Here is a 57,671-nt window from a genome sequence, read left to right on the forward strand (position 1 = left end):
TGGGAGTTCGAACACCTCTGGCCGCAGACCACGCATCGCATGCTGATCGGGCTTCCACCGCAGAAGGACGTCAGCCTCCCGCCGGGCGTTCCTCCCAACTACACGACGCTCGCCCGGGCCAGTACCCACCTTCATGACGCCTCCAACCGGAAGGTCTACGAGTTCGACCTGAAGGACCACCTGGGCGGCGAAGGGGTCTGGGTGAGGTTCGACGACGCCTTCACCAACGACGGTTGGGGTCCGGCGGTCCACGAGGTCGTCGTCCGCGCCGACGGTCAGGTGCTCGCGCAGTTCGTGCCCGGCACCGAGGCCGAGGATCCGTACCTCTTCGACACCGGCAACTCCCAGACCAGCCTGGGTCCGCCGTTGCACCGCTTCGCCGACGGCAACCGCTACTTCGTCTACCAGTTCAACCCGCCGGCCGGCACGCGGGCGCTCACGCTGTCGGTGGAGATGTGGAACGAGTACGTCGTCTCCGTCAGCAGGACCGAGCCGCGCCGGCCGGGCAAGGTGGGGTACGCCTACCTGCGCGACTACGCCGTGGCCAACCGCGCCATGACGTTCTGGCTCGACCCGAACGTCGCGGAGGAGCGGGCGTTGTTCGAGCGGATCATGAGCGAGGTCCAGCCGAACACGCCGTACCTCGGATGGTTCGCCCAGGACATCGCGGGGGAGTTCGGCGGCACCGAGCTTTGCTCGCGACACGGCGTGTATGTCCTCGCGGCGGACTGGTTCGAGAACATGAGCGTGCACTCAGGTGCGCAGGCTCCCATCCTCGACGGCCAGGGGGCCGCGCCCAGGGTGCCGCTGGAGAACAAGATCTACGTCACCTTCACGATGTCGGAAGGCGACAACCTGCAGTACAACGAACACCGGCTGCGGATTCTCTGGGACAACCCGGGTCGTGGAAGCGTTCCCATCAACTGGACCACGTCGCCACTGCTCAAGGACGCCGCGCCCAACTTCCTCAGCTATTTCCAGAAGACCGCGACCCGTAACGACCTTCTGATCGCCGGGCCGTCCGGTGCGGGCTACATCTACCCGAACCCCTGGCCTGACGAGACGTTCAACACCTTCACAAGGTCGAGCCGGAAGTACATGGACGCCACCGGCATGGACATCGTCTATGTCCTGAACCGCATCGACGGCCGGGACGTGGATCTGTCGGAGTCCAAGGCGAAGGCGTACGTCGACGACGTCGCGCCGCGCGGGTTGTTCCTCAACTGGGGTGGCACCAGCGTCACCAAGCTTCTGCCCGGAGGCACGCCGTTGTCCACGATCCGCGGCGTCGGCGCCACGGACGAGGCCCAGCGGGCGCTCGCGGACGCGACGGCCGGTTGGGACGGGAAGTCACCGAGGTTCGTCGCCCTCGGAATCCTCTCGTGGAGCATGACTCCGCAGGACCTCCAGCAACTCGCCGCGTCGTTGGGCGCGGAGTACAAGGTGGTCCGCGGCGATCAGTACTTCGACCTGGTGAAGCGGGCCATGCGCTGAGCCGTCCCGCGCGGTAGCGAGCCAATGCCGCGCTGAGAGGTCGCGAACTGTTGACCGGAAGGCCATCGGACCACCAGTTCGCGACCTCTCGACGTACGTCGCTAGACGTGGAGGGCCGTGAACGGCGGCCAGGGCAGGTTGCGGATCACCATGAACGCCAGGGCCATCACGATGAGCGCGGCCGGCAGGATCCGGCGGGCTCGGGGGCGCAGCCGTGGTCGAGGAAGCCAGGCCAGCCCGAGTCGCTGGAGCACCCAACTCGTCCACAGGTACGCGACGACGAGAACGCCGACGAGGACAGGTGCGTTGAAGTGGAGGGCGCCGAGGACGTCCCCGTGGAGCAGTGCGGCCGCCATGCGGGTGCTGCCACAGAACGGGCAGTCCAGGCCGGTCGTCGCGCGTAACAAACAGGGAATGCCGAACTCACCACCCGTCGCGGCGTAGAGGCCGGCCAACGCCAGACCGCCAACACCGATGGCGGCGACTCCCGCAAGGGTGTGGTCGGGGGGTGTCGGCGACGCGTTCCGGGTCCGCGACGCCAGGGAATTCCACACCTCTTAACCGTAACCGTTTGGCCTCCCTACTCAGAAGTCAGCAAATCTCACCGGGTGCGTTGAGGTGGTACTTCGCCGTAGCGGAAACGTCAAACGCGCGCCCGACTCGCCGTACGTACTGGTTCCCATTCCGCCGGATTGGTCGCTAGCCTGCACGGGTTCATTGACCTCCGAGAATGGAGCAGGTTGTGACTACGCCGACCCCGCCTTCGGGCTCTGACCCGCAGGAGCAGGGACAGTCGTCGGGCCACGGCGGGCAGCAGCCCTACGGCTCGGGTCAGTACGGCCAGCAGTCGCCGTACGGCCAGCCAGAGCAGTACGGCCAGGGCCAGCCGGGCCAGCACGCCCAGCAGTCCCCCTACTCCCAGGGGGAGCAGTCACCGTACGGCCAGAGCCAGCCGCAGTACGGGCAGGAGCAGTACGGCCAGCAGCCGCAGTACGGGCAGGAGCAGTACGGTCAGCAGCCGCAGTATGGCCAGGGTCAGCCGGGCCAGTACGGCCAGGGCCAGCCTGGACAGGGCCAGCCTGGACAGGGCCAGCCTGGACAGGGCCAGCCTGGACAGTACGGCCAGGCGTACCCGCAGCAGGACCAGCCGTACGCGCAGCCGGGACAGTACGCACAACAGGGGCAGGGGCAGTACGGCCAGCCCTACGGCCAGCCAGGACAGTACGGCCAGTACGCCCAGCAGTATGGCCAGCCGATCGCCGGTGCGCCGGTCACCAGGGAGCAACTCGGCACCTGGCTCCAGCGGGTCGGCGCCGCGTTGATCGACTACCTGGTCGTCGGTATCCCCGGCACGATCGCGAACTTCCTCAACAACCCGACAATGAACGGCGGTGGCGGCGGGATGGGCACGAGCATCGTCGCGCTCGTGCTGTCGCTGGCCTCGCTTGGTCTGTTCATCTGGAACATCTGCATCCGCCAGGGCAAGACCGGGCAGTCCGTCGGCAAGTCGGTGCTGGGGCTCAAGCTCGTCCGGCTGTCTGACGGCCAGCCGGTGGGCGCCGGGATGGCGTTCGTCCGCCAGCTCTGCCACTTCGTGGACGCGATCATCTGCTACGTCGGTTTCCTCTTCCCGCTGTGGGACGCCAAGCGTCAGACGCTGGCCGACAAGATCATGTCGACCCTCGTCATCAAGGTCTGACGTCCTCCGTCGCGACATACGTCACCGGGGCCCCGCATGGTGCGGGGCCCCAGTCGTTTTCCCTGTCCCGGGGCCGCTACGTCGGCCCCGGGGAGCGGGGCGGCGGGGCTCTGCCCGGCGGTGCGGTCAAGGTCCACGCGGGGCAGGAGAGTCCGCCAGCACCAGCGACCCGGCCGGTGTCGGAGTGGCCACCGGGCGTCGTTACTCTGAGCACGTCCGTGAGAGCTGGAGTGGGGCTGCTGCCGGCGGTCCCTCGTGCTCTGAAGCCGCGCAGGAAGGACCGACCGCGTGAGTGTCCTTGACGAGATCCTCGACGGCGTGCGTGCCGACCTAGCCGAGCGCCAGGCGAGAGTCTCCATCGAGGACCTCAAGGAGCGCGCCGCCCAACTGCCGTACGCGATCGACCCGATGCCGGTGCTTCGCGGTGACGGCGTGGCGGTGATCGCCGAGGTCAAGCGGTCGAGCCCCAGCAAGGGCGCGCTCGCCGCGATCGCTGACCCGGCCTCGCTGGCGGTCGACTACCAGGCCGGTGGCGCCGCCGTGATCAGCGTCCTCACCGAGGGCCGCCGGTTCGGCGGCACGATCGACGATCTCCGTGCCGTCCGCGCCTCGGTCGACGTTCCGGTCCTGCGCAAGGACTTCGTGGTCACGAGCTACCAGCTCTGGGAGGCTCGCGCGCACGGCGCCGACCTGGTGCTCCTCATCGTGGCCGCCCTGGAGCAGAACGCCCTCGTCTCGCTGATCGAGCGGGCGGAGTCGATCGGGCTCACGCCCCTCGTCGAGTGCCACACCGAGGAGGAGGTCGAGCGGGCCGTCGACGCGGGGGCAAGGTTGATCGGCGTGAACGCCCGCAACCTCAAGACCCTCGAGGTCGACCGAGGCGTGTTCGCCCGGCTTTCACCCAGGATCCCGGACGGCATCGTCAAGGTCGCCGAGTCGGGCGTCCGCGGCCCTCATGACGTGATCGAGTACGCCCGCGCCGGCGCGCACGCGGTTCTCGTCGGCGAGAGCCTCGTCACCGGCAAGGACCCACGATCCGCGGTGGCCGACCTGGTGGCGGCCGGCGCGCATCCCGCCCTCCACCACGACTGAGTGACCTTATGACTGATCTGGCACCTGCCTTCACGACCGCCTCGACCACCGGACCCGACCCGCACGGGCACTGGGGCCGGTTCGGCGGGCGGTTCGTTCCCGAAGCCCTGATCGCCGCGCTGGACGAGCTGGATGTCGCCCGCGCCGAGGCGTTCGCGGACCCTGCGTTCACCGACGAGCTCAGCCGGATGTCGCGCGAGTACGCCGGGCTCCCCAGCCTTCTGTACGACGCCACCCGGCTCTCGGAGGTCGCCGGTGCGCGGATCCTCCTCAAGCGCGAGGACCTCAACCACACGGGCGCGCACAAGATCCGCAACGTCCTTGGCCAGGCGCTGCTCACCAGGCGGATGGGCAAGACCCGGGTGATCGCTGAGACCGGCGCGGGCCAGCACGGCGTGGCGACCGCGACGGCGGCCGCCTATCTCGGGCTGGAGTGCCGGGTCTACATGGGCGAGGAAGACACCCGGCGCCAGGCGCTCAACGTCGTCCGGATGCGGATGCTGGGCGCCGAGGTGGTGCCGGTCCGGTCAGGGAGCCGGACGCTCAAGGACGCCATGAACGACGCGTTGCGCGAGTGGGTGGCGACCGTCGACCACACGCACTACCTGATCGGCTCGGCAGCCGGGCCCCATCCGTTCCCGGCGTTGGTCCGCGACTTCTGCCGGGGGATCGGTGACGAGGCGCGCGCCCAGTCGCTCGAACTCCTCGGTCGGCTCCCCGACGCGGTGTGCGCCTGCGTCGGCGGGGGATCGAACTCCATCGGCATCTTCACCGCGTTCGTCCCCGACGAGAGCGTGCGGCTGTACGGCTTCGAGGCCGGCGGTGACGGCTTTCAGACCGGCCGGCACGCGGCCACGATCACCGCGGGCCAGGTCGGAGTCCTGCACGGTGCCCGGTCCTACCTCCTCCAGGACGAGGACGGCCAGACGATCGAGAGCCACTCGATCTCGGCCGGTCTCGACTACCCCGGAGTCGGACCCGAGCACGCGTTCCTGCACGACACCGGCCGCGCGACGTACGCCCCGGTGTCCGACGCGGAGGCGATGGAGGCGTTCCAGCTGCTCACCCGCACCGAAGGGATCATCCCGGCGGTCGAGTCCGCGCACGCCGTGGCGGGTGCGCTCAAGGTCGCCAAGGAGCTTGGCCCCGACGCGGTGCTGGTGGTCAACCTCTCGGGTCGCGGCGACAAGGACATGGACACCGCGGCGAGGTGGTTCGACCTCCTCGACGAGCCCGCGGCGGAGGAAGGTTCATGAGCGAGCGCATCATCCAACCCAGCGCACCGGGTGTGGGAGCGACCTTCGCGAAGGCCAAGGAGGAGGGCCGCAGCGTCCTCATCGGCTACCTCCCGGCGGGCTTCCCGAGCTACGACGGGGCGATCAGCGCGTTCCGGGCGATGGTTGACGCGGGTGTCGACATCGTCGAGGTGGGCCTGCCCTACTCCGATCCGACGATGGACGGGCCGACCATCCAGGCGGCGGCCGACCAGGCGCTGCGGGGCGGGATCCGCACCAAGGACGTCCTGCGCACGGTCGAGGCGGTGGCGTCCTTCGGGATCCCCGCGCTGGTGATGACGTACTGGAACCCCATCGAGAGGTACGGCGTGGAGCGGTTCGCGCACGACCTTGCCTCCGCAGGGGGAGCGGGACTCATCACGCCCGACCTGATCCCGGAGGAGGCCGGCGAGTGGATCGCGGCCAGCGACGCGACCGGTCTCGACCGGGTCTTCCTCGTGGCGCTGTCGTCCACTGACGAGCGGCTGCGGATCACGGCCGACGCCTGCCGCGGGTTCGTCTACGCCGCCTCGGTGATGGGCGTGACGGGTGCCCGCGCGCAGACCAGCAAGGGAGCACCTGACCTCATCGACCGGGTCCGCGAGGTCACCGACCTGCCGATCGGGGTCGGACTCGGGGTCTCCAACGGCGACCAGGCCGCGGAGGTCGCGGGGTACGCCGACGCCGTGATCGTGGGATCGGCGTTCGTCCGGCGGATCCTCGATGCCCCTGACGAGGCCGCGGCGGGGGTCGGCGAGTTGGCCCGGGACCTCGCCGCCGGGGTCCGGCGGCGTGTGCTCTGACTGGCTCGTCAGCGGCGCGCACCATCGCCGGAGTTCGGGAACTCCCACCGGCCTGGCGCGGTTTGTCCTGTCGTGACCGGTAGTAGGTTGCTGGCGGCCGGACTCGCCGTGGCCGCCGCCGTCGGGGGTACCTCGTGCAGCGGGCCGACGAGCGAGCCGGACAATCCGGCCGGCGTCATCATCCACCGCACCGCCGACCCGAGCGGTTTCCTCGGTGCGGTGCCGCCGCATCCCTACGCGATGCCGTCGGCGACCTTTGTCGACACCGCCGGGCGCACGTTCCGCCTTCCCGCGGCGGCGCGCAAGCCAGCGACGTTGATCTTCTTCGGCTACACCAACTGCCCAGACGTCTGCGCCACCGTGCTCGCCGACCTCGCGCAGGCGCTGCGCCGGGTCGATTCGTCCGTTCGGGCACAGGTCGACGTCCTCTTCGTGACCACCGACCCGGGTCGCGACACGCCCGCGCGGATCCGGCGCTACCTCGACCGGTTCGATCCGGCGTTCGTCGGCCTCACCGGCAGCCTGTCGGTGATCGAGAAGACGGCCCGTGCGCTCGACGTCCCGCTCGAGGGCACGCACAAGCTTCCGGGTGGCGGGTACGAAGTCGGGCACGGCGCTCAGGTGATCGGGTTCGGCACCGCACCATCAGGTCAGCCGACCGGTCAGGTTCTGTGGTTGCCGGACACACCGATCGACGACCTCCGGCACGACATCACCCAGTTGGTGCGTGGACAGGCGGACGGCGGATCCAGGTGACCCGGGCACCCAACGGGGATCCGCGGGCGGAAGGGCTCGCGGGGGAGCAGGAAAGCGGAGCGAGGGATGGCTAAGAAGTCCAGCGGTAGGGACGCACTTCGGGCCGAGCGTGAGCGCCAGGCGGCGGCGCAGCGGCGCCGCGAGACCCTCCTGCGGATCGGTATCGCGGTCGGCGTGGGAGTGATCATCGTCGCCATCGTGGGCGTGGTCGGGTGGCAGCGGTCGCGAGTCGACACCAATGCGGCCTTCCCGGCAGGCGTGGCGCGGGGTGCCGCGGGCGCGTCGACCGCCAGTCCGAAGCCGCCCGGCGTGGGCAGTGGCATCGGGGTAGGCAAGGCGGACGCGCCGGTCGTGGTCGAGCTGTTCGAGGACTTCTCCTGCCCGCACTGCCGGGAGTTCGAGCTCGAGGCCACCGAGATGCTCAAGCAGCAGGTCGACGGCGGCCGGGTGCGGGTCGTCTACTACCCGTTGACGCTCGCGCAGTTCGGCCGGCCCACCCAGCTGTCCGCGAACGCCTTCGCCTGCGCCGCCAATGACGGTAAGGCGCGGGAGATGCACGACGCGTTGTATGCCAACTTCAGCCAGGAATGGACCAACGACCAGCTGGTCCAGCTCGGCCAGTCGCTCGGCCTCACGTCCTCGTCGTTCCGCTCCTGTGTCCGCGGCGAGAAGTACGCCGACTGGGTGCGTTCCTTGACCATTACCGGGACAGATCGGGGCGTTTCGGGAACTCCCACCGTCCTCGTCAATGGCAAGGAGCTGGACCCGGACGACACGAGTGCAACCGCTCTGCAACTTGCCATTGACAGTGCGCTCGCCAAGAGCCAATAACCCGGTAGTGTCCGTGCGGAAGGCCGTACTCACCGAGGAGTAGTCCCGGCACATGATCAACCTCGCGGCGATCCCGAGCCCGTCCCAGGGGGTCTGGCACCTTGGCCCGGTGCCGCTTCGGGCGTATGCCCTCTGCATCATCCTGGGCGTCATCGTGGCGATCTGGCTGGGCAACCGGCGTTGGATCGCCCGCGGCGGCCGGGCCGGCACCGTCGTCGACATCGCGGTCTGGGCCGTGCCGTTCGGACTGATCGGTGCTCGCCTCTACCACGTCGCCACCGACTACGAGCTCTACTTCGGGCCCGGCCGCAGTCCCATGCGTGCCTTCGCCGTCTGGGAGGGCGGACTGGGCGTCTGGGGTGCCATCGCGTTCGGCGCCCTCGGTGGGTGGATCGCCTGTCGCCGGCGCGGCATCCCGCTCCCGGCGATGGCTGACGCCGTCGCGCCGGGCATCGCGATCGCCCAGGGGATCGGCCGGTGGGGCAACTGGTTCAACCAGGAGCTGTTCGGTGCGCCGACCTCGCTGCCGTGGGGACTGCGGATCGATCCCGCCCACCGCCCGGACGGATACGGGCAGTACGCGACGTTCCACCCAACCTTCCTGTACGAATTCCTCTGGACCTTCGGAGTTGCCGGCCTCGTCATCTGGGCCGACCGTCGTTTCAAGCTCGGGCACGGACGCGCCTTCGCGCTGTACGTCGCGGGCTACACCCTGGGTCGAGGCTGGATCGAGTACCTCCGGATCGACGACGTCAACCACATCCTGGGCCTGCGACTCAACCTCTGGACCTCACTCGTGGTCTTCCTCCTCGCGGTCGCCTACCTCCTGATCTCGGCGCTGCTGCGTCCGGGGCGCGAGGAGGTCGTCGAGCCGGCCGCGGAGGTGGTGGCCGACGCGGCAGATACCGACCCAGAGGCAGGCACCCCAGAGGTGGGCGCGGAGAGCGGTACGAAGCAGGACGCCGAGAGCGTGCCGCAGGACCGTCCGCCGGCCGAGGTGGCCGAACACCCCGCCACCGGCGGGGAGACCGGGCACCCTCGCCGGCCTTCGTGAGCCCGGCCTGATCCCACCAGGCGGACCCCCACCGCCGAAAGTCGCCGGAAGCATGCACAATAGCTGGGGAGACGACGCACAATGGCCACGTAGCCACAGGTCGTTGATGAGCGTCCGGCGCGAGTGTCGTCGGGCGTTTTGTCGGCCGGGTGGGGGAGGAGCCGGTCGCTGAGTCTGCACCCAAGCGGGTGGCACACATTGGTCCCGGGACTCTCGTCCCTGGGCCATGGTGATCCCATCCGCTACCCTGCATGCAATCGCCAGGGCCAACGTCGTCCCTCGAGCGTGTCCAAACGCGAGTTCGACGACGGGAGTATCCACATGCGCGGAACGCCCCCGCCGCCGCACGGCCTCTACGATCCGCGGTTCGAGCACGATGCCTGCGGCGTCGCCTTCGTCGCGACGCTCAGCGGCGAGCCCAGCCACCAGATCGTTGACCACGCCCTCACGGCGCTGCGCAACCTTGACCATCGTGGTGCGTCTGGCAGCGAACCCGATTCTGGCGACGGAGCCGGCATCCTGCTGCAGATCCCCGATGCGTTCTTCCGTGCGGTCTGCGAATTCCCGCTGCCCGCACGAGGGGAGTACGCGGTCGGTACGGCGTTCCTACCCGATGACGACGAATCCGACACCTCGGTCGTTCGCCGGATTGGCGAGCTCGCCGCCGAGGAGGGACTGACGGTCCTCGGCTGGCGTGATGTCCCGGTGGTGCCCGAGCTGCTCGGCAAGACGTCGCGGGCGGTGATGCCGCGCTTCCGGCAGGTGTTCGTCTCCGGCCAGAACGCCGACGGCACGCCGGTCGCCGATATGGCGCTCGAACGCCGTGCCTTCGCGCTCCGCAAGCGCACCGAACACGAGACCGACGCCTACTTCCCGTCGCTGTCGGCGCGGACCATCGTCTACAAGGGCATGCTCACCACCGAGCAGCTGGAGCCGTTCTTCCCTGACCTGTCCGACCGCCGGGTGGCCAGCGCGATCGCGCTCGTCCACTCGAGGTTCTCGACCAACACGTTCCCGTCCTGGCCGCTCGCCCACCCGTACCGCTACGTCGCCCACAACGGTGAGATCAACACCGTCATGGGCAACGAGAACTGGATGCGGGCCCGCGAGGCGATGCTCGCCAGCGATCTCATTCCGGGCGATCTCGAACGGCTGTACCCGATCTGCACGCCGGGCGCCAGCGACTCCGCGCGCTTCGACGAGGTGCTCGAGCTCCTCCAGATGGGTGGCCGCTCGCTCCCGCACGCCGTCTTGATGATGATCCCGGAAGCGTGGGAGAACCACGCCGAGATGGACGCCAAGCGCCGGGCGTTCTATGAGTTCCACTCCTGCCTGATGGAGCCGTGGGACGGTCCGGCCTGCGTGACCTTCACCGACGGCACCCAGGTGGGTGCGGTTCTTGACCGGAACGGCCTGCGCCCGAGTAGGTACTGGGTGACCGACGACGGTCTGGTGGTGCTCGCGTCCGAGGTGGGCGTGCTCGACCTCGACCCGAAGTCCATCATCCGCAAGGGCCGGCTCGAGCCCGGCCGGATGTTCCTCGTCGACACCGCGGAGAACCGCATCATCGAGGACGAGGAGATCAAGGGGCGCCTGGCGAGCGAGCAGCCGTACGACGAGTGGCTGCACGCCGGCCTCGTCCGGCTCGACAACCTCCCGCCTCGGGAGCACGTCGTTCACACCCACAAGTCGGTGACCCGCCGCCAGCAGACGTTCGGCTACACCGAGGAGGAGCTGCGGGTCATCCTCGCCCCGATGGCGAAGGCCGGCGCCGAGCCGATCGGGTCGATGGGCAGCGACACCCCGGTCGCGGTGCTGTCGAGCCGCTCCCGGCTGCTGTTCGACTACTTCACCCAGCTGTTCGCCCAGGTGACGAACCCTCCGCTGGACGCGATCCGCGAGGAGCTGGTCACCTCGCTGTCGGGCACCATCGGCCCGGAGGGCAACCTCCTCGACGCCGGCTCCGCGTCGTGTCGCCAGATCGTGGTGCCGTTCCCGGTGCTCGACAACGACGAGCTGGCCAAGATCGTCCACGTCAACCGCGACGGTGACTTCCCTGGGTACGCCGCGCACATCGTGCAGGGTCTCTACCGCGTCGATGGTGGCGGCGCCGAACTCGCCCGCCGGCTCGACGAGATCTGTGCCGAGGTGTCCGAGGCGATCGCTGCCGGAGCGCGGATTCTCGTCCTGTCCGACCGGCACTCCAACGCCGAGCTCGCGCCGATTCCGTCGCTGTTGCTGACGGGTGCCGTCCACCACCACCTTATCCGCGAGAAGTCGCGGTCCCGGGTGGGTCTGGTGGTCGAGGCCGGCGACGTCCGCGAAGTGCACCACATGGCGCTGCTGATCGGGTACGGCGCGGCCGCTGTCAACCCGTACTTGGCGATGGAGAGCGTCGAGGATCTCGTCCGCGAAGGGGTCTTCCTCGCCGGGATCGAGCCGGAGAAGGCCGTCCGCAACCTCGTCAAGGCGCTCGGCAAGGGCGTGCTCAAGGTCATGAGCAAGATGGGCGTCTCGACAGTGGCGTCCTACACCGGCGCCCAGATCTTCGAGGCGATCGGGCTCGGGCAAGGCGTCATTGACAGGTACTTCACGGGCACCACCTCCCGCCTCGGCGGCGTCGGGCTCGACGAGATCGCCGAGGAGGTACGCCGCCGGCACGTGACGGCGTACCCCCGTGACGGCATCGTGCCCGCGCACCGCCGGCTGACCATCGGCGGTGAGTACCAATGGCGGCGCGAGGGCGAGCCGCATCTGTTCGACCCCGAGACGGTCTTCCGGTTGCAGCACTCGACCCGGCAGCAGCGGTACGACATCTTCAAGCAGTACACCGGGCGGGTCGACCAGCAGTCCGAACGCCTGATGACCCTGCGGGGCCTGTTCGCGCTGAAGTACGGCGAGCGCCCGCCGATCCCGATCGAGGACGTAGAGCCGGTCGAGAGCATCGTCAAGCGGTTCTCGACGGGCGCCATGTCGTACGGCTCGATCTCGGCGGAGGCGCACGAGACGCTGGCCGTCGCGATGAACCGCCTCGGCGCCCGGTCCAACACCGGCGAAGGTGGCGAAGACCCCGAGCGTCTGCACGACCCGGAGCGGCGGAGCGCGATCAAGCAGGTCGCGAGCGGGCGGTTCGGGGTGACCTCGGAGTACCTCACCCACGCCACCGACCTGCAGATCAAGATGGCGCAGGGCGCCAAGCCGGGCGAGGGCGGCCAGCTTCCGGGCAACAAGGTGTATCCGTGGATTGCCAAGACGCGGCACTCGACGCCCGGCGTGGGGTTGATCTCGCCGCCGCCGCACCACGACATCTACTCCATCGAGGACCTCGCCCAGCTCATCCACGACCTGAAGAACTCCAACCCCGCCTCGCGGGTGCATGTGAAGCTGGTCGCGGAGGTGGGCGTCGGCACGGTCGCGGCCGGGGTGTCGAAGGCACACGCCGACGTGGTGCTCATCTCCGGCCATGACGGCGGCACCGGTGCGGCCCCGCTCACCTCGCTCAAGCACGCGGGCGCGCCCTGGGAGCTCGGCCTGGCCGAAACCCAGCAGACGCTCCTGCTCAACGGCTTGCGCGACCGGATCGTGGTCCAGACAGACGGCCAGCTCAAGACCGGCCGGGACGTCGTCATCGCGGCGCTGCTCGGGGCGGAGGAGTACGGCTTCGCGACCGCGCCGCTGGTCGTCTCGGGCTGCGTGATGATGCGGGTCTGCCATCTCGACACCTGCCCGGTGGGGGTCGCGACCCAGAACCCCGAGCTGCGCAAGCGGTTCACCGGCAGGCCGGAGTTCGTCGTCACCTTCTTCGAGTACATCGCGCAGGAGGTTCGGGAGTACCTCGCCGAACTCGGCTTCCGTACTCTCGACGAGGCGATCGGTCACGCGGAGATGCTGGACATCTCCAAGGCGGTCGACCACTGGAAGGCCGCGGGCCTCGACCTCAGCCCGATCCTTGCCGTTCCCGCGATCCCGGCCGGCACGGCCCGGCGCGCGGTCACGACGCAGGACCACGGTCTGCAGAAGGCGCTCGACAACCACCTCATCGAGCTGGCCCGGGACGCTCTCGACAAGGGCGAGGCGGTCCGTGCCCAGCTTCCGATCCGCAACGTCAACCGCACCGTCGGCACGATGCTCGGCCACGAGCTGACCAAGCGGTACGCCGGCGCGGGCCTGCCCGACCAGACGATCGACCTGACGTTCGTGGGGTCGGCCGGGCAGTCGTTCGGCGCCTTCATCCCGCACGGGATCACCCTGCGGCTCGAGGGCGACGCCAACGACTACCTCGCCAAGGGGCTGTCGGGTGGACGGATCGTCGTACGCCCCGACCGAACGGCGACGTTCGTGGCGGAGGACAACATCATCGCCGGCAACGTGATCGCCTACGGCGCCACGTCGGGCGAGCTCTTCATCCGGGGCAAGGTGGGTGAGCGGTTCTGCGTCCGTAACTCCGGTGTGACCGCGGTCGTCGAAGGTGTCGGTGACCACGGCTGCGAGTACATGACCGGCGGCACCGTCGTCGTGCTCGGCGGCACCGGCCGCAACTTCGCGGCCGGCATGTCGGGCGGCGCGGCGTACGTCCTCGACCTGAAGGTGGGCCGGGTCAACCAGGAGATGGTCGACCTCGACCCGCTCACGCCCGACGACAAGGAACTCCTGCACTCGCTGGTGACGGCGTACGCCGAGGAGACCGCGTCGCCGGTCGCCGAGGCGCTGCTGGCCGACTGGCAGGTCGCGGTCGAGCGGTTCACGAAGGTCATGCCGCAGGACTACAAGCGGGTGCTGGCCGCAAGGGCGCGTGCCGAAGCTGAAGGACGCGACGTCAACCAGGCGATCATGGAGGCCTCACATGGCTGACCCGAAGGGCTTCCTGACCACGCCGCGCGAAGGAGCGCGGCGGCGTCCTGTCAACGAGCGGTTGCGGGACTGGAACGAGGTCTACCCCGGTGATGGCATCGGAGGGGCCCTGCTGCCGATCATCACCAAACAGGCTGGCCGCTGCATGGACTGCGGTATTCCGTTCTGCCACCAGGGGTGCCCGCTCGGCAACCTCATCCCGGAGTGGAACGACCTGGTCTGGCGGGACGACTGGCGGGCCGCGATCGAACGCCTGCACGCGACGAACAACTTCCCGGAGTTCACCGGGCGGCTGTGCCCGGCGCCGTGTGAGACCGCCTGCGTCCTCGCGATCAACGAGGCGACCTCCGGCGGTGCGGTGACGATCAAGAACGTCGAGGTCTCGATCATTGACCGCGCCTGGGACCAGGGGTGGGTGACGCCGCAGCCTCCCGAGTGGCTCACCGGCAGCCGGATCGCCGTGGTCGGGTCGGGTCCGGCCGGGTTGGCCGCCGCCCAGCAGCTCACCCGGTCCGGGCACACGGTCGCGGTCTACGAACGGGCCGACAAGATCGGCGGGCTGCTGCGCTACGGCATCCCGGAGTTCAAGATGGAGAAGCGGCTCGTCGACCGACGGCTGGACCAGATGGCGCGGGAGGGCACGATCTTCCGCGCCGGGGTGAACGTCGGTGTCGACGTGACGGGTGCCGACCTGAAGGCGAGGTACGACGCGGTCGTTCTCGCGGTGGGCTCGACGATCCCGCGGGATCTGCCGATGTCGGGTCGTGAGCTCGTCGGGATCCATCAGGCGATGGAGTACCTCCCGCAGGCCAACCGGGTCGCGCACGGCGTGGAGGTGCCCGAGCAGATCACGGCGACGGGCAAGCACGTCGTCATCATCGGCGGTGGCGACACCGGTGCCGACTGCCTGGGCACCGCGCACCGGCAGGGCGCGGCCAGCGTCGTGCAGCTGGAGATCATGCCGCAGCCCACCGACGACCGGCCGGCACATCAGCCCTGGCCGACGTACCCCATGGTGTTCCGCGTCTCGAGTGCGCACGAGGAGGGCGGCGAGCGGAAGTACGCCGTGTCGACGCAGGAGTTCCTCGGCGACGAGTCTGGGCATGTGCGGGCGCTGAAGCTGGTCGAGGTGGCCTTCAACAACGGCCGGTTCGAGCCGGTGCCGGGTACCGAGGAGGAGATCCCGGCCGACCTGGTGCTGCTGGCGATGGGCTTCGTCGGCCCGGAGCGCGACGGCCTTCTCGAACAGCTCGGCGTGGAGCTCGACGAGCGGGGCAACATCAAGCGGGACGGGTCTTTCGCTACGAGCGCGCCAGGTGTCTTCGTGGCCGGTGACGCGGGTCGCGGTCAGTCGCTGATCGTCTGGGCGATCGCGGAGGGTCGGGCCTGCGCGGCGGGTGTTGACGGGTGGCTTCGCGACGGCGAGACGGCCCTGCCCGCGCCGATCAGACCAACCGAACGCCCGCTGACGGTGTAGTTGGCGCACGGCTTCGTTGTGGCGGCTTTGTCAGAGGTTTCACGGCTAAGAGGCCGAGAAACCTCTGACAGGTAACCCGGGTCATCGGGCCTTGACTACCGCGGCGCTGCTGGTGCTCGCAGCGTGCCAATCCACGACCCGGCAGACCAGCTCCGACGAACCAAGCTTGAAACCCGCCGATGGATCACTCGGGTTCACTGACTCGTCGATGACCGTCAGCTTCTTCGCCTCGGCAGACGAGCGGTCGGGGGGATCCAAAAGCCACGGCCCAGTCCAGCCGGCCTTGCAAAAGATCATCGACCGAAGGAATGCCGCAGGTGGCATCGCCAATCGAGCGGTCAAGCCGATTTGGGCGTTAGACGCACTTGGGGGCGACGAGCAGCGTGCAGATGATCAGTTGAAGGAGGTCTGCGCGGTCGGCGTTCGTGAGCACTCCAGTTTCGCCATTCAGCCGACGGACCGTGGAGGCGCCTTCGGCCGGCTGGAGCGTGCCGGCTGTGTGAGCTCGGTTCGCGGCATCAACTTCATTCCAGACCGCCTGGTGAATACGACCAACCTGGCCGACACGCGTGACGTGGTGGCGCCGTACGCGATGGGGGATGTGACGGCGGGTCGCGTGCTGGTCCAACGGCTGAGCGCTCAAGGTTTCTTCGATGGCGCACGACAGGTCGCGGTCTCAATCCAGGTGGGGAATTCGACACCGCGGTGCGAACCATTCTGACAAGGGAACTGCTCCTAAAGGCCCGAATTCTGGAACCGATTGTCGTGACGGAGGGGGTGGATACAGAGGCAGAGATCAACTCACTGGTCCGTCGGCTCAAGAGTGAGAAGGTCGACCACGTTCTCCTGTTCGACGACGCCTCCAGCTTGACCGGCATCGTTCAGGCCATGGTCGCGCAAAACTACACGCCGCGCCTCGGCACCGTGGCCAGCGTCCAACCAGACTGGATGATCTCGTCGTTGGACTATCCTGCGGAGCAGGTCTTCGCGGTCTCCTGGCTCGGCGCCTACTCCGTTAATGGCGACGCAACCTCAACTGTCGCATCGCTACCGGACGCCGCCGCCACGAAGGCGTGTATATCGGCGGAGGACGCCAGCGCTCTCGAAGACCCTCAGGTCCCGGTGTTGCTCGAAGCGTGCGACATGATGTCGCTGATCGAGAACGCGTTCAATGCTGACACATCGCAACCCTCGACGGATTCCTTCTACAAGGGACTGGCTAAGCTCGCCAGATTCGAGTCGGCGTACGGTGTCACGCTGGATTTCAGCTATGGGCGGGCTGGTGGGACCCAGATCTGGGATCTCAAGGGAGACCCTGCATGTGGATGCCTCAAGGCGGTGGGCGGTCCGTATCCAGTGTCCGACCAATGAAGGCACTTCACTGAGAAGAGTTATCCCGCTCCGGCCGCCGAAGGCATTGGCTCCCTCGACGGACTGCTCTCGTGCAGCTTCAGACATCGCTGGCAAGGTCGGCTTTGGGATGGGAGTGGAACGACCGGTCTGAGTGTTGGGAATGTGCGATGGTTGTGGGCCCGTAAGTGAATAGCCGGCCGCCACGGCTGCGCCGGGTGCGGCGGCGGGCAGTCGGTTACCGAAGCGAACATGTCGTGAACTCACGCCCGTGAACTGATGTCGATGTTTCATCGTCATCGGACCGATCATCCATTGCACTCGATAACCGGGTCAATTCTGATCTCGACTACCTTCCAACCGCCGTCGCGGTAGCGGAGTTCGAATTCGTCGGACCAGTTCTCATTGGAACATGGCGTCGGGCTGGCCCCTGGCGTCGGCACCCACATGGCGCCTGAGGGGGATGTTCTCCTTACCGCAAACAACGCCTTGTCTCCCGCTATGTGTCCTTGGTGCTCTTCGATGGCAGGCGCACCGTCGAGGAATGGCCCGGGAGGCGCCGACCAAGGGTCTCGGCACTGCCGGCAGTTCGACATGCTGAGCTCTCGCAGTTGCTTCCAATCCTTACTCTCGTAGGCATACCTCCAGGCCTCGTAATAGTGCAGAGCAAATGCTTTCGCGCCAGCGAGAGACTTGGTCTTGGCTGTCTCAGGGAGAGTCGGGAGAGTGGGCTCGGTCGTCGAAGCGTGGCGGCTAGACGGCGGTTCAGGCTTGACTGGAGGGCCTGCGCACGCTTGGAGCGCACCAAAGACCACGGCGGCGAGCAATGTCGCCCCCGTTAGCCGGGGGTGTGGAGGAAATGGTTTGGATGTCTTCAACTTCTTATGTCCCAGTCGTTGAGATCATCGGGAAAGTCCGGCAACTTGTCCAGTGGTTCGTCCAACGGCATCACTTTGGGACTTTCGATTAGTACGGTTGCTTGCGATTCCGCTGCTGCGAGTCTGGCAGCATTTTCGTTATATTCCTCGACTGCGCCAAATATATCCAGGATACTGCTGGCCGCGGCTAGAATTAGGCCGAGTTTCGCTCGCTCAGTCACGGCCTCGCCGAGGCCGTACATTGATTCCATAATGCTGGCCGTGCCTACAATAGCGCCTATCGTTTCAACCCTTCCTTGTTCAAGAGCCTCTGCGACGTCCCAAAGAGAGTCGCCGAGCCTACGTAGGCGAGTCGTTCCTCGGTCGCCTTGCTGAGCGCCTGGCAATACGTTTTAAACGCTTCGTAGGCCTCGCCTTCCCATTCAAGCTGGACGGTTTCCAACATGCGGTGGTACATGGTCTTGGCTATCTCGACTAGTTCCACTGGGACTGGCGCATTCCCGATAATCCAGCTATTGGGATCGAGGTCAGGGAAGAGGCCGTCAGGCCACTGAATAATTTCATTGTCCAGTTGTCGTGACATCCCGTAGGCGTGAAGTGCCGCAAGTTTCATTGCGGTGGTGTCAACCCCAACATGGGCGTCGACCGCAAGAACTACCTGTCCATATCCGTTTTCGATGAATTCGGTTTCGAGACGTTTGCATACAGGCATGTCCCAAACACGCGGCCGGTCATCGCTCATTGGAACCTCCCGCCTGGCCTCTCTTGCGTAGATCAGCGGAGTCGTAGCGGTTCGCAACGAATTCTAACGCGGCAGCAGTGTCGCTATAAGTCATGCGTAGGCGCATAAGGCGTCGCATCGCAGCAGTGTGCGCCGCTTCATATGCTTCTTTGTAGGCTCTCAGGTTGGCAGGAGCCGGCTTAACAGCTGGATCTGTATGGTCGGGGCGTTTGGAGTCAGTCCGGACTCCGATTACGCCGTACACACCCCAGGCGCCAAGTGGGAGTCGACCCCCGCCGAGCGAGTTCCTGAGTGTTTCCAGTGTGTCGTAACAGCCGCGGAGATACCTTGCGTACTCGCGTAGCGCGTTGGTCGCGACTTTTACCTGGTTAGGTTCTCCCATCAGTGCCGATCTACCTTTCGTTAGGCCCTTCGTTGGTGGAGAGATGTCTGCCCGCGCTCTTGATCATGTCTTCTATGTCCTCGCCCGAGTTGAGTTTGTCGACGTTGACGGCAGGCCCCAGAACGCTCTGGAGTAGATCGTTGGCAGTTGTACTGGCGCCGTCCCGGGCACGCTGGGTGGCGAGCAGGATCGCCTCGGCCAACCCCTCAGAGTCAGGTAGACGGAAGATCCGCGGGTCGATCTTCAAACCCACCAGGTGCGCGGCCGAGTTCACGGTGGCAGTGATCCGCTTGTCGTCGGACTGACCGCTGAACGTCGCACCCGCGAGTGTGGCCCGTGCGTCCGCGAGCCTCCCGCGCATCCCCTCTAGGCGCGCGGACAGCTTCTCAAGATCCACGTCATCCACTTTCCGTGACTTGATTGGCGCATAGTGCTGCATCTTATGGCAGATCGGAGGTCCGATGATCTCGTTGAGTGCGCGCCTGTGGATGACTCGGATCGTTGAGACCCGCCCGCCGCGTTTGCGGAGATCTGCTTGCAAGACGAGTCGCTGACGTTAGAGCTGGTAGAGGCGGCGGGCGTTCTCAGCGCCGACCAGGACACCCATACGTTCGGCGTCGTTCGCGGTGAGAGCTCCGGAACGCCACCATTCGGTGAGCAGCGCGCCAAGCGCCTGCCGGAAAGCCGATGCGCCCGCCGCATAAAGCTCCGCCAGGCCGTACGCGTCACTTGAGTACAGCAGTTTCCCGAACGGCGCCAGTTCGCAGAACTCCGCCAGCACTGCGGTTGCCCGCGCCCCGACATGTGACAGCGTGAGCCCCACGTCGACATAAACGTTCGGATAAACGGCAGCCAGCCAGCCGGCCTCGCGATGGTACGGATAGCAATGAAGCAAGACGATCGGCGTCCCGAGCGGTTCCGCCGCCTCGACGAGGCCCTGGAGCAAGGACGGGTTGACGCGGGCCAGGCGTAGGTCGCGGTCGCCGAAACCCGTGTGCAGTTGGAGAGGGAGTCCCAGATCGAGGCCGCACCACAGGATGAACCGCAACAGCACCGGATCGTCAAGGCGAGGTTGGCAGCGCTCGGGTTCCAGGGATGGAGGGCCGAGCCAGCGGCGAGCGGCGACCGCTACCTCGGTGGGGGACGGGCGGACCGGCTCCACCGCGAATCCATGGCGATACGCGAGGATCGACTTCACCGCGACCGCATCGCGGGTGGCCTCGCGAAGCGCCTCTGAATAGGCCGAGGCGAAATCGTCCGCGCGTACGCCAGACAACGCCAGCCGCTCGGCAACTGATTCCAGGCGGACAACCTCGCGTACCTCCGCTGATGCCGCGACGCCCAGGTCTGACAGCGAGGCGAAGCCCGCGCCACCGATGCCTGTGTCGACGAGCAGATGGGACAACCCAGCGGCCGCCAGCAGCCGTACGCGTACCTCATCGGGGCCAAGCTCCGCCCGGCGGGCGAGGTACTCCTCGAGCGGCGCACCCGGCGCGAGGCCGAGGATCGGCGCGCACCATCGGCGTACCGCGAACCCCAGCGGCGAATCCGCGTACGACACGCCGGACGGCGCCGGCCGGTCCGCCTCCGTAAGGAACAGCTCGAACTCCGCACGCTCCAGCGAAGCCGCCACCACCGAGTGGCAGTGCCCGTCGACCAACGCAGCAGGGAGAGGTACGCCGCCGGTGTCCTGGGCAACGCCGGTTGGGCCGTCCGAGAAGGTCAATACGCCCACCGTGTCGCGGCGGCGATCTCCGCCTCGGTCGAATGCGCGAAGATCTCGGCTTCGGCCCTACGGACCGCAAGAAAGGCATGCAGAAGAGGCTCACCCATCGCGGCGCCGATCACCTCGTCAGCCGAAAGCCGCTCGACCGCCTCCGGGATGGAGCGGGGGAGGCGGGGCGGCCGCTCAGCTTCGGGAAGTGTGGACGGGTCGACCGTCACTTCAGGCGGCAGCGTGCGCCCGCGATCAAGGCCGGCAACGGCGACGGCCAGCACAGATCCGACCACGAGGTATGGGTTGGCGCTTCCGTCGACGCACTTCAGTTCGACGTTGGCCGCGACGTGCTCCGAGCCCGCGGTCCCGGTCACCAACCGCAGTGCGGCTTCGCGGTTCTCCCGCCCCCAGCACTGGTAGGGCGCCGCCCATTGTTGGGGGACCAGTCGCAGGTAGCTGCCAGCGCTGGGTGCGGTGATCGCACAGAGCGCGGGCAGCCGGTCGAGAACCTCCGCCAGCAAGGATTCCCCGGGCTCGGTCAGTCCGTAGACACCCGGTCCGCCGGTGAAGAGGTTCTGGCCGGCGGACCAGGCCGACAGGTGCAGGTGCGGTCCGTTGCCGGTGATGCCCGGTGTCACGACGGGCGCGAACGAGGCCCGGAAGCCGTAGTGTTCCGACACCGCCCGGATCGTCTGGCGGACCAGGACGTGCCGGTCCGCCGCGCCCACGGGATCGGTCGGTGCCACTGAGAGTTCCAACTGGCCGGGCGCGTACTCAGGATGGAACTGCTCGACGGGTACGCCCTGGGCGGCGAGGGACTCGAGTAGGTCGTGGATGTAGTCGGTCAGCTCGATCACCCGGGTCATGCCGTACGCCGGCCCGCTGCACGCCGGCGTCACGCCGTCTTCCTCCGTCTCGTGCCCGACGAACCACTCCACCTCGAACGCCATCTGGAACGACACACCGCGTTCGACCGCTGCCGCCGCCATCCGCCGGGCGAAGGAACGCTGGCAGGCCGGATAGACCTCGCCGTTCTGGGTTCGCCGGTCGACCGGTCCCCAGGCCCACCCCGGCTGGGCGTCCAGGGCGGTGACCTGGTCGAGGTCTGGATAAAGCCGCAGATCGCCGACTGGTCCGCCGATGTATGTGCTGGTCGTAATGGAGTCATCGACGGCATAGACATCGAAAATGGGTGACATTCCGACGCCCCAGTCGGTGGCGTCGAGAAGTTTTCTGGTGGGCACCGTCTTGACCCGCGTGATGCCGGCATTGTCGACCCAGGTCAACGCGATGGCGGAGACGTGGCGGAGGGCGAGCTGCGAGGCGAGTTCCTTGGCGCGGGCGTGCCGGCGACCTCGAGGGTCGCCGATATCGAAGGCCGGGTCCATACTCGGATCCTTCCCGTCGTTCACGTGCCGGGCAAGCCACACACGGGTCTGATAGAAAGCCGGATGTGCGGCTGATCGACATTTACGCGCGGTATCACCGCGGCGGTCTGTGGGTGCTCCGCGGCGTTGATGTCGAGTTGCGGCCCGGTGAAACGGTCGTGATCACCGGACGTAACGGGGCCGGGAAGTCGACTCTTCTCCGGGTCGCGGCCGGACTCCTGCGCGCCGGTCGCGGGCAGGTCCGGGATCGTCCCGCGGTGGTGGGCTGGCTGCCGGAGCGATTCCCGGCCGGACAGCCGTTCGACGTCCGCGACTACCTCCAGGCGATGGCCCGGGTCCAGGGACTGACCGAGGCGGTGGCGGAGGCGCGGATCATGGCGTTCGCCGCACGCCTCCATCTCGCGCCGTTCCTCCGTACCCCACTTCGCTCCCTGTCCCAGGGCACCCAGCGCAAGGTCGCCTTGACACAGGCCCTCCTGCCGCGTCCCGGCCTGCTGATCATGGACGAGCCGTGGGAAGGTCTGGACGCCCCGAGCCAGGCGGAGATCCCCGCGCTCGTCGCCGAGCAGGTCGCATCCGGAGGTATCTGCCTCATTACCGACCACCGCGGTCGGTCGGGTGATCTGGGTTCGGTACGCCGGCTCGGTGTCGAGGAGGGGCAGGTGAACGAGCGGCTCGGCGAGCGAGTGAGCGGAGTGGTCGGCGAGGAACGAGCCGCCCGCGAAGCGAACGAGGAGCCGAACGCGACCACAAGCTTCGAGCGGCTCGGCGAGCGAGTGAGCGGAGTGGTCGGCGAGGAACGAGCCGCTCGCGAAGCGAACGAGGAGCCGAACGCGACCATAAGCACCGACATGCCGGCCAGCAGTGGCCCGGCCGTAGGTGTGGCGCCCGTCAAGGGCGGCGTGACCACAACGCCGCCGGGCCGGCACGTCATCGAGGTCGTGGTCCAGGCGTCTGACTCGCCCAGCGTGGTCGCGTCGCTGCGCGCGGCGGGGTACGACGTACGCGCGGTGCGAGGTGAGTCATGACCCGCACCCTCGCGCTGGCCCGGATGCGGCTGTTGGCCTACGTCCGGAGCCAGCGCGCCTGGATGCCTCTCCTCGCCACGCTGGCGCTCATCCTGGGCGCGCACGCGGGCGGTCGAGCGGTCCCCAACCAGGCGTACGCCTTTTCGGCCACGCTGCTCTTCGCGGTGTTCGGCTGGCAGACCAAACTCCTCCTCGACACCGAACCCGACGAGCAGAGGATGCTGGCCAGGCTCGCGGTGGGTTCGGGCCGGCGAGAACTCCTTGCCGGTCTGCTGGCCGCGGGCGCGGCGACGGTGCCGGCGATCCTGGCGGCCATTCTCATCCCGCTGGCCATCGGCGCGCTGCAGGTGCGCGGGCCGCTGGCGCCCTGGCTCGCGTTCGGTCTCTGGATCCACCTGCTGTCCGCCGGCTGCGCCGTGGGTGTCGGTGCTCTGGCGAGCCGAGTGGTGGTGCGGCCCGCCGGTTGGGCCGCGATGATCCTGGTCGCGGCTCCGGTGGCCGTGCTGGTGTTCGGCTCACGTGAGGCAGCGGTACCGCGGTGGCTCGTGCCCCAGCTCTTCGCGGCGGCCCACATCGAACGCCCAGGTGAGCTCGCCGCGATCGGCCTGGTGACCGCGCATGCCGCCGCGTGGATCGTGGTGCTCCTGGCCGGATATGCGGCCCTGCGGCGCGGCCGCACATGACGCAGGCATAGGCTCAGCACGTGCGCCGTGCAAAGATTGTCTGCACCTTTGGTCCAGCCACCTCCACACCCGACCGGATCCGCGAACTCGTGGCCGCCGGGCTCGACGTCGCCAGGCTCAACCTGAGCCACGGCAGCCACGCCGAGCACGAGCGGATCTACCACCTGATCCGGGAGATCTCCGAGGAGTCGGGTCGGGGGGTTGGAGTTCTCGTCGACCTGCAGGGGCCCAAGATCCGGCTCGGCAAGTTCGCCGACGGGTCAGCCACCCTCGTGCCGGGGGAGCGCTTCACCATCACCATCACGGAATCCCCTGGTGATGCGATGCGTGCCTCCACGACTTACGAAGGGCTGCCCCGCGACGTCGCGCCTGGCGACCGCATTCTCGTCGACGACGGGCGTCTCGTGCTCGACGTCGAGGACGTCACCGAGACTGACGTGGTTACCCGGGTGGTCGTCGGTGGCCGGGTGTCGGACCACAAGGGACTCAACCTGCCCGGTGTCGGTCTTTCCGTGCCCGCGCTGTCTGAGAAAGACCTCGACGACCTGCGCTGGGGTCTGCACCTGCGGGCCGACATGATCGCGCTGTCGTTCGTCCGTAACGCCCGCGACGTCGAGGACGTACGCCGGGTGATGGCGGAAGAGAAGGTCCGGCTCCCTGTCATCGCGAAGATCGAGAAGCCACAGGCCGTCCAGAACCTCGACGAGATCATCGACGCGTTCGACGGCTTCATGGTGGCCCGCGGTGACCTTGGGGTCGAGATGCCGCTGGAAGAGGTGCCGCTGGTCCAGAAGCGGATCGTCGAGTTGTCTCGCACCAACGCCAAGCCGGTGATCGTGGCCACCCAGATGCTTGAATCGATGATCAGCGCGCCGCGTCCGACCCGGGCCGAGGCGTCTGACGTGGCGAACGCCGTCCTCGACGGCACCGACGCGGTGATGCTGTCAGGCGAGACCAGCGTCGGGGCGTACCCCGTCGAGGCGGTACGCACCATGGCCCGCATCGTCGAGACCACCGAGGAGCACGGCCTGGAGCGGATGGCCGGCATCGAGTGGGAGCCCCGCACCAAGGGTGGCGTCATCGCCAAGGCCGCCGCGGAGGTGGCCGAGCGGCTGGGTGCGAAGTTCCTGGTCGCCTTCACACAGTCCGGTGACACCGCCCGGCGGCTGGCGAGGTACCGCTCGCGGGTGCCGTTGCTCGCGTTCACGCCGGTCGAGGAGGTCCGGCACCAGTTGGCGCTGACCTGGGGTGTGGAGACGTTCCTCGTCCCGACCGTCTCGCACACTGACGAGATGGTGAAGCAGGTCGACCGGGCGCTGTTGGCCGTCGGTCGGTGCCGGCGCGGCGACACAGTGGTGATCGTGGCGGGCAGCCCGCCGAGCATCCCGGGTTCGACGAACGCGCTGCGGGTACACCGGATCGGCGACGCGGTGGCCGAGGCCGCACCGGCGTACCGCGTCTGACGAGCTGTACGTCGGGCCGGGCGGGCGAGGGTCCGTCCGGCCCGACGCCGTCCCGGCTACTGGGCGGCGGCGCCGACCGGTCAGTACTTCGGCCCCACGTGGACGTCGAGTGCGGCGACGGCGGCCTTCTGGGCCACGGAGATCTGGCGCGGGTTGGCCTGGCGCCAGGCGATGTGGAGCTGGTCGAGCGTCTCCGTGCAGAGGCGAAGGATGTCGGCCGACGCATTGGTGAAGAAGTAGCGTGGATATTCGTATCTCTTGGGAATTCCGGCCACGGTGCGGACGGTCCAGTTGGTGATCCGGCAACCGTCGGAATGAAAGAGCCCGCGCAGGAATCGGCCGGGATATTGCTCGACAATTTCGCGCTGCCACGGCTCAAGCACTATTGACCGGGTGTGTTTCATTCCGGGCCCATGCTGGGGAAACAAACACGGCCAGTGCTTCCAGAAGTTCGTGACCGCGGTGCAGCCGGTCTGCGGTACGAAGAAGACCTTGCTGTCGGGGTGGACGGAACTTATCGCGTCCGCGACTTCTCGCTGAAGACCCGGATAACGGTCATCGCAGAAGATTCGCAGGGAGAACACGTCCTTACGAAGGCGGCCCAGGCAGCCGTCACCGAGATACAGGCCAAGCAGATGCGAGTAGGCGGACCGATCTGGGTCCCGCGCGGGCAGGCTGCAACGCGGACAGTCATGCGTGCGGGCAGCGAGCGCCCGCGCGGGATCATCTCGCCATTCCCGCAGGGTGTACCTACTGATTCCGAGCCGATGACTCGCGGCGTTGAGGCTTACGCCCGTAGCGAGCAGAGCCAGGGCGCGTTCGCGGGCGGCTCGGTCATACATGGGGGTGACTCTGCCGGTGACCACCGACAACCCGCATCGAGAGAGAAATGGTGCCCCGGGTGGGATTCGAACCCACACTGGACGGTGTTTGAGACCGCTCGCTCTGCCGGTTGGCGTACCGGGGCCCGACGTAACTTTACCGGGTGCTACCGACATGTCTGCACCGGCCGGTCGCGGGTACGCTGGCGGCGCTCGTACACAGCTGTGCGAAGCTTCCGGATCTGGCAGGAGGACTGCTTCGTGACCATCCCGACCGAGCGCGAGCCACGCCGGGTGATCGTGGCCGAGGACGAGGCCCTCATCCGACTTGATCTCGCCGAGATGCTGCGCGAGGAGGGGTACGACGTTGTCGGGCAGGCCGCCGACGGCGAGACCGCACTCGAACTCGCCCGCGGGCTCGACCCCGACCTCGCGATCCTCGACGTCAAGATGCCCAAGCTCGACGGGATCAGTGTCGCCGAGCGGATCGGCGACGAGGGGATCTGCCCGGTCATCATTCTCACCGCCTTCAGCCAGCGTGAGCTGGTCAACCGGGCCAGCGCCGCGGGGGCGATGGCCTACCTCGTCAAGCCGTTCACCAAGGCCGACCTCGTGCCGGCGATCGAGATCGCGGTCTCGAGGTTCACCGAACGCACCCAGCTGGAGCAGGAGGTCGCCGGGCTGACCGAACGCCTGGAGACCCGGAAGCTGGTCGAGCGGGCGAAGTCGATCCTGCAGCAGAAGTTCGGTCTGAGTGAGCCCGACGCGTTCCGTTGGATCCAGAAGACGGCGATGGACAAGCGCGTTCCCATGCGTCGGGTGGCGCAACTCGTCGTTGACGAGGGTGACGATGTGGCCACGCAAAGTGGTGATGCGGGGAGCTCTGCCTCGACTCAGGGGTGATTTTCCCCAGATTTCGGGCCTCCAGAGTTACGAGACGGTAAGAGCGTCCCGTGGTCAGTTCACCCACGTGCCCACATGCGGTTAGTCTCTCCACACCTCGCAGACGTACGCGCCCGGAGAAATCCGGCTGGATGTGGAAGTGACAGGAGGACTTGTGGTCGGCGGTCCGGCCTTGGCGTGGGTGTGGGCACGAGGCCACACCGAGGAGCACGCCGCATCCACCCGGTGGGTCGAGCACGTGAGTTGTCTGCGAGTTGACCGACCATTTGAGAGGATCTGTGGCTACTCGTGCCGTCTTCTGGCGTCCGAGTAGCGTGCGGCACCGGCGGACACGACCTCGAGGTGGGGTGGGTCCAGGTGGGCGAAGCCCGCGTGGGGCCGAAACCACACAGGCGTGGCTGCCGCAACACCATGACGCGTGGTTTGGCAATGGAGGTATCGGTGTACAGAGCACGGTTCGTGCGGGTCCTGGCGTTGACGGCGGCTCTGTCGCTCGGCGTCGCCGCCTGCGCCCAGAACACCAGTCAGAAGCCTGGTGATGAGACCAAAACTTCCGGGACGGGCAGTGCCCCGTCCATCAAGGCCGACCCGGCGCCGGAGGTGCCGGCGAACGCCGCCCTGCCGGCCGGCGACGGCAAGGCTAAGTGTGGCAAGGTCTCGATTGCTTATATCGGCACGATCGCTGGCGCCAGCGCGGCCCTTGGCCTCAACATCCTCAACGGCGTCAAGCTTGCGGTGAAGGAGCACAACGACGCCAACCCCGGCTGCCAGGTGACCTTGAAGCAGTTCGACTCCGAGGGCAGCCCCGACAAGGCGCCGGGCGTCGTGACGCAGGCGATCAGCGACCCGACCATCCTTGGTGTTGTCGGGCTCGCGTTCTCCGGTGAGTCCAAGGCTGTCGGCAAGTCGTTCAACGACGCGGGTCTGGTCACTATCTCCCCGTCCGCGACCAACCCCGGCCTCAGCACCAACGGCTGGAAGACCTTCTTCCGCGCCCTCGGTAACGACGCCGTGCAGGGCCCGGCGATCTCGGCGTTCGTCGCCAACGAGCTCAATGCCAAGAAGGTCTGCGTGGTCCGGGACGACTCCGAGTACGGCATCGGCCTTGCCGACCAGACCAGCCAGGCGTTGGGCAGCAAGGTGGTCTGCGACGAGCAGGTCAAGACCGCGCAGAAGGAGTTCTCCGCGGTGGTCGGAGCCGTCCAGGCGGCCTCGCCCGACGCGGTGTTCTACGCCGGCTACTACCCCGAGGCCGCGCCGTTCGTGCAGCAGCTGCGCGACGCGGGCTACGAAGGCGCAGTGGTGGCTCCCGACGGCGTGCGTGACGACGAGTTCGTCAAGAACGCCGGCGAGGCGGCCGAGGGTGTCTACCTCAGCTGCCCGTGCCTCCCGTCCTCGGGTTTCACGAAGTTCTCCCAGGACTACAAGGCGCTCTCCAACCGTGAGCCGTCGACCTACTCCCCAGAGGGATACGACGCGACGACGATCCTGCTGCAGGGCATCGACAAGGGCCTCAAGGACCGCGCATCGCTGCTCAACTTCGTCAAGACGTACGAGGGCCAGGGTCTGACGAAGCAGTTCAAGTGGGACGGCAAGGGCGAGCTCACCCAGACGCCGGTCTGGATCTACGAAGTGAAGGACGGAAAGATCGTCCAGCTCAAGGACATGAGCAAGTCCTGACGAGTCCGAGGAGTGCACCCGGGCCCGGTGCCAAGCAGATCAGCGCTCAGCACCGTGCCCGGGGCATGCCCGGTAGATCCCCGGACGTGCCGCGCGTGACGGACCCGCACAAGGAAGACAGGCCCACCCCTTGACCTCTCATCTCGCTCTCACCCTGGCCCAGTCAGGAAGTCAGTGGATCGACTTCAACGTCGGACTTCTGGCGGAAAGATTCTGGGCGAACACCGTTGACGGTCTTGCCTACGGCAGTATCTACGCCCTGGTGGCGCTCGGCTACACCCTCGTCTACGGCGTTCTCAGGCTCATCAACTTCGCGCATTCCGAAGTCTTCGTCGTCGGCGCGTTCGGCGCCTACTTCACGTTCGTGGGTCTGGGCTACAAACCCGGTCCCACTCTCGCCAGCGGTCTCGGTCCGCTCATCGCCAACCTCGTCCTCGCGGGTGCCGTGGCGATGATCGCGGCAGGCCTCATCGCCCTGCTGCTCGAGCGGGTCGCCTACCGGCCACTACGCCGAAGAAACGCGCCACGGCTCGTCTTTCTCATCACCGCGATCGGCGCGTCGTTCGCGATCCAGCAGGGTTTCTACCTCTGGCGGGGCGCCAACCCCGAACCCGCGATCCGGCTGGTACGCCCCGAGGCGGTCTTCGACATCGCGGGCACCCGCATCACCAACATCCAGATCGTGGTGTTCGTGGCGTCGGTGGTCCTGCTGATCGTGGCGGACCGCTTCGTCGGACAGACCCGCCTCGGTCGGGGTATCCGCGCCGTAGCCCAGGACCCCGACACCGCGGCCCTCATGGGGGTCAACAAGGAACGCGTGATCATGCTGACGTTCGTGATCGGTGGTGCGCTCGCGGGTGCCGCCGCGCTCTTCTACGTCATGATGATCCCGCAAGGTGTCCTTTACAACGGCGGATTCCTGCTCGGCATCAAGGCGTTCACCGCCGCCGTACTCGGAGGCATCGGCAACCTGCGCGGAGCGTTGCTCGGCGGTCTCCTCCTCGGTGTCGTCGAAAACTACGGCCAGACATTGTTCGGTGGTGAGTGGAGGGACGTCGTCGCGTTCGTCCTCCTCATCGGCATCCTCATGGTGCGGCCCACCGGCATTCTCGGCGAATCGCTGGGGAGGGCCCGAGTATGAGCGAGCGAATCGTCAAGCACAGCGCCCTGAGTGTCTCGTGCGCGCCCGCAGCGAAGCGAGGACGCGCATGAGTGCAGAGGTGACCACTAGGACCCAGGCGAGCGAAGGCACGCGCCAGCCGTTTGGCCAGCGGGTCCGGGACTGGTGGAACTCCCGCAGCCGGCTCGAACAATGGCTGATGATCATCCCGGTCGTGGTGCTGGTTTACCTGCTGCCGGTGATGAACTTCTTCCCGTTGTCCACCGAGCCCTGGACCGACTACGAACTCGCGTTGTTCAATGCCGCGCGGCTCGGCCTCATCGCGCTCGGCCTGAACGTCGTGCTCGGCCAGGCGGGTCTGCTGGACCTCGGGTATGTCGGCTTCTTTGCCGTCGGCGCCTATGTCGCGGCGATCATGACCAGCCGCGACTCGTTCCTCACGGACCCGAGGTACTCCTGGGTCGTGGTCGTGCCCGTCGCGATCGCGATCACGATGGTGTCGGGCGTGGTGATTGGTACGCCAACCCTGCGATTACGCGGCGACTATCTCGCGATCGTGACGCTTGGTTTCGGTGAGATGGTGCGGCTGCTCGCCGACAACCTCGAGCCGCTCCGGGGCAACCGCGGCTTCCAGGACGTCGGAGGTCCGCCCGGCACCTACGCGAACGGGTCGCCGATCTTCACCCAGGGCGACGGGAAACCGTGGTACTGGCTCACGGTGACGTTCATCATCGTGATCCTGTTGTTGATCGGGAACCTCGAGCGAAGCCGGGTCGGCCGGGCCTGGGTGGCGATCCGCGAGGACGAGGACGTCGCGGAGATCATGGGCGTCCCCACGTTCCGCTTCAAGGTGTGGGCGTTCGTGATCGGCGCGGGAATCGGCGGTCTTTCCGGCGTGCTGTATGCGGGCCAGGTGGGTTTCGTCAACAACCAGCGGTTCGATGTGGTCACCTCGATCCTCTTCGTGGCCGCGGTCGTCCTCGGGGGCTCGGGCAACAAGCTGGGCGTGCTCCTCGGTGCCCTGGTGATCTCCTATCTGCCCGACCGGTTCCAGCTCGCGCCTGAGTACCGCTTCCTGATCTTCGGGATCGCGTTGATCGTGCTCATGATCTTCCGTCCGCAGGGCCTCCTGGGCGCGCGTCAACGACTCCTTGCGCGGGGCAGACAGGCCTACCAACGCCTGGTCGGTAAACCTGAGCCGGTCGCGACCGAGAGCGCGCTCATCGACTCGGGCAAGGGGACTAACGCATGAGCGAGCGGAGCGAGCGAATCAATCAACACAGCGCTCTGAGTGCCTCATGCGCGCCCGGAGCGAAGCGAGGACGCGCATGAGTGACCCAACGCCGGTGGAGAAGGGCCTTGCGGCTGAGGTCCAGGGGATGAGCGAGTCCGAACTCGCCCAGCACCTCGAGGAGGTCGCCGAGGCGGTGGCTCCCGACCGGGAGATCCAGGTCGACGTCGGCGACACCCTGCTCGAACTCGACGACGTCACGCTCCGCTTCGGCGGCCTGGTGGCACTCGACAGTGTGTCCTTCGGGATCAGGCGGGGCGAGATTCTCGGCATGATCGGACCGAACGGCGCGGGCAAGACCACCTGCTTCAACGTGATGACCGGCGTCTACCGGCCGTCGTCCGGCGAGGTCAGGCTGGAGGGTCGTCGCCTGGGTCGGCTCAAGCGATACCAGATCACCCGGCGCGGCATCGCCCGTACGTTCCAGAACATCCGGTTGTTCGAGGAGATGACGGCTCTGGAGAACGTCGTCGTCGGCACCGACGCACGCCACAAGACGAGCGTGGTTGGCGCGCTCGCCCGCCTTCCCCGCCACTGGCAGGAGGAACGCGCGGGTGTCGAGCGCGCGATGGCGCTGCTGGAGTTCGTCGGTATCGCCGATCGGGCGGCCGACCGGGCCAAGAACCTTCCGTACGGCTACCAACGTCGGCTCGAGATCGCCCGGGCGTTGGCGACGGAGCCGAAGTTGCTCTGCCTCGACGAGCCCGCCGCTGGATTCAACCCGGCCGAGAAGGATGAGCTGATGGAGCTCATCCGCAGGATTCGCGACGACGGCTACACCGTCCTGCTGATCGAGCACGACATGCGGGTGGTGATGGGCGTGACCGACCGGATCGTCGTACTCGAGTTCGGTAAGAAGATCGCGGAAGGAACCCCCGCGCAGGTGCGGGACGACCCGGCGGTCATCGCCGCCTATCTGGGGGTGCCCGACGATGGCGCTGCTTGAGCTTCACTCCGTGTCCGTGGCGTACGGCCGCATCCAGGCGTTGCGGGACATCTCCCTGACCGTCGAGGAAGGCGAGATCGTCACCCTGATCGGCGCGAACGGCGCGGGCAAGACCACGACGATGAAGGCGATCTCCGGACTCGTCCCGCTCTCCCAGGGATCGATCGAGTTCGACGGAGCCGACATCAGCAAGGTGCGGGCCGACCTCCGGGTGGTCCGCGGTATCTGCCAGGCGCCGGAGGGACGGGGCGTGTTCCCGGGCATGACGGTCCGGGAGAACCTCGAGATGGGGTGCTACACGCGCCGGGACCGCAAGGCCATCGCCGAGGATTTCGATCGCGTCTTCGAGTTGTTCCCGCGTCTGAAGGAACGCGCGACGCAGGCGGGCGGCACGCTCTCGGGCGGCGAGCAGCAGATGGTCGCGATCGGTCGGGCTCTGATGGCCAGGCCGCGCCTCCTCCTGCTGGACGAGCCGTCGATGGGGCTCGCGCCGCAGTTCATCCAGCAGATCTTCAACATCATCACCGAGATCAACAAACAAGGCACCACTGTCCTCCTGGTCGAGCAGAACGCCCAGCAGGCATTGAGTCGCGCGCATCGCGGGTACGTACTCGAAACCGGCTCCGTGACCAGGGCCAGCACTGGCAAGGACCTTTTGGCGGATCCGGCGGTCAAGGAGGCCTACCTGGGAGTCGCCTGACACTGCCGAGAACGGGAGCGGCCGCATGCGATGCCGGACCAAGCGACTACTGATCCGGGATTTCGTGGAGGCTGACCGGGCCGCGGTAAGGGGATGGCGTTCCGACCCTGAGGTGGTGCGCTATCTCGACCAGCCGCTCGGGACCGATCCTGACGGGTGGTTCGATGCCGTACGGCGATTCGGCGCCCAGGTGCCGCGGGTGTCGCATGACGCGGCGATCGTGCTTCGGGGCACCGACGAGGTGGTGGGCTGGATCGGCATCGGGCGGTCGGTCGACTTCCTGTCGGGCGACCACGTGGTGGGGTACGCGTTGCGCCGGGAGTCCTGGGGCAAGGGCTACATGGCCGAGGCACTCGCCGCCGTCCTCGAGTTCGGGTTCACAGAACTCGGTGCGCAGACGATCTACGCGCAGTGCTACATCGCCAACCACGCGTCGGCGCGGGTCATGGAGAAGGCCGGCATGAAGCCCGCCGGTCAGGCGGTCTCGGCTGATCCCTCCCTGGGCGAGAGCGTCCGGTACGTCGCGGTCCGGGGTGAGTGGCGACAGCCGGGCCGGCGGAGGTTCGGGCGTGTGGGCTGATCAGCGTGGGCCGATCAGCCGTGGGCCACTTCGCCAACACCAGATCTGGCGCGGAAACCGACGGGCGCCCGGTGGCGTCGGCCCGCTACGCTTGGTCGCACAAGGCATTGACCCGGCTATCACCGGTGAGCCTCCGGAAGAACCGGACCTTCCAAGCATTCGCCCACAAGGTCCTCAGTAGAACCGGACGGGTCCGGCCCGTCACAGCCGGCCAACGAGCGGGTCCGCTCGCGGCTGACCTCACGGTCAGCGGCGGCGGATCAAGCGAGGTGGTACCGCGGGCGGAGCATTGCAGGCGATGCGCCGCTCGTCCTCGCACGGCAGATCCATCCGATCCCGCAGCGACCGAGGACGAGCGAGCCCCACGATGACGTACCCCCGACACCGCGATGACGACGCGCGCGTTCCCGCTTCTCCGTCGTTTCCCGATCTCGAGCATGAGGTGCTCGACTACTGGGAGGCGGACAAGACCTTCCAGGCGAGCATTGACCAGCGCGAGGCCGGCCCGCAGGGGTCGAACGAGTTCGTCTTCTACGACGGCCCGCCGTTCGCCAACGGTCTGCCGCACTATGGCCACCTTCTGACCGGCTACGTCAAGGACCTGGTGCCGCGCTACCAGACGATGCGCGGACGCCGGGTCGAACGCCGCTTCGGCTGGGACTGCCACGGACTCCCCGCCGAGGTCGAGGCCGAACGCGAGCTCGGCATCACCGCCAAGCGGGAGATCCTCGACCTGGGCGTCGATCGGTTCAACCAGGTGTGCCGGACGTCGGTGTTGCGCTACACCGCCGAGTGGGAGCGGTACGTCAACCGGCAGGCCCGCTGGGTGGACTTCGACAACGACTACAAGACGCTCGACCTGTCCTACATGGAGAGCGTGCAGTGGGCGTTCAAGACGTTGTACGACAAGGGGTTGGTGTACGAGGGCTTCCGGGTCCTGCCGTACTGCTGGCGGTGTGAGACACCGCTGTCCAACACCGAGACCCGGATGGATGACGTCTACCGCGACCGGCACGACCCGGCGATCACGGTCGCCTTCGAGCTGGAGACGGGGGAGAAGCTGCTGGTCTGGACGACCACTCCCTGGACGTTGCCGTCCAACCTCGCGGTCGCGGTCGGCCCCGACATCGACTACGCCGTCGTCGAGAAGGACGGCGTGCGGTACATCCTGGGCGAGGCCCGGCTGGCGGCGTACGCCAACGAACTCGTCGACGCCGAGCGGGTCGGAACCCTTCGGGGCAGCGAGCTGGTCGGCCGCCGCTACGCCCCGCTGTTCGACTTCCTCGCGGACACACCCAACGCCTTCCAGGTGCTTGGTGCCGCCTTCGTGACCACCGAGGACGGCACCGGCGTCGTGCACCTGGCGCCGGCGTTCGGTGAGGACGACCAGGCGACCTGCGATCTCGCCGACATCCCGACGATCGTGACGGTCGACGACCACACCCGCTTCACGTCGCTGGTGCCGGCGTACGAAGGACTCCAGGTCTTCGAGGCCAACAAGCCGGTCATCCGCGACCTCAAGGAGCGCGGCGTTCTGGTACGCCACGACACCTACACCCACAGCTACCCGCACTGCTGGCGGTGCGACACGCCCCTGGTCTACAAGGCGGTCGGGAGCTGGTTCGTGGAGGTGACGAAGTTCAGGGACCGCATGGTCGAGCTCAACCAGCAGATCAGCTGGACGCCGGAGCACGTCAAGGACGGGTCGTTCGGGAAGTGGCTGTCGAACGCGCGCGACTGGTCGATCAGCCGGAACCGCTTCTGGGGTTCACCGATCCCGGTGTGGAAGTCCGACGATCCGGCGTACCCGCGGGTCGATGTCTACGGCTCACTGGATGAGATCGAGCGCGATTTCGGCGTACGCCCGACCGACCTGCACCGGCCCACGATCGATGACCTGACGCGGCCGAACCCCGACGACCCGACCGGCCGCTCCACGATGCGGCGGGTGCCGGAGGTGTTGGACTGCTGGTTCGAGTCGGGGTCGATGTCGTTCGCCCAGGTGCATTACCCGTTCGAGAACACCGAGTGGTTCGAGCATCACTACCCGGGTGACTTCATCGTCGAGTACGTCCCGCAGGTGCGCGGGTGGTTCTACACCCTGCACGTGCTCGCGACCGCGTTGTTCGACCGGCCGGCGTTCCGCAACTGCGTCGTACACGGCAACATCCTCGGCGACGACGGCCGCAAGATGAGCAAGAGCCTGCGCAACTACCCGGACGTCTTCGAGATGTTCGACATGTATGGCTCCGACGCTATCCGCTGGTCCTTGATGGCGTCGCCGGTGCTGCGCGGCGGCGATCTCTCGGTGACCGAATCTCTGATCCGCGACAGCGTGCGGCAGGCGATCAACCCGCTGTGGAATGCCTTCTACTTCTTCACGCTCTACACGAACGCCGAGTCCGCGGTGGCTCGGTGGCGTACGGATTCGACGCACGTGCTGGACCGCTACGTGTTGGCGAAACTCCACGACACGGTGGCCGCGACGACCGACGCGCTCGACGCGTACGACATCTCGCGCGCGTGTACGGCGGTGCGGTCGTTCCTCGACGTGCTGACCAACTGGTACGTCCGGCGTTCGCGGGAGCGGTTCTGGTCCGGCGACCAGGACGCGTTCGACACGCTCTACACCGTCCTCGAGGTCCTCACGCGGACCGCGGCGCCGCTGCTCCCGCTGGTGACCGAGGAAGTGTGGCGCGGGCTCACCGGCGAGCGCTCGGTGCACCTTGCCGACTGGCCCTCGCTCGAGGACCTGCCGGCGGATCCCGACCTCGTGGCGGCGATGGACGGCGTACGCGACGTGTGCTCGGTGGCGCTGGCACTCCGAAAGGCGAAGGGGCTGCGGGTACGCCTGCCGCTGGCGGCCCTGACGGTGGCCGCGCCGGACGCCGGATCGCTCGCGCCGTTCGTGGATCTCATCCGCGACGAGGTGAACGTCAAGGCGGTCGTGCTCGAGGACGAGGTCGCGGCGCACTGTCAACGCGTCCTTTCGGTGGTGCCACGCGCGTTGGGACCGCGCCTCGGCAAGGACGTCCAGCGGGTGATCCGTGCCGTGAAGGGGGGCGAATGGTCGGTGTCGGACGAAGGAGTCGTGGCGGGCGGAGTCCCGTTGCTGGAGGGGGAGTACGAGCTACGGCTGGTCCCGACGGACGCGGACTCCTCGACCGCGCTGCCCGGCGACGTCGGCGTGGTGGTCCTCGACACGGAGGTCACCCCGGAGCTGGCCGCCGAAGGTACGGCCCGGGACGTGATCCGGGCGGTCCAGCAGGCCCGCCGCGACGCTGGTCTCGACGTGTCTGACCGGATCGGGCTCGTGGTGTCCTCACCGGATGCGGAGGTGCGGGCCGCCGTCGAGGCGCACCGAGACCTGGTCACGGGGGAGACCTTGACGGAGGAGCTGACCTTCGGCGACCTGCCGGGCGAGGGCGCTCCGGTCGAGGTGGGCGACGGCTTCTCCGTCCGCGTGTCCGTCCGTGGGCTCCAGTGACGCGGCGGCACTGACACGACCGTGGTGCCCGCGGCGCGCCCAGGGCCCAAAATGATCACGTATACGTGGTCATTACCCGCTTCGCATGGTGCCGATGTCATGTGAGGCAGGCAATGACCACGTATACGTGATCATTCAGGGGCCCTCACGTCGGTGGCAGGAGGCCGGTGACCGGATCGCGGGACGTGACGCAGTACTCGCGGCCGACGGGATCCCGCAAGGTCACCCACGAGGCGGTACGCCCCACCACCGTCGCGCCAAGCTGCTCGTGCCGGCGTACCTCCGCTTCGACGTCGTCGCAGGCCAGGTCGACGTGCGCCCGGACCGGTTGCCCTGGCTCGGAGGTGTCGAGGCGTTGCAGGAGCAGGCGGAACGGCATCCCCGCCGGACGCTGAAGGTATTCGAACTCCGGGCGGGACCCAGGTCGTCGCTCCCAGCCGGTGAACGCCGCCCAGAATTCCACCTCGCGGTCGAGGGCACCGGCAGGTATGTCGAGGCAGATCTGGTCGACCAGACTGCGATGTCCGTCGGTCCACCGGAGGGGCACGGGACGCTCGTGCTCCCCGTGGTGTGTGACGACACAGAACGCCAGGCCGCCCGGGGAGGCCAACACCACAAGGGTGTTCTGGTCGGCCACGATCGTGGCGCCCAGCTTGACCGCGCGCGCCACCTCCGCCCGCACCGCATGGGAATGAACATCGAGGTGGCAGCGGGCGGGCCCGTCACACACGTCCTGCACCCGAAGGAACGCGCAACCCTGCTCGGGCAGCAAGGTCGCGAACTCCTCCCGCTCACCTCGCCACGAAGACAAGCCTGACCGGGTCACGCCTCGCCAGAAGGCGAGCCCCGCCTCGCGGTCGGAGTCGTACGGAGAATCCAGGAAGACGGTCAGCCACCGAATGGTCATCCCACCAGTGTCGCGAACCCGCCGGGGCGGCTCGGGATGTCGGTAAGGCCGGCATCAGGTGGCCGGGCGAAGGTGGCAGGTCAGCCTGACCGTGCACACGCGCCGGTCCTCCTCGTCGGTGATCACCACGTCGTACGTCGCCGTCGTACGCCCGCGATGGATCGGTGTCGCGACACCGCGGACGACGCCGCTCCGGACAGCCCGGTGATGCGTCGCGTTGAGGTCGACGCCGAGCGCCACCCGGTCAGGTCGGGCGTACAACGTCGCCGCGATCGACGCGAGGCTCTCAGCAAGGACGCACGACGCGCCGCCGTGAAGGAGGCCGAACGGTTGGGTGTTGCCCTCGACCGGCATGGTGCCGACGCACCGGTCCGGTGAGGCCTCGAGGATCGTGATCCCGAGCCGCTCGTGGATCGGGGCCTGGGGCAGGTCCACTCCGTCTGTCACCGTCCGCTCCTCTCGTCATCGCCAGCCAGTCGACCGTAGACCGTCCCGGTCGACCACGTGGCATCCGCACGTCCCGGCGCACGTCCGGCGCACGGTGCGTGGCCTTGTCGGTGAGGGCTACTAGAGTCACGTGCGTGGTAGCCGACGACGCCCCCCGCACCGACCCGACCGTCGACCCGTCCGCCGAGGCGGGTGAGCGCCCGCGCCTGTTGCTGCTCGACGGCCACTCGCTGGCCTATCGGGCGTGGTTCGCGCTCCCGGCGGAGAATTTCTCCACCAAGACCGGTCAGACGACCAACGCCGTCTATGGCTTCACGTCGATGTTGATCAACATGATCCGCGACGAGGAGCCCACCCACCTGGCGGTGGCGTTCGACGTCGGTAGGAAGACCTTCCGGGCTGAGGCGTTCGCCGAATACAAGGCAAATCGGCAGAAGACGCCCGACGAGTTCCGCAGCCAGCTGCCGCTGATCAAGGAAGTGCTCGACGCGCTCCGCATCCCCTACGTCGAGGCCGAGGGCTACGAAGCCGACGACGTGATCGCCACGCTGGGCAGGCAGGGCGTCGATCTCGGCTATGACGTTCTCGTGGTCTCCGGCGACCGTGACACCTTCCAGCTCGTCTCCGACCAGCTCACCGTGATCTACCCGACCAGGGGTGTCTCGGAGGTCGCCCGGATCACGCCCGCCGAGGTCGAGAAGCGCTACACCATCGGGCCCGAGCGCTACCCCGACCTCGCCGCGCTGGTGGGTGAGACCAGCGACAACCTTCCCGGTGTGCCCGGGGTCGGCCCCAAGACCGCGGCCAAGTGGATCAACCAGTACGGCTCTCTGGACGACCTCGTCGCCCGGGTCGACGAGGTGAAGGGCAAGGCTGGTGACTCACTCCGGGCCCACCTCGGCCAGGTCCTCCAAAACCGCCAGCTCAACGAGCTGGTGAGCGACCTCAGCCTGCCGGTCCAGCCGGTCGATCTCCTCCGGCACCCGTGGGATCGCGACGCCGTCCACCAGGTGTTCGACGCGCTGGAGTTCCGGGTGCTGCGTGACCGGCTCTTCGCCACCCTGCACGCGCCCGAGCCGGAGGCGGAGGAGGGTTTCGAGGTCGCCGGCGAGCGGCTTGCGCCCGACCAGCTGAGCGGCTGGCTCGAGCAGCACGCCAAGGGCGACGGTGAGTACGTCCGCACCGGCCTTCACGTCCAGGGCAGCTGGGGCCGCGGCACGGGCGATGTGATCGGGCTGGCGCTCGCGTCCTCTGACGGTGCCGCCGCGTGGGTCGACCCGACCGAGCTGTCACCCGACGACGAGAAGGCGTTGACCGACTGGCTCGGTGACGCCCGATACGAGAAGGCGCTCCACGACGCCAAGGGCCCGACGCTGGCGCTGGCGGCACGAGGTTGGACGCTCCGCGGTGTCACCAGCGACACCGCCCTGTCGGCCTACCTTGTGCGCCCCGACCAGCGTTCGTACGACCTGGGCGACCTGACCCTGCGCTACCTTCGCCGCGAGCTGCGCTCGGAGGAGCCGGCGAACGGCCAGCTCAGCCTGGAGGGCGTGGACGACAGCGGCGGGATCGCCGAGCACGCCATGGTGGCGGCCCGAGCGGTCATCGACCTCGCCACGGCCCTCGACAAGGAGTTGGGCGACCGCGGTGGTGCGCGCCTGCTCGAGGAGGTCGAGCTTCCGCTCGTCGACGTTCTCGGCGGGATGGAGCGGGTCGGCATCTGCGTCGACGTCGACCGGCTCTCCGATCTCGAGTCGCACTTCGCCGGTCAGGTCAAGCAGGCCGCCGACGAGGCTTACCGCGTGATCGACGAGGAGATCAACCTTGGTTCGCCCAAGCAGCTCCAGGTGGTGCTCTTCGAGAAGCTCGGCATGCCCAAGACGAAGCGCACCAAGACCGGCTACACGACCGACGCGGAGGCGTTGCAGCAGCTCTACGACCAGACCGAGCATCCCTTCCTCGCCCATCTCCTCGCGCACCGTGACGCGTCGAAGCTCCGGTCCACGGTCGAGGGGCTGCTCAAGACGGTCGCCGTTGACGGGCGCATCCACACGACGTTCAACCAGACCATCGCGGCGACCGGGCGGCTGTCGTCCACCGACCCCAACCTCCAGAACATCCCGATCCGCACGGAGGAGGGGCGCCGGATCCGCGAGGCCTTCGTGGTCGGGCCGGGCTACGACTGCCTGCTGACCGCCGACTACAGCCAGATCGAGATGCGGATCATGGCGCACCTCTCCCACGACGAAGGGCTGATCGAGGCGTTCCACTCGGGAGAGGACTTCCACGCCGCCACGGCGTCGCGGGTGTTCGCGGTGCCCGCCACCGAAGTGACCAACGAGATGCGGGCCAAGATCAAGGCGATGAACTACGGCCTCGCCTATGGCCTCTCGGCATACGGCCTGTCCCAGCAGCTGCGGATCGACGTGGCCGAAGCCCGCGAACTCATGGAAGAGTACTTCGAGCGGTTCGGTGGCGTACGCGACTACCTCCGCGGCGTGGTCGACGCGGCCCGCAAGACCGGCTACACCGAGACGATCCTGGGTCGCCGCCGCTACCTCCCCGACCTCACCAGCGACAACCGCCAGCGTCGCGAGATGGCCGAACGCATGGCGCTGAACGCGCCGATCCAGGGTTCGGCGGCCGACATCATCAAGGTCGCGATGCTCGGTGTCGACCGGGCACTGCGGGAGGCGAAGCTCACGTCGCGGATGCTCCTCCAGGTCCACGACGAACTCGTGCTGGAAGTGGCGCCAGGCGAGCACGACCAGTTGGAGCAGTTGGTACGCCAGCAGATGGCCGCGGCCGCCGAGCTCACCGTGCCGCTCGACGTCTCCGTGGGTGAGGGCCGCACCTGGCACGAGGCCGGGCACTAGGGCGTGTTTCCGTGATCGTGAAGGATATTCATCGCGATATGACGAATCCTTCACGATCATCGGGTGCCCGAGGATGCCTATTCAAAACTCTTGGTCTGGCGTCTGTTCGACGCTGGACGGCCTGAGCTGGCGAGGCGGGATAGTTCGCGTGGGTGCACTTGCTGTACTTACGCGAAGTCAGGCCCGTCTATGGCTCTGCGCTTGGATGAAGTTGATCAACGGTCCGCAAATCGGGCGCCCCCCGCGGAGGGAGTCCGAATTCGGGACCGTTGATCAACTTCGCGCCAATAACTCCAGAAACCGCGCCCCGGAAGATGAATAAGGTTTATGGCGAAACCCCCGACTATCCCGATGCTGAGAAATCAGGCCGTCGGTGGCTTCCTGCTCACGGGCCAGGTCGCTCGTATCCCAGATCGCGAGCGGATCTGAAGACGTCCAGAATCGAACCATGAGTTGATGCCCAGTTCCGTGTGAAAACTGGCATCAACTCAAGGTTCAACGAGCACCGTATCCGTCCGCCGCGGTGGCCGTCCGCGCCTCGGGAGGTCCGGGCTGATCGCCAACGCGAACAGCCAGCTCATCTCAGCCCGCTGGCGAGACCTCCTTGTCGCCTTCGGTGACCCGCTGGTTGGCGCGCCGCTCACGGTGCCGCGCCCAGAGTGCCAGGGCGAGCAGGAGTGCCAGCAGGGTGTATGCGATCACCGAGAACGGACTGGAAACCAAGGCGGTCAGGTTTCCCTGACTGATCGCGAGCGTCCTGCGCAGCTGCTCCTCGGCCATCGGACCCAGGATCATCCCGACGACCAGTGGCGCGATCGGGTAGCCATGGCGCCGCATGAAGAACCCGAGCAGGCCGATCACCAGCAGGAGGGCAAGGTCGATGGGGGAGAAGTTCACCGCGTAGCTGCCGAGGGCGGCGAAGACCAGGATTCCGGCGTAGAGGTAGTGCCGCGGGATCTGCAGCACCTTCACCCAGATACCGACCAGGGGAAGGTTGAGGACCAGCAGCATGAGATTGCCGATGTAGAGGCTCGCGACCAGAGTCCAAACCAACCCTGACTGGTTCTGGAGCAGCAGCGGCCCGGGCTGGATTCCGTAGCTCTGGAACGCCGCGATCATGACCGCCGCGGTAGCCGTGGTCGGCAGTCCCAGCGTCAGGAGCGGGACGAGCACGCCCGCGGCCGCGGCGTTGTTCGCCGCCTCCGGACCTGCCACGCCTTCGATCGCGCCGTTGCCGAACTCCTCCTTGCGCTTCGCGATGCGCTTTTCGGCGGCGTACGAAAGAAAGGTGGACACGTCCGCGCCGCCGGCTGGGATCGTCCCGATCGGGAAGCCGATGAGCGTGCCACGCAGCCACGGCCGCCACGACCGGGACCAGTCGGACCGGTTCATCCAGGACCGCCAGCCCTTCGGCACCGGGATCACCTGGACGGGCCCGTGCCGCAGGCGGGACGCGACATAGAGCGCCTCGCCGACCGCGAAGACACCTACGGCCACCACCACGACATCGATGCCGTCCGTCAGCGTCGGGATCCCGAAGGTGAATCGCTGCTGGCCGGTGAGGGTGTCGGTCCCGATCAGTCCTAGGAAGAGTCCGAGGGCCAGCGCCGCGAGCCCACGCGAAACCGAGGAGCCCAGCAACGCTCCCACCGTCACGAACGCGACGATCATCAGTGCGAAGTAGTCGTTCGGGCCGAGCTGGACGGCGAAGTCCGCCATGACCGGCGCGACGAGCGTCAGTGCGACAGTCGCGAGCGTCCCAGCGACGAACGATCCGATCGCGGCGGTGGCGAGGGCCGCGGCGCCGCGGCCCGCCTTCGCCATCTTGTTGCCTTCGAGGGCGGTGACGATCGAGGCTGACTCGCCGGGTGTGTTGAGGAGGATCGAGGTGGTCGAGCCGCCGTACATGCCGCCGTAGTAGATACCGGCGAAGACGATGAGCGCGGCCGTTGGTTGCAGGGTGTACGTGAGCGGCAGGAGCAACGCCACCGTCATCGCCGGACCGATGCCGGGCAGCACTCCGACGGCGGTCCCCACCAGGACACCGAACAACGCGTACAGAAGATAGATCGGCTGGAGAGCGCTCGCGAAGCCTTCCAGCACCGCACCGAAGTCACCCATGGAGGAAGGGCACCCCCTCAAACGGCCCGGCTGGCAGCGACAACCCCAACCCGGCCGCGAACACCGCTTGCAGTACCAGCCCCATGGCCAGACCGATCACCACCGGCTTCCACCACGGCCGCGCGCCCAGCGTCCACGCGGCACCGGCGAAGAGGATGGCGATCGAGAGCGGCCAGCCGATCCAGTCGATCAGCACCGCCTGCGCGACGAAGAACGCCACCAGCTTCACGACCGTGAGCCAGTCGGTCCGGGCGTCCGCATCGACGTCTTCGCCTTCCTCGGCCTCGCCGAGCTTGCCTCGCCAGGTCGCGACCAGGACCGCCATCCCGGCGAGGACGAGCAGGCCGCCGATGAAGTACGGGAACGTCCGCGGTCCCATCGCGTTGGCTGACCCGGGTACGACGATCGTGGCTGTGTCGACCAGCGTGAAGATGCCGAGCCCGGCGATCAGGCCACCGAGGGCGTACTCCTCGATCCGCCGCACCCTGCCCTCGCGGGCGGCCCGGCCAGCAGCGCTGGTCGGACCGCCCGCTTTGCTCATCGTGTCGGCCACGGCTATTTCACCAGTCCGATATCGCGCAGGATCCCTTGCACCGAAGCGATGTCCTCGTCGAGGAACGTCTTGAACTCATCACCCGCCAGGAACGCGTCGCCCCAGCCGGCCCGGTCGAGTTCGGCCTTCCATTCCTTGGACTCGTGCAGTTTGGTGGCGAGGTCGACCAGCGTCTTCCGCTCGTCGTCGGAGATGCCACCTGGTGCGACGAGACCCCGCCAGTTCGTCAGTTCGACGTCGTACCCGGCCTCCCGCAGCGTCGGAGCGTCGATGCCCTCGACGCGCTTGGCGCCTGAGACGGCGAGCGCACGGACCTTCCCCGCCTTTACCTGCTCGGCGTACTCACCGATGCCGGAGATGCCGGCGTTGACCTTGTTTCCGAGCAGAGCCGCGAGCGACTCGCCGCCACCGGAGTAAGCGACGTAGTTGAGCGTGTCGTTCAGCTTGTCGGGGGTGACACCGGCCTCCTTGAGCAGGAGCCCGGCCAGGATGTGGTCGGCGCCGCCGGCTGACCCACCGGTCACCGCGACGCCCTTGCCCTTGGCCTTGATGTCGTCGATCAGTTCCTTGACCGTCTGGTACGGCGAGCTCGCCGGTACGACCACGATCAGGTCTTCCGACGTCAGTCGGGCAACCGGGGTGGTGTCCTCGAGCCTGACCTTGGACTTGTTGGTTTCGACCGCGCCCACCATGACCAGCCCGGTGACCATGAGGACGTCCGGGTTCTTTTCGTTCGCGAGCTGCGCGAGCCCCACGGTCCCACCCGCACCGCCCACGTTGGACACCTGAATGCTCTTGGCGAGGTCGGCGGCCTGCATGGCCTTCTGTGCGGCGCGGCCGGTCTGGTCCCAGCCGCCTCCTGGATCAGCCGGCACCACGATCGACAACCGATTGATGCCGGCGGCAGGATCGTCCGCCGTGGTGCCGCACGCGCTCAGGCCGACGCCGGCCGCGACGACGACGGCGACGAGAGACGTACGGACCCGGTTGAGAGCGCCCATCCTCACTCCTTCTCATGTGTGGCGTGGGCCACATCTGCTGTAGTGACGAAGGACGCTAGAGGGCCGCCGGCCGAGCAGAGAAGAGTTCGGTCGTAACGGTGGTATTGGTCATTTCGGTCGTGTAACGGCGCTGTAGCGATCTGATGCACACTGAGCGGATGCGTCGTTCGGTGTCGCTGCGCGTCCAGCTGCTTGCCCTGCAGTTGGCCATCGTGCTGGTCACAGTCGTGTCAGCGGGTGGGCTCGCGGCCTACCTGCAGGCGCGACAGATCCGCGAGACCTACCTGACCCGCATGATCGCGGTTGCGGAGAGCGTCGCCCGGTTGCCGTCAGTCAAGGACGCCTACAAGCAGGCCGACCCGTCCGCGACGATCCAGCCCATCGCCGAACTCATCCGGAAGGCCTCCAACGTCACGTACGTCGTGGTGACCGACGATGCCGGCATCCGGTACTCCCATCCGGTCCCGGAGCGGATCGGTGAGCCCGTGTCGACCGACCCGACAGTGCCGCTTTCTGGGAAGGTTTTCGTAGGCACCGAGACCGGAACGCTCGGCCGGTCCTGGCGGGTCAAGGTGCCCGTCTTCGATGACTCAGGTGCGGTCATCGGCTCGGTGTCCGTCGGCATCCTGGAGTCAGAACTCCTCGACGACCTTCTCGACGACGTGCCGACCCTGCTCGGCTGGCTCGCCGGAGCGGCCGTCCTCGGTACGCTCGGCGCCGCCTGGGTCACCCGGACGGTCCGCCGCCGCATCTTCGGCCTGGAGCCGGATGAGATCGCCACCTTGCTGGAGACGCGGGACGCCATGCTGCACGGCATCCGGGAGGGCGTTGTCGCGATTGATACCCGCGGCAAGATCGTGCTGGTCAACGACGAGGCCAAGCGGTTGCTCGACATCACCGACGACCCTTCGGGCCGGACAGCCGACGAGATCCTCGAACCAGGACTCGCTGCCCTGGTCCGGTCTGACACCGACATCGATGACCAGCTCATCCTGGCCGGGGTGCGGATCCTCGTCGCCAACCGGAGCACCGCCACCGTCGACGATCGTCACGTGGGAGTGATGTTGACCCTGCGGGACCGGACGGAGCTGCACAACGCCCTGAGGGAACTCGACGGCCAACGCACGCTCACCGAGGCTCTGCGGGCGCAGGGCCATGAGTTCTCGAACCACCTGCACGTGGTGTCGGGTCTCCTCGAACTCGGCCGGCCGGATGAGGCGATCGCGTTCATCGATCGGGTCGGTCACGGTGGTGCTGTCTCCGACACCACGGCAGGGATCCGCGACCCGGCGGTTTCCGCTCTCCTGCTGGCCAAGACGGTAACCCTGCGGGAGCGTGGCGTGTCGTTGCGGGTCGTTCCGTCGTCCTGGCTCCCGGAGGGCCTCGGAGACGATGTGGTCACCGTCTTGGGCAACCTCATCGACAACGCCGGCGACGCGGCTGGTCCCGGCGGCACCATCGAAGTGCTCGTCGAGGAGTCCGGCGACGGCACTCTGATCCGGGTCGCCGACGACGGACCCGGCGTGCCACCCGGTCAACGTGAGCTCATCTTCACCGCCGGATACAGCTCCAAGCCTGTCGCCTCCGGAGGGAGCCGGGGGATCGGTCTTGCCCTGGTGACCCGGATCGTGGACCGTCGCGGTGGACGGGTCGAGGTGCGGGACCGCGACGACGGAGGCGCGGTGTTCGAGGTGTGGCTCCCGGTCCAGCGATCGGCTGGCTCTCCTGTCCCGGCGGGAGGCACTCCATGACCGGCATGGCTCCGACCGTACGCACCCTGATCGTCGACGACGACTTCGCCGTCGCGGCGGTCCACCGGGGGTTCCTGGAGTCCCTTCCTGACTTCAGCGTCGTGGGCGAAGCCCACCTTGGCGCTGACGCGTTGCGCGCTGTCGAGGACCTGCACCCCGACCTGGTGCTCCTCGACATCTACCTGCCAGACATCTCGGGCCTGGAGGTGCTGCACCGGCTCCGGGCGCGCCCCGGACCTCCGGTCGATGTCATCGCGATCACCGCCGCGCGAGAACTCGACACCGTACGCTCCGCCATGGCCGGTGGCGTCGTCAACTACCTGATCAAGCCGTTCACCCTGGACGTCTTCACCGATCGCCTCAACGCCTACCTCGCCCATCGCCGGGAGGTACGCCGGGTCGCCGGCAGGGCGAACTCCGGAGCGTTGGACCAGGACTCGGTCGACCGGTTACTGCGGGTCAGGCAGAACCCGCAACAGGCCCGGCTCCCGAAGGGTCTGTCGTTGCGTACTCTCGGCCTCCTGTCGTCCGCGCTGGCAGAGGCCAGGACCGACCTGTCCGCCGCGGAACTCGGCGAGCGCACGGGTGTCTCCCGGATCAGCGCCCGCCGCTATCTCGAGTACCTCGTCAGCGCGGGCCTGGCCAGCGTGGCCCCCCGATATGGAGCGGCTGGCCGGCCCGAGCATCGCTACCGCTGGACAGGTGAGCCGGCGCCGAGAAGTTCTCCATGAGGCTGGGCGAAGGCGCCAGCCGCCATGTGATCAGCGCCTCAGCAGGCGCCAGACGATGAGGCCCGGCGTGTCGTGGTACGCCGCGCGGGCCGCGTCAGGGCAGTACCGCTGCGCGTCTGAGCCACCGTGCCCACCCGATACGTCTCCCCAGCGAGGCTCCCGGCAGGCCAGAACCTCGAAGCCGGTCGCGTGCGCGGCGGTGAGGTAGTCCGACGGAAGGAAGCGCGTGGCGGGCATCGCGCGGCGACCGTCCGGCCCGTCGACGCTCGACACGCCCCCGAGGTAGAGGGACAGCCAGTGGATGTCAGACAGCACCACCTGTCCACCAGGACGGAGTACCCGCGCGAACTCCCGCAGAGCCGGCTCCAGGCTGGGTTCGTACGTCAGCGCCAGCGCGCACACGACCGCGTCGAAGCTGGCATCCGGGAATGGCAGGGCGTCGAGGGTGCCCGCACGAAAGTCGCCACCGGGAACCTTCCGGCAGGCGTGTTCCAGCATCTCCAGTGAAGAGTCGACCCCCGCGACGTCGTGGCCACGCCCGGCGAGGTACGCCGAATGCCGGCCCGTCCCGCAGGCGGCATCGAGGACGCGACCCACGGCCAGGTCGTCCAGCATCGGGCGCACCACCGGCTCCTCCGCCTCGATCAGCGGATTCCCGCCGTCGTCGTACGACGCCGCCCAGACGGCGTAACCCTCGCGGGTGCTCGCTCGGCCGACCGTGCTGCCCGGCCGGGTCGTGAGCTCGGGATCGGCAAGCAGCGCACGCACCTCCGCGAGCCGAGCATCGATGAAAGCTGGGTCCGCACCGACGTCATCACCGGCCAGCGCGCGCAGCAGAGCGACGCCCTCCAGGCCGAGCAACCATCCCAGCGGATGCGAGTAGTGCGCCATGTGGAGACAGTAGGGAATTCGACCCGGACAGGCCCACCGAATTTCCGCCGGCGTTGGTCAGGTGGCAGAGGTCTGCAGCTTGGCAAGTACGTCAGCTAACTGGCGGGCGGAGTTGCGTACGCCCAACTCCATGCTTTGCTCGACGATGCGGTCGCGGTTTTCGACCGACTGGAAGCTCGAGACCGAGCGGACCATCGTCATACCGCCAAGGTCTTCAAAGGTGTAGGTGTCAAGGGAAACTTGCCCTGGACTGCCTTCGTATTCAAAGGTCTGCACGATGGCATCAGGGGAGGGTGCACCGTGAAAGACGCCACGGAAGCCGTAGACGCGACCTTCGGCGTCTTGGCTGAGGTACCGCCATCGGCCACCATCTCTGACGTCGTATCGCTCGATGGTGATGCGCGCGTCGCATCCGCCGAGCCACTGGGTCAGTAGCTCGGGTTCGGTGTAGGCCCGGAACACCAGGTCGCGGGGTGCGTCGAACTCTCGCGTGATGATGATCAGCGGCATGTCGGGTTCAGCGGTGATCTGTGTCCTGCTCATGGTCGGTGCTCTTTCTCAAGGTGTCGCGTCGTTGTCAGGATCGGGTGTCTGGGCGGCTTGCAGGTCGGCGAGAAGCGCGTCGAGCCGTTGGTGTCTACGCTCCCAAAAGCGTTGGTACTCGGCCAGCCAGGTGGTCGCCGCACGCAGGGGCTCGGCCTCCAGGTGACTCAGCCGGGCCGTCGCGTGCCGCCGCCGTGAGATGAGCCCCGCCTTTTCCAGCACCTTGAGGTGCTGAGAGATCGCCGGCTGCGAGACCGCGTGTGGCTTGGCGAGCTCGCCGACCGTCGCATCACCTTGGCTCAGTTGCGCCAGGATCGCGCGCCGAGTCGGATCGGCGAGCGCTCCGAAGACCAGACTGAGCGTGTCCGAAGCCATCTGTGACCTTCCTCCTGAGCGATCCCGTCGTTACGGGTGGTCTTTCGGGGCGGTGCTGGGCTGGTACTCGAGCATGACCAGCCGGGAGTCCAGCACCTTGGTATCGACCAGGTCGAGTCCGGTCCGGGTGTGGCCCACTGAGAAGGGTTCGCGGCCGGCATTTCCGAGGACGATAGGAAAGACCGTGATCCGGATCCGGTCGACCAGGCCCGCTTCCAGCAGGCCCTTCACCAGTGTGAGGCTTCCGATCGTGCGCAGCGGTACGTCCGACTGCTGCTTCAGCGCCTGGATCTGCGTGCTGAGCTCGCCGGAGACCAGCCGTGTGTTGTTCCAGGCCAGCGGCTCTTTGAGGGTGTTGGACACGACCACTTTCGGGATCTCGTTCATCCACGAGCTCGCCGGGTCGGTGGCCGGGGAGGAGATCGCCGCCATCGCCTCGTAGGTGACGCGCCCCATGACCACGACATGCGGTGTGCTCATCACGTCATGCAGCCGCTTCTCCAGGTCGGGGCCGAAGTAGCCGAAGTACCCCTCGACATCGACGCCCGCGGCGAACCCGTCGAGCGAGAGAAACAGGTCCGCGGTGAGATCAACCACGATCAGTCCTTTCAGTCCAGGTGACGATCTTTGATAAATAACTCCTTCTAAAATGAAGTCCTTATGAAGCTAATCCGCCTGCTCGGCGACTGTCAAGCGCGGGAGGCACTCGCAAGTCGCCCGCATCCCTGGCTGGTCCGACCGATAGCGTGACCGGCCGGAGGTGAGGCACGGTGGGTGGATCGGTGCCGCGGTGGGTGAGGCTCGCCCTGGTGGTCGCGGCCCTGGCACTGCTCGCCCTGGCCGGCGTGTCCAGGTGGCTTCTCATGCCCCGGCTGGAGGCGCTACCACTGAACGGCGCGACCACGCACGCACGCGCCAGTGACGGCATCGTCGGCGATCCCACCACCGGCTCGCAGGTCCGGACAGACCTCACCATCACCAACCGATCGCGCCCGGTCTCAGTGGGATCGGCGCGGCAGTTCGGAAATGACGTGGCCGTCTTCGATCTCGCAACGACCGGACGTGGCTCGGACGGCCGCGCGCTCTTCGCCCGTCACGACCGCCTCGCCGTTGATCGGCGCGATCGACAGGCGGCCCCTTGCTGTCCCGGCCAGGCGGGCGCCACCGGGGGACGGGCCAAGCACGGGTACGTCCTGAGCTTCCCGCCCGACGTTGGCAAGCGAAACTATCCGCTCTGGGACCCCATCCTCGCCAAGGCGCTGCCGGTGCAGTTCGCCACCACGGACTCGGTGAACGGCCTTCCCACGTACGTCTTCGTCCAGAACATCCCGCCCACCGCCGTGGCCCGCGATCGCGTTCCAGCCCGGATTGTCAAGGCTGGCTTGACAGGCACGGCGACCGTCGACCGGGTCTACACCGTTCGCCGGAGGATCTGGGTCGAGCCGCGGACCGGCACCATCGTGCAACGTCGCGAACAGGCCGAGACGACCCTCCGGGCCGGCGGGCGCACGATCATGACGGTGTACGCCGCGGATTCTCGCTACGACGCCGCGACCGTGCGTTCGCAGGTCGCGCTCGCTGGGCCGTGGTCGCGGCGCCTCGCCCTCACCGGAGACATCCTGCCGCTCGTCGCCGGCGTTCTCGGACTGTTGGCGCTCGGGATCGGCCTCACCGCCCGCCCGTCCAGCGACCGCCCTACGACTGTGTCGGCCGTTCCGGCTGTTCCGGCCGGCGTACGCAGCTGAAGATCGCTGTTCCCGGAATGTGGCGCCCGCGCAGGGGGCTCCAACCACCCCAGGTCTGCTCCAGCCCGGCCGGCCACTCGGGCTCGACCAGGTTGGTGACCGTGAAGCCGGTGGTGTGCAGCGCCCGGATCCAGTCACCAACGGTGCGGTGATGCTCGACGTACGTGGTCCGGCCGCTCTCGTCGGTCTCGACGTACGGCGTGCGGTCGAAGTACGACAGGCGGGCCACGAGCCCATCCCGTCCTGGATCGTCCGGAAAGGCCCAGCGCACCGGGTGGGTGGTGCTGAAGACCCAGAGCCCGCCGGGACGCAACACCCGCGCCACCTCCCGGAGCACCGCGACCACGTCCCCGACGAACGGCAGCGCGCCGAACGCCGAGCACACGACGTCGAACACGCCGTCCCGGAACGGTAGGCGACCCGCGTCCGCACCCGCGACCGGCACCGCGATCCCACTGGTGTCGTCGAGCCGGCGGGCGTGCTGGAGTTGGCGGTACGACAGGTCGACGCCGACGGCCTCGGCTCCTCGGGCGCGGAGCCAGCGGGCGCACTGGCCAGCGCCGCAGCCCACCTCGAGGACCCGCCGTCCGCGTACCTCGCCGAGCAGGTGCACGTCCGCCTCGTCCAACCCCTCAGGTCCCCAGACGAACCCCACGTCCCGCAGGAACTCACCGTGCTCGTGCTGGTAGTCGTCCGCGTTGAGATCCCACCACGAGCGATTGGCCCGCGCGGTGGTCGTCGGGTCGGGCCTTCTGCCGGTTCCAGACACGGTGCTCCTCGCTGTCGGCACGCACTTCTAGGATTCTCCGCATGACGGCCGCTTCCTCTGCTTCCCCCTCCACCAGTGACGTGTACGCCGAGGCCGAGGGTCTCTGCGCCTTCGTCGACGCGTCGCCTTCGCCGTTCCACGCCTGTGCCGAGGTAGCCACCCGGCTCGAGGCGGCCGGGTTCTCCCTCCTCGACGAGGCGGACCGCTGGCCGCGTGATCCCGGTCGCTATTACATCCTCCGTGGCGGCTCGCTCGTCGCGTGGAGCACGGAAGCGGTGACGACAGCGGGCACGCCGTTCCGGATCGTCGGCGCGCACACCGACAGTCCCAATCTCCGGATCAAGCCACATCCCGACACCAGCCGGGCCGGTTGGCAGCTGCTGGCCGCGGAGCCATACGGCGGCCCGCTGCTCAATTCCTGGCTCGACCGCGACCTCGGTCTGTCGGGTCGGGTCAGCGTCCGCGCTTCGGAGGGCGTGGAGGAGCGCCTGCTGAAGGTCGACCGTCCGATCCTGCGGGTGCCGCAGTTGGCGATCCACCTCGACCGGGAGATCCGCGAGACCGGCGTCAAGCTCAACCCACAACAACACGTGTTCCCGGTCTGGGGCGTCGGCACCTCACCCGGCGACTTCAGCGGATTCGTCGCGGAGGAGTTGAAGGTCGAGCCCGGCGACATCCTCGGCGGGGAGCTCATGACCCACGATCTGGCGCCGAGCCGGCGGATCGGCCGTGACGGCGATCTCATGAGCGCGCCGCGACTCGACAACCTCGGCACGACCTACTCCGGCCTGCGCGCCCTGCTGCGTGCGGTCGAGGCGCCCGGTGCTGACATCCCGGTCCTCGTGCTGTTCGACCACGAGGAGGTCGGCAGCGTCTCGGAGCGGGGCGCCGCGTCGACCCTGCTCCCGCATGTGCTGGAGCGGATCGTGCTCGCCGCCGGCGGTGACCGCGAAGACCTGCTCCGCGCCCTGGCCGGCTCGATCTGCGCCTCTGGCGACATGGCCCACGCGACCCACCCCAACTACCCCGAACGTCACGAACCCCACCACCAGATCCGGATCAACGGCGGACCCGTCCTCAAGATCAACGTCAACCTCCGGTACGCCACGGACGCCCGGGGCGCGGGTGCGTTCGCTCAGGCCTGCGAGCAGGCCGGTGTCCCGATGCAGCGGTTCGTCAACCGCGCCGACCTGCCGTGTGGTTCGACGGTCGGTCCGATCACGGCGGCGGGCGTGGGCGTGACCACGGTCGACGTGGGTGCACCGCAGTTGGCGATGCACTCGGCCCGGGAGATGTGCGGCGCGGCCGATCCGGGGATGTACGTCGCCGCGCTGGCGGCCTTCCTCGCTCCGGCGGGGTGAGGCCACGCGCGCCGGCTGGCCCGCGCTGGCAGCCTCGTGATGGCCAGGCCATTTCAGATTGTGAAGCTTTTGGGGTGCTGTGACCCCCGAAGTTTTCACGATCTTGCTGAGGTGTAGCTGGTGCGGGGCCAGTTCGGGTGCTCGTTGCGGCGAGTCGTCGCCAAGCAGGGCGAGTTGAGGGTGCTTCGTGGGGGGATCCCGCGTGAGGTGGCGGCTGTCTCGAATGGCGTACACCCGGTTGTATCGGATAGTGAGAAGCCACGCTTTTGTCTCACATTGTGTACACCCTTTGGCGGACCTCACGCGGCAATTCCCCACCTCGCTAGGCGAATTTGCCTTGCCTGGTGGGGATATGCCGCGCCTTGTACCGGAGAAGGTGTACGCGATGTGAGACAACGCCTGCCTTGTCTCATATCGCGGGCGGACCTGAAGGTGTCGCGGCGCGAAACCTTGAGTAGGTGCCCAGTTCCCGCCGCAGAAGTGGGCGTCTACTCAAGGTCGGCGAGCACGGGTGCCGTGCCTGGGCCGCCACACCGTCGCCAGGTCCCACGTCGGCCTCCGCTCGGGCCAGGGCGCAGCAAGCTGTCGGGCGCGACGGAGTTTTGAAGATGCCTCCGTAGGGTCCAGGTCAGGTGCTCGGCTTGGCGCCGGGGAGGTACTTCTCCAGGTCGTCCAGGACACGGTTGGCGGCGGTCACACCGATGCCCGTCATCCAGGTCTCGTCAGGCACCGTGTGGGCCCGGCCGGCCTTGACCGCCGGAAGGGTCTGCCAGAGGCGGCCGTTGGTCGTCTTCTCCTGCGCGGTCGCCGCATCGGCTCCGTATGCCGTCACGAAGATGATGTCGCCGCCGGCCTCGGTGAGGCGTTCAGGGCTGATGGCGACGAAACGCCGGTCGGCGGCGCCGGTGAGTCGTTGGGCGGCCGGCCGCCCCACACCGACGTCGGCCAGGACGATGCCAACGAACGACTCCGGGCCGTACATCCGGATCTGGTCGGGCATGAAGCGCACCACGCTGACCTCGCTCGCGCTGGGATCGCCAAGCTTCCGGCCGACCGCCTCGGCGCGATCTTCGTACTCCGTGAGCAGCGAACGCGCCTGTCCTTCCTTGCCCAGAGCCTTCCCGTCCAGGAGGAAGTTCTCCTTCCATGGGGTCCCGATGTTCGCGGTGAAGACGGTCGGGGCGATGGCGCTCAGCTTGGAGTAGTACTTCTCCTGCCGGAACTTCGAGCCGAGGATCAGGTCAGGTTGGAGGGCGGCGATCGCCTCGAGGTTCAGCTCGGTGAGTACGCCGACCTCCTCGACGGGCTTCACCTTCGGGCCGAGGTACCGCGGCCAGCCGGTCACCTGGTCAGCTCGGGCGGCGCCGACCGGCACCACACCCAGAGTGAGCGCGGTGTCGAGCTTGTCGGTGTCGAGGACGACGACGCGGCGCGGGTTCACCGGGACCTCCGTCGAGCCCATCGCATGCTCGATCGTCCGGGTCTTCGGTGCGGAGGATGGCTGTCCCTCCGGCGTACCCGCGCAGGCGGCGAGTCCGAGTGCCGCGGCCGCGAGCATGAGGCCGAGCCGGCGGACGTTCATGATGCCTCCCAGGCGACGAAGGAAAGTTAGGCAATCCTAAGAGATCGCACGGGTAGAGAGGCCGCGACCTCTGAGTGAGATCCCGAAATACCCACCGCCGGGCCGTGGCGCGCACCCGCTGACGCCGATTCGGGTGAGCGTGCTTGAGTGTCTCCTCGTGCGTCGACGACGGGAGGTTCAGGCGCCTCATGACTGACAACTCCGCGAGCCTGATGGTCGAGGCTCGAGAACTCCTCGGCGCAGACGCGCGACCGCTCGCCGGTGGCTACAGCGGTGAGACGTTCCTCGTCGGCGCGGCGGGGGAGCAGGCGGTGCTTCGTCTCTACCTGCGCGACCCCGAGCGTGCCGCGGTGGACGCGGCGCTTCTGTCGCTGGTCCGCGACCTCGTTCCCGTGCCCCACGTGCTCGAGCTGCGGACCATGGCGACCCCGGATGAGCCGGCGTTCATGGTGATGGAACGCCTACCTGGTGTACGCCTGGACCATTGGCTGCCGGACGCCTCCCCGGAGCTTCGCCGCCAGGCCGGGGACAGCGTGGGCCGGCTGCTGGCGAGACTCGCGGGGATGCCGTTCCTGAGGGCCGGGCGGTTCGTCGGACCTGATCTCGCGGTGGAGCAGTGGACCGGCGCGGCCGGCGGCCTGGAGGAGTGGGTGGAAGCCCATCGCAACGCCGGGAGCTTCGCGCGCTGGACCGCTGAGGAGTTCGCCGGCCTGCTCGACGTCGCGCGGCAGGGCCAGGACCTTCTCGACACCGTCGAACGGGTCTGCCTCTGTCACAGCGACTTCAACCCCAAGAACCTCCTCGTCGACCCGCTGACCGGGCAGGTGACCGGACTCGTTGACTGGGAGTTCGCACACGCCGGGTCGCCCTACACCGATGTGGGCAATCTGTTGCGGTTCGAGGAGGACGAGATGTTCGCCACCTCCGTCGTAGGCTCCCTCGGGGACTTCGGCCCGCCGCTCGATCCGGACTTCCTCGACATCGCCCGGGCGGTGGACCTTCTCGCGGTGGTCGACCTCGTGGGCCGGCCGCGGGAGAATCCCGTGACCAGGGCGGCAGACCAGCTCGCCCTCCGCATCGCCCGCGGTCGTGATCTCGCCGGCGGCAGGCCGGACTGGCGTACGGCGCTTCGGTGAAACGGGGTCTTACCGGCGCAAGCCAGACAGAGCACCTGGGTCGGGCGCGGGTGGGAGCTTTCGGCGGGCGACCCAGGCGTAACTTCGTGGGCGCTCGCCGGTCATATGGCGGAAACTCCGGAGTGACACCGTTCGTTGCGCAGTCAAGAAACAATCATGGGCCCAATTGAGGTAACTCTGCGGCTTGCGGCGCGTTGATCCTTGACGCGCCGCCATGGCGCGTTGACCCTGATCACAGGGCCCCCGTATCCTGATATGAGCGCTGTGGGCTTGTGCGACCTCGGACGGAGCAGGCTCGCGCTCGTTCTTGTCGATCACCCGGTTCCGGCGAAGGTGGGGCCTGGATTTCCTCGGCAGTTCGATCCAAGGGCTCACGTGCGCACGTATCGACGACCAACGTCCTATCGGAGCCATCAACCAGATGACGAGCAGCATCGAGGCCCACCCGCTGAACGACACAGCACCGGCCCAGCAGGAGACGCCGCAGGTCGCGGTGAACGACGTGGGATCGGAAGAGGCCTTCCTCGCCGCGATCGACGAGACAATCAAGTATTTCAATGACGGTGACATCGTCGAAGGCACCGTCGTCAAGGTCGACCGGGACGAGGTCCTGCTCGACATCGGGTACAAGACCGAGGGCGTGATCCCCGCTCGCGAGCTGTCGATCAAGCATGACGTCGACCCCAGTGACGTCGTCAAGGTCGGTGACCCTGTCGAGGCCCTTGTTCTCCAGAAGGAGGACAAGGAAGGCCGGCTGATCCTTTCCAAGAAGCGCGCTCAGTACGAGCGGGCGTGGGGCACCATCGAGCAGATCAAGGAGGAGGACGGCGTCGTCACCGGCACCGTCATCGAGGTCGTCAAGGGCGGCCTCATCCTCGACATCGGTCTGCGCGGCTTCCTCCCCGCCTCGCTGGTCGAGATGCGCCGGGTCCGAGACCTCCAGCCGTATGTCGGCCGGGAGCTCGAGGCCAAGATCATCGAACTCGACAAGAACCGCAACAACGTGGTCCTCTCGCGCCGGGCATGGCTGGAGCAGACCCAGTCCGAGGTTCGCCAGAACTTCCTGCACCAGCTGCAGAAGGGCCAGATCCGCAAGGGTGTCGTGTCGAGCATCGTCAACTTCGGTGCGTTCGTCGACCTCGGCGGCGTTGACGGTCTGGTGCACGTCTCGGAGCTCTCCTGGAAGCACATCGACCACCCGAGCGAGGTCGTCGAGGTGGGCCAGGAGGTCACCGTCGAGGTGCTCGACGTCGACCTCGACCGCGAGCGCGTCTCGCTGTCGCTGAAGTCGACGCAGGAGGACCCGTGGCAGCAGTTCGCCCGGATCCACCAGATCGGGCAGATCGTGCCGGGCAAGGTCACCAAGCTGGTGCCGTTCGGTGCGTTCGTTCGGGTCGACGACGGTATCGAGGGCCTGGTCCACATCTCCGAGCTGGCCGAGCGCCACGTGGAGGTTCCCGAGCAGGTTGTCCAGGTCGGCAACGACGTCATGGTCAAGATCATCGACATCGACCTGGAGCGTCGCCGGATCTCGCTGTCGTTGAAGCAGGCCAACGAAGGTGCCGAGGCGATCGGGGAGCACTTCGACCCCACGCTCTACGGCATGGCCGCGGAGTACGACGACCAGGGCAACTACAAGTACCCCGAGGGCTTCGACCCCGAGACCGGCGAGTGGCTCGAGGGCTACGAGAAGCAGCGTGACCAGTGGGAGCGGGAGTACGCCGAGGCCCACCAGCGCTGGGAGGCCCACAAGAAGCAGATCGAGGCGGCGCAGCAGGCCGAGCTCGAGGAGGGCGAGGCGGCCCCGTCGTCGTACGTCTCCGCAGAGCCCGCCAAGCCGGCTGAGGGCACGCTCGCGTCCGACGAGGCGCTCGCGGCACTCCGGGAGAAGCTCACCGGTCAGAGCTGATCTTCCGCGGTTCATCCGGAAAGCCCCCGTCCTGTATGGACGGGGGCTTTTCGGTATCCCTGACCCTCGTTGGGCCCGTTCGGCCCTTCTCGCGCCATACCCGTCGTCCGCGACGAACCGCCGCATCCTTCCTGGACTGGTGCGGCCTGGCGAGTGAATCGGGCCCCACTCTTTCGCCGGCCCTGTCCGGAAGGCTTCTTGTCGGCAACACTGGAGAGGTGCACGAGCTCGGATGGCAACCGGCGGGGGTGGGCTTGTTCGTCCCCGGGCGGCGGGATGATGCCCTCGTCGCCGAGGTGCGGGAGGTCGTCACCCGCCTCGACGGGCTGCAGAACCCCGTCGTACGCCGGTGCTCGCCGATGACCTCGCTGGCCCTCTTGGACGCCGACCCGATTGAGGTGGTGGTGGACGGGTCGGCGTTCGAACGTCCCTATACCGACGAGAAGGCGGCTTTCGCGTTGGGTGACCGGTTGCGGGAGCTGT

The 57,671-nt window shown here is 67.6% G+C and carries 50 protein-coding genes and 1 tRNA gene (2 of these 51 only partly in view); 31 read left to right on the forward strand and 20 right to left on the reverse strand.

Translation table 11 applies throughout. From position 1 onward, the window contains the following. Positions 1–1,494, forward strand: partial view of a GxGYxYP domain-containing protein gene (locus B141_RS0102040; RefSeq protein WP_020573503.1) — the 3' portion only. Its footprint begins 576 nt before the window's first position; the window shows 1,494 of its 2,070 coding nt (coding positions 577–2,070); the start codon falls outside the window, past its left edge; its stop codon occupies positions 1,492–1,494. A gap of 101 nt (positions 1,495–1,595) precedes the next feature. Here the strand turns inward: B141_RS0102040 and B141_RS38500 are convergent, their stop codons facing one another. Then, positions 1,596–2,048, reverse strand: a complete 453-nt coding sequence (locus B141_RS38500) for a DUF2752 domain-containing protein (protein ID WP_020573504.1) — start codon at positions 2,046–2,048, stop codon at positions 1,596–1,598. A 188-nt stretch (positions 2,049–2,236) separates the two neighbouring features. Between B141_RS38500 and B141_RS38505 the strand changes: the two genes are divergently transcribed. The 11 genes from B141_RS38505 (at position 2,237) to B141_RS0102105 (ending at position 16,702) form a co-directional block, all read left to right on the forward strand. Continuing rightward, positions 2,237–3,193, forward strand: a complete 957-nt coding sequence (locus tag B141_RS38505) for an RDD family protein (protein WP_020573505.1) — start codon at positions 2,237–2,239, stop codon at positions 3,191–3,193. Positions 3,194–3,481: 288 nt separating this feature from the next. Further along, on the forward strand, positions 3,482–4,285 hold the full coding sequence (gene trpC / locus B141_RS0102055; RefSeq protein ID WP_020573506.1) for an indole-3-glycerol phosphate synthase TrpC: 804 nt from the start codon (positions 3,482–3,484) through the stop codon (positions 4,283–4,285). Between the two features lie 8 nt (positions 4,286–4,293). Further along, on the forward strand, positions 4,294–5,541 hold the full coding sequence (trpB, locus tag B141_RS0102060) for a tryptophan synthase subunit beta (protein ID WP_020573507.1): 1,248 nt from the start codon (positions 4,294–4,296) through the stop codon (positions 5,539–5,541). Next, the gene (gene trpA, locus B141_RS0102065) at positions 5,538–6,362 is read left to right on the forward strand and encodes a tryptophan synthase subunit alpha (RefSeq protein WP_020573508.1); all 825 of its coding nucleotides are present in this window, start codon (positions 5,538–5,540) and stop codon (positions 6,360–6,362) included. The genes trpB and trpA overlap by 4 nt, the downstream gene beginning before the upstream one ends. Positions 6,363–6,434: 72 nt before the next feature. After that, positions 6,435–7,118 (forward strand): SCO family protein, encoded by a 684-nt coding sequence (locus B141_RS0102070; RefSeq protein WP_020573509.1) that lies wholly within the window; start codon positions 6,435–6,437, stop codon positions 7,116–7,118. A gap of 66 nt (positions 7,119–7,184) precedes the next feature. Next, positions 7,185–7,949, forward strand: a complete 765-nt coding sequence (locus B141_RS38510) for a DsbA family protein (protein WP_020573510.1) — start codon at positions 7,185–7,187, stop codon at positions 7,947–7,949. Between the two features lie 52 nt (positions 7,950–8,001). After that, complete coding sequence (lgt, locus tag B141_RS0102080; RefSeq protein ID WP_020573511.1) at positions 8,002–9,003, forward strand: prolipoprotein diacylglyceryl transferase; 1,002 nt, start codon at positions 8,002–8,004, stop codon at positions 9,001–9,003. Between the two features lie 321 nt (positions 9,004–9,324). After that, positions 9,325–13,854 (forward strand): glutamate synthase large subunit, encoded by a 4,530-nt coding sequence (gene gltB, locus B141_RS0102085; protein WP_051113935.1) that lies wholly within the window; start codon positions 9,325–9,327, stop codon positions 13,852–13,854. Then, positions 13,847–15,331 carry a glutamate synthase subunit beta gene (locus tag B141_RS0102090; RefSeq protein ID WP_020573513.1) on the forward strand — a complete coding sequence of 495 codons (1,485 nt, stop codon included), beginning with the start codon at positions 13,847–13,849 and terminating at the stop codon, positions 15,329–15,331. The genes gltB and B141_RS0102090 overlap by 8 nt, the downstream gene beginning before the upstream one ends. A 208-nt stretch (positions 15,332–15,539) precedes the next feature. Further along, a complete protein-coding gene (locus B141_RS48935; protein ID WP_157180732.1) occupies positions 15,540–16,052 on the forward strand; it encodes a hypothetical protein in 513 nt (170 codons plus the stop codon). After that, positions 16,037–16,702, forward strand: a complete 666-nt coding sequence (locus B141_RS0102105) for a hypothetical protein (protein WP_157180733.1) — start codon at positions 16,037–16,039, stop codon at positions 16,700–16,702. Before B141_RS48935 ends, B141_RS0102105 begins: the two co-directional genes overlap by 16 nt. 287 nt (positions 16,703–16,989) lie before the next feature. Here the strand turns inward: B141_RS0102105 and B141_RS52655 are convergent, their stop codons facing one another. The 6 genes from B141_RS52655 to B141_RS0102125 all read right to left on the reverse strand — a co-directional run bounded on the left by B141_RS52655 (position 16,990) and on the right by B141_RS0102125 (position 21,788). Continuing rightward, a complete protein-coding gene (locus tag B141_RS52655) occupies positions 16,990–17,496 on the reverse strand; it encodes a DUF6318 family protein (RefSeq protein WP_420313568.1) in 507 nt (168 codons plus the stop codon). Positions 17,497–17,555: 59 nt separating this feature from the next. Continuing rightward, positions 17,556–17,801 carry a hypothetical protein gene (locus B141_RS48940; RefSeq protein ID WP_157180734.1) on the reverse strand — a complete coding sequence of 82 codons (246 nt, stop codon included), beginning with the start codon at positions 17,799–17,801 and terminating at the stop codon, positions 17,556–17,558. 35 nt (positions 17,802–17,836) lie between these two features. Then, on the reverse strand, positions 17,837–18,301 hold the full coding sequence (locus B141_RS48945) for a hypothetical protein (protein ID WP_157180735.1): 465 nt from the start codon (positions 18,299–18,301) through the stop codon (positions 17,837–17,839). A 392-nt stretch (positions 18,302–18,693) separates the two neighbouring features. Continuing rightward, entirely contained in the window at positions 18,694–19,080 is a 387-nt protein-coding gene (locus tag B141_RS45210) for a YbaB/EbfC family nucleoid-associated protein (RefSeq protein WP_157180736.1), read from the reverse strand. A gap of 159 nt (positions 19,081–19,239) precedes the next feature. Continuing rightward, positions 19,240–20,409: an amidohydrolase family protein gene (locus B141_RS0102120; RefSeq protein ID WP_020573519.1), complete on the reverse strand. Its 1,170-nt coding sequence runs from the start codon at positions 20,407–20,409 to the stop codon at positions 19,240–19,242. Next, positions 20,406–21,788: a type I glutamate--ammonia ligase gene (locus tag B141_RS0102125; RefSeq protein WP_020573520.1), complete on the reverse strand. Its 1,383-nt coding sequence runs from the start codon at positions 21,786–21,788 to the stop codon at positions 20,406–20,408. The genes B141_RS0102120 and B141_RS0102125 overlap by 4 nt, the downstream gene beginning before the upstream one ends. A 65-nt stretch (positions 21,789–21,853) precedes the next feature. Here B141_RS0102125 and B141_RS45215 point away from each other — a divergent pair, with 65 nt between their 5' ends. The 3 genes from B141_RS45215 to pyk are packed head-to-tail and all read left to right on the forward strand — an operon-like array spanning position 21,854 to position 24,962. Continuing rightward, positions 21,854–22,816, forward strand: a complete 963-nt coding sequence (locus tag B141_RS45215) for an ABC transporter ATP-binding protein (protein ID WP_020573521.1) — start codon at positions 21,854–21,856, stop codon at positions 22,814–22,816. Continuing rightward, positions 22,813–23,499, forward strand: a complete 687-nt coding sequence (locus tag B141_RS0102135; protein WP_020573522.1) for a hypothetical protein — start codon at positions 22,813–22,815, stop codon at positions 23,497–23,499. The genes B141_RS45215 and B141_RS0102135 overlap by 4 nt, the downstream gene beginning before the upstream one ends. 20 nt (positions 23,500–23,519) lie before the next feature. Continuing rightward, entirely contained in the window at positions 23,520–24,962 is a 1,443-nt protein-coding gene (gene pyk / locus B141_RS0102140) for a pyruvate kinase (protein WP_020573523.1), read from the forward strand. Positions 24,963–25,042: 80 nt separating this feature from the next. Here pyk and B141_RS0102145 read toward each other — a convergent pair whose 3' ends face one another. Next, the gene (locus B141_RS0102145; protein ID WP_026256830.1) at positions 25,043–25,804 is read right to left on the reverse strand and encodes a helix-turn-helix domain-containing protein; all 762 of its coding nucleotides are present in this window, start codon (positions 25,802–25,804) and stop codon (positions 25,043–25,045) included. Between the two features lie 48 nt (positions 25,805–25,852). Next, positions 25,853–25,929, reverse strand: a tRNA-Leu gene (locus B141_RS0102150). A 115-nt stretch (positions 25,930–26,044) separates the two neighbouring features. On the opposite strand from B141_RS0102150, the gene B141_RS0102155 reads away from it, so the two are divergent. The 8 genes from B141_RS0102155 (at position 26,045) to ileS (ending at position 36,490) form a co-directional block, all read left to right on the forward strand. Next, entirely contained in the window at positions 26,045–26,686 is a 642-nt protein-coding gene (locus B141_RS0102155; RefSeq protein WP_202805618.1) for an ANTAR domain-containing response regulator, read from the forward strand. A 441-nt stretch (positions 26,687–27,127) separates the two neighbouring features. Further along, positions 27,128–28,366 (forward strand): branched-chain amino acid ABC transporter substrate-binding protein, encoded by a 1,239-nt coding sequence (locus tag B141_RS0102160; RefSeq protein ID WP_026256831.1) that lies wholly within the window; start codon positions 27,128–27,130, stop codon positions 28,364–28,366. Between the two features lie 130 nt (positions 28,367–28,496). Next, complete coding sequence (locus B141_RS0102165) at positions 28,497–29,507, forward strand: branched-chain amino acid ABC transporter permease (RefSeq protein ID WP_020573527.1); 1,011 nt, start codon at positions 28,497–28,499, stop codon at positions 29,505–29,507. Positions 29,508–29,586: 79 nt separating this feature from the next. Beyond that, on the forward strand, positions 29,587–30,738 hold the full coding sequence (locus B141_RS0102170; RefSeq protein WP_202805619.1) for a branched-chain amino acid ABC transporter permease: 1,152 nt from the start codon (positions 29,587–29,589) through the stop codon (positions 30,736–30,738). 76 nt (positions 30,739–30,814) lie between these two features. Then, a complete protein-coding gene (locus B141_RS0102175) occupies positions 30,815–31,723 on the forward strand; it encodes an ABC transporter ATP-binding protein (RefSeq protein WP_020573529.1) in 909 nt (302 codons plus the stop codon). Beyond that, positions 31,710–32,423: an ABC transporter ATP-binding protein gene (locus B141_RS0102180; RefSeq protein ID WP_020573530.1), complete on the forward strand. Its 714-nt coding sequence runs from the start codon at positions 31,710–31,712 to the stop codon at positions 32,421–32,423. Before B141_RS0102175 ends, B141_RS0102180 begins: the two co-directional genes overlap by 14 nt. Before the next feature lie 25 nt (positions 32,424–32,448). Beyond that, positions 32,449–33,003, forward strand: a complete 555-nt coding sequence (locus B141_RS38525; protein ID WP_020573531.1) for a GNAT family N-acetyltransferase — start codon at positions 32,449–32,451, stop codon at positions 33,001–33,003. A gap of 367 nt (positions 33,004–33,370) precedes the next feature. Then, positions 33,371–36,490 carry an isoleucine--tRNA ligase gene (gene ileS, locus B141_RS0102190; RefSeq protein ID WP_020573532.1) on the forward strand — a complete coding sequence of 1,040 codons (3,120 nt, stop codon included), beginning with the start codon at positions 33,371–33,373 and terminating at the stop codon, positions 36,488–36,490. A gap of 145 nt (positions 36,491–36,635) precedes the next feature. On the opposite strand, the gene B141_RS0102195 is transcribed toward ileS, so the two are convergent. Then, positions 36,636–37,397: a VOC family protein gene (locus tag B141_RS0102195; protein ID WP_020573533.1), complete on the reverse strand. Its 762-nt coding sequence runs from the start codon at positions 37,395–37,397 to the stop codon at positions 36,636–36,638. Between the two features lie 54 nt (positions 37,398–37,451). Beyond that, on the reverse strand, positions 37,452–37,844 hold the full coding sequence (locus B141_RS38530) for a PaaI family thioesterase (RefSeq protein WP_051113917.1): 393 nt from the start codon (positions 37,842–37,844) through the stop codon (positions 37,452–37,454). Positions 37,845–37,978: 134 nt separating this feature from the next. Between B141_RS38530 and polA the strand changes: the two genes are divergently transcribed. Beyond that, positions 37,979–40,720 carry a DNA polymerase I gene (gene polA / locus B141_RS0102205; RefSeq protein ID WP_020573535.1) on the forward strand — a complete coding sequence of 914 codons (2,742 nt, stop codon included), beginning with the start codon at positions 37,979–37,981 and terminating at the stop codon, positions 40,718–40,720. Positions 40,721–41,302: 582 nt separating this feature from the next. Here the strand turns inward: polA and B141_RS0102210 are convergent. Genes B141_RS0102210 through B141_RS0102220 form a run of 3 tightly spaced genes read right to left on the reverse strand, consistent with a single transcriptional unit; the run spans position 41,303 to position 44,395 of the window. Then, on the reverse strand, positions 41,303–42,841 hold the full coding sequence (locus B141_RS0102210) for a tripartite tricarboxylate transporter permease (RefSeq protein WP_020573536.1): 1,539 nt from the start codon (positions 42,839–42,841) through the stop codon (positions 41,303–41,305). After that, on the reverse strand, positions 42,834–43,394 hold the full coding sequence (locus B141_RS0102215; protein WP_020573537.1) for a tripartite tricarboxylate transporter TctB family protein: 561 nt from the start codon (positions 43,392–43,394) through the stop codon (positions 42,834–42,836). The genes B141_RS0102210 and B141_RS0102215 overlap by 8 nt, the downstream gene beginning before the upstream one ends. 2 nt (positions 43,395–43,396) lie before the next feature. After that, complete coding sequence (locus tag B141_RS0102220; RefSeq protein WP_020573538.1) at positions 43,397–44,395, reverse strand: Bug family tripartite tricarboxylate transporter substrate binding protein; 999 nt, start codon at positions 44,393–44,395, stop codon at positions 43,397–43,399. A gap of 158 nt (positions 44,396–44,553) precedes the next feature. On the opposite strand from B141_RS0102220, the gene B141_RS38535 reads away from it, so the two are divergent. Together B141_RS38535 and B141_RS0102230 are read left to right on the forward strand one after the other, a co-directional pair. Beyond that, positions 44,554–46,146, forward strand: coding sequence for an ATP-binding protein (locus B141_RS38535; protein ID WP_202805620.1), 1,593 nt, complete (start codon positions 44,554–44,556; stop codon positions 46,144–46,146). Then, positions 46,143–46,877, forward strand: a complete 735-nt coding sequence (locus B141_RS0102230) for a response regulator (RefSeq protein WP_020573540.1) — start codon at positions 46,143–46,145, stop codon at positions 46,875–46,877. The genes B141_RS38535 and B141_RS0102230 overlap by 4 nt, the downstream gene beginning before the upstream one ends. Positions 46,878–46,907: 30 nt before the next feature. Here B141_RS0102230 and B141_RS0102235 read toward each other — a convergent pair whose 3' ends face one another. From B141_RS0102235 to B141_RS0102250, 4 genes are read right to left on the reverse strand one after another with little or no spacing between them, the layout of a single operon-like run. Next, a complete protein-coding gene (locus tag B141_RS0102235; RefSeq protein WP_020573541.1) occupies positions 46,908–47,768 on the reverse strand; it encodes a class I SAM-dependent methyltransferase in 861 nt (286 codons plus the stop codon). A 57-nt stretch (positions 47,769–47,825) separates the two neighbouring features. Then, positions 47,826–48,278, reverse strand: coding sequence for an SRPBCC family protein (locus B141_RS0102240; RefSeq protein WP_202805621.1), 453 nt, complete (start codon positions 48,276–48,278; stop codon positions 47,826–47,828). A gap of 48 nt (positions 48,279–48,326) precedes the next feature. Beyond that, positions 48,327–48,686 carry an ArsR/SmtB family transcription factor gene (locus B141_RS0102245; protein WP_020573543.1) on the reverse strand — a complete coding sequence of 120 codons (360 nt, stop codon included), beginning with the start codon at positions 48,684–48,686 and terminating at the stop codon, positions 48,327–48,329. A gap of 30 nt (positions 48,687–48,716) precedes the next feature. Further along, entirely contained in the window at positions 48,717–49,283 is a 567-nt protein-coding gene (locus B141_RS0102250) for a dihydrofolate reductase family protein (protein WP_020573544.1), read from the reverse strand. A 173-nt stretch (positions 49,284–49,456) separates the two neighbouring features. Between B141_RS0102250 and pgfA the strand changes: the two genes are divergently transcribed. Then, positions 49,457–50,431 carry a cell envelope lipid trafficking protein PgfA gene (gene pgfA / locus B141_RS0102255; RefSeq protein WP_020573545.1) on the forward strand — a complete coding sequence of 325 codons (975 nt, stop codon included), beginning with the start codon at positions 49,457–49,459 and terminating at the stop codon, positions 50,429–50,431. On the opposite strand, the gene B141_RS0102260 is transcribed toward pgfA, so the two are convergent. Then, positions 50,382–51,200, reverse strand: coding sequence for a class I SAM-dependent methyltransferase (locus tag B141_RS0102260; protein ID WP_020573546.1), 819 nt, complete (start codon positions 51,198–51,200; stop codon positions 50,382–50,384). The genes pgfA and B141_RS0102260 overlap by 50 nt on opposite strands. 41 nt (positions 51,201–51,241) lie before the next feature. Between B141_RS0102260 and B141_RS0102265 the strand changes: the two genes are divergently transcribed. Next, on the forward strand, positions 51,242–52,561 hold the full coding sequence (locus tag B141_RS0102265) for a M18 family aminopeptidase (RefSeq protein WP_020573547.1): 1,320 nt from the start codon (positions 51,242–51,244) through the stop codon (positions 52,559–52,561). A gap of 628 nt (positions 52,562–53,189) precedes the next feature. Here B141_RS0102265 and B141_RS0102270 read toward each other — a convergent pair. Further along, the gene (locus B141_RS0102270; RefSeq protein WP_020573548.1) at positions 53,190–54,143 is read right to left on the reverse strand and encodes an ABC transporter substrate-binding protein; all 954 of its coding nucleotides are present in this window, start codon (positions 54,141–54,143) and stop codon (positions 53,190–53,192) included. 188 nt (positions 54,144–54,331) lie between these two features. Between B141_RS0102270 and B141_RS0102275 the strand changes: the two genes are divergently transcribed. The 3 genes from B141_RS0102275 to B141_RS0102285 all read left to right on the forward strand — a co-directional run. Further along, positions 54,332–55,279, forward strand: a complete 948-nt coding sequence (locus tag B141_RS0102275) for a phosphotransferase family protein (protein WP_020573549.1) — start codon at positions 54,332–54,334, stop codon at positions 55,277–55,279. Between the two features lie 421 nt (positions 55,280–55,700). After that, on the forward strand, positions 55,701–57,188 hold the full coding sequence (rpsA, locus tag B141_RS0102280; RefSeq protein ID WP_040420379.1) for a 30S ribosomal protein S1: 1,488 nt from the start codon (positions 55,701–55,703) through the stop codon (positions 57,186–57,188). 218 nt (positions 57,189–57,406) lie between these two features. After that, a protein-coding gene (locus tag B141_RS0102285) for a hypothetical protein (protein WP_020573551.1) crosses the window boundary here: on the forward strand, positions 57,407–57,671 show its beginning. The gene runs 305 nt beyond the window's last position; 265 of the gene's 570 nt are visible here — the first part of the coding sequence; the start codon lies at positions 57,407–57,409; the stop codon falls past the right edge of the window.

The sequence above is a fragment of the Actinopolymorpha alba DSM 45243 genome (genome assembly GCF_000373925.1).
Classification (GTDB): domain Bacteria; phylum Actinomycetota; class Actinomycetes; order Propionibacteriales; family Actinopolymorphaceae; genus Actinopolymorpha; species Actinopolymorpha alba.

Coding starts and splice junctions, on each gene's coding strand:
- trpB (WP_020573507.1), top strand. CDS start 4,294: ATGACTGATCTGGCACCTGCCTTCACGACCGCCTCGACCACCGGACCC.
- trpA (WP_020573508.1), top strand. CDS start 5,538: ATGAGCGAGCGCATCATCCAACCCAGCGCACCGGGTGTGGGAGCGACC.
- B141_RS38510 (WP_020573510.1), top strand. CDS start 7,185: ATGGCTAAGAAGTCCAGCGGTAGGGACGCACTTCGGGCCGAGCGTGAG.
- lgt (WP_020573511.1), top strand. CDS start 8,002: ATGATCAACCTCGCGGCGATCCCGAGCCCGTCCCAGGGGGTCTGGCAC.
- gltB (WP_051113935.1), top strand. CDS start 9,325: ATGCGCGGAACGCCCCCGCCGCCGCACGGCCTCTACGATCCGCGGTTC.
- B141_RS0102090 (WP_020573513.1), top strand. CDS start 13,847: ATGGCTGACCCGAAGGGCTTCCTGACCACGCCGCGCGAAGGAGCGCGG.
- B141_RS48935 (WP_157180732.1), top strand. CDS start 15,540: ATGACCGTCAGCTTCTTCGCCTCGGCAGACGAGCGGTCGGGGGGATCC.
- B141_RS48940 (WP_157180734.1), bottom strand. CDS start 17,801: ATGTACGGCCTCGGCGAGGCCGTGACTGAGCGAGCGAAACTCGGCCTA.
- B141_RS48945 (WP_157180735.1), bottom strand. CDS start 18,301: ATGAGCGATGACCGGCCGCGTGTTTGGGACATGCCTGTATGCAAACGT.
- B141_RS0102125 (WP_020573520.1), bottom strand. CDS start 21,788: ATGGACCCGGCCTTCGATATCGGCGACCCTCGAGGTCGCCGGCACGCC.
- B141_RS0102135 (WP_020573522.1), top strand. CDS start 22,813: ATGACCCGCACCCTCGCGCTGGCCCGGATGCGGCTGTTGGCCTACGTC.
- B141_RS0102145 (WP_026256830.1), bottom strand. CDS start 25,804: ATGTATGACCGAGCCGCCCGCGAACGCGCCCTGGCTCTGCTCGCTACG.
- B141_RS0102175 (WP_020573529.1), top strand. CDS start 30,815: ATGAGTGACCCAACGCCGGTGGAGAAGGGCCTTGCGGCTGAGGTCCAG.
- B141_RS0102180 (WP_020573530.1), top strand. CDS start 31,710: ATGGCGCTGCTTGAGCTTCACTCCGTGTCCGTGGCGTACGGCCGCATC.
- B141_RS38525 (WP_020573531.1), top strand. CDS start 32,449: ATGCGATGCCGGACCAAGCGACTACTGATCCGGGATTTCGTGGAGGCT.
- ileS (WP_020573532.1), top strand. CDS start 33,371: ATGACGTACCCCCGACACCGCGATGACGACGCGCGCGTTCCCGCTTCT.
- B141_RS0102195 (WP_020573533.1), bottom strand. CDS start 37,397: ATGACCATTCGGTGGCTGACCGTCTTCCTGGATTCTCCGTACGACTCC.
- B141_RS0102210 (WP_020573536.1), bottom strand. CDS start 42,841: ATGGGTGACTTCGGTGCGGTGCTGGAAGGCTTCGCGAGCGCTCTCCAG.
- B141_RS0102220 (WP_020573538.1), bottom strand. CDS start 44,395: ATGGGCGCTCTCAACCGGGTCCGTACGTCTCTCGTCGCCGTCGTCGTC.
- B141_RS38535 (WP_202805620.1), top strand. CDS start 44,554: ATGCGTCGTTCGGTGTCGCTGCGCGTCCAGCTGCTTGCCCTGCAGTTG.
- B141_RS0102230 (WP_020573540.1), top strand. CDS start 46,143: ATGACCGGCATGGCTCCGACCGTACGCACCCTGATCGTCGACGACGAC.
- B141_RS0102235 (WP_020573541.1), bottom strand. CDS start 47,768: ATGGCGCACTACTCGCATCCGCTGGGATGGTTGCTCGGCCTGGAGGGC.
- B141_RS0102240 (WP_202805621.1), bottom strand. CDS start 48,278: ATGCCGCTGATCATCATCACGCGAGAGTTCGACGCACCCCGCGACCTG.
- B141_RS0102245 (WP_020573543.1), bottom strand. CDS start 48,686: ATGGCTTCGGACACGCTCAGTCTGGTCTTCGGAGCGCTCGCCGATCCG.
- B141_RS0102265 (WP_020573547.1), top strand. CDS start 51,242: ATGACGGCCGCTTCCTCTGCTTCCCCCTCCACCAGTGACGTGTACGCC.
- B141_RS0102270 (WP_020573548.1), bottom strand. CDS start 54,143: ATGAACGTCCGCCGGCTCGGCCTCATGCTCGCGGCCGCGGCACTCGGA.
- B141_RS0102275 (WP_020573549.1), top strand. CDS start 54,332: ATGACTGACAACTCCGCGAGCCTGATGGTCGAGGCTCGAGAACTCCTC.
- rpsA (WP_040420379.1), top strand. CDS start 55,701: ATGACGAGCAGCATCGAGGCCCACCCGCTGAACGACACAGCACCGGCC.